The organism is Mesorhizobium sp. BR1-1-15 (genome assembly GCF_020165475.1).
GTDB lineage: Bacteria > Pseudomonadota > Alphaproteobacteria > Rhizobiales > Rhizobiaceae > Mesorhizobium.
Genome location: NZ_JAIUIF010000009.1, coordinates 1 through 57,671, shown reverse-complemented (window position 1 = coordinate 57,671; position 57,671 = coordinate 1). Strand labels below are relative to the sequence as shown.

Annotated in this window: 52 protein-coding genes and 1 pseudogene (1 of these 53 running past the window's edge); 14 read left to right on the top strand and 39 right to left on the bottom strand. The window is 61.6% G+C overall.

Annotated features, from left to right (window positions below):
• From LB541_RS16975 to LB541_RS16960, 4 genes are all read right to left on the bottom strand, one after another.
• A protein-coding gene (locus LB541_RS16975; RefSeq protein ID WP_140515131.1) for a PQQ-dependent catabolism-associated CXXCW motif protein crosses the window boundary here: on the bottom strand, positions 1-144 show its start. It extends 417 nt beyond the left edge of the window; the window shows 144 of its 561 coding nt (coding positions 1-144); the start codon lies at positions 142-144; its stop codon lies off the left edge, out of view.
• Positions 141-1,034 (bottom strand): substrate-binding domain-containing protein, encoded by an 894-nt coding sequence (locus LB541_RS16970; protein WP_140515132.1) that lies wholly within the window; start codon positions 1,032-1,034, stop codon positions 141-143. The genes LB541_RS16975 and LB541_RS16970 overlap by 4 nt, the downstream gene beginning before the upstream one ends.
• The gene (locus LB541_RS16965) at positions 1,006-1,530 is read right to left on the bottom strand and encodes a c-type cytochrome, methanol metabolism-related (protein WP_140515133.1); all 525 of its coding nucleotides are present in this window, start codon (positions 1,528-1,530) and stop codon (positions 1,006-1,008) included. The genes LB541_RS16970 and LB541_RS16965 overlap by 29 nt, the downstream gene beginning before the upstream one ends.
• 176 nt (positions 1,531-1,706) lie before the next feature.
• Complete coding sequence (locus LB541_RS16960) at positions 1,707-3,482, bottom strand: methanol/ethanol family PQQ-dependent dehydrogenase (RefSeq protein ID WP_411969797.1); 1,776 nt, start codon at positions 3,480-3,482, stop codon at positions 1,707-1,709.
• Between the two features lie 812 nt (positions 3,483-4,294).
• Here LB541_RS16960 and LB541_RS16955 point away from each other — a divergent pair.
• The gene (locus LB541_RS16955; protein ID WP_140498241.1) at positions 4,295-4,648 is read left to right on the top strand and encodes a hypothetical protein; all 354 of its coding nucleotides are present in this window, start codon (positions 4,295-4,297) and stop codon (positions 4,646-4,648) included.
• A gap of 52 nt (positions 4,649-4,700) precedes the next feature.
• On the opposite strand, the gene LB541_RS16950 is transcribed toward LB541_RS16955, so the two are convergent.
• From LB541_RS16950 to LB541_RS16925, 6 genes are all read right to left on the bottom strand, one after another.
• The gene (locus LB541_RS16950) at positions 4,701-5,564 is read right to left on the bottom strand and encodes a quinoprotein dehydrogenase-associated SoxYZ-like carrier (protein ID WP_140566577.1); all 864 of its coding nucleotides are present in this window, start codon (positions 5,562-5,564) and stop codon (positions 4,701-4,703) included.
• Positions 5,565-5,681: 117 nt separating this feature from the next.
• On the bottom strand, positions 5,682-6,653 hold the full coding sequence (locus tag LB541_RS16945) for a quinoprotein relay system zinc metallohydrolase 2 (RefSeq protein WP_140672289.1): 972 nt from the start codon (positions 6,651-6,653) through the stop codon (positions 5,682-5,684).
• Between the two features lie 35 nt (positions 6,654-6,688).
• A complete protein-coding gene (locus tag LB541_RS16940) occupies positions 6,689-7,429 on the bottom strand; it encodes an ABC transporter ATP-binding protein (RefSeq protein WP_140560505.1) in 741 nt (246 codons plus the stop codon).
• A complete protein-coding gene (locus LB541_RS16935) occupies positions 7,398-8,144 on the bottom strand; it encodes an ABC transporter permease (RefSeq protein ID WP_224619057.1) in 747 nt (248 codons plus the stop codon). Before LB541_RS16935 ends, LB541_RS16940 begins: the two co-directional genes overlap by 32 nt.
• A gap of 77 nt (positions 8,145-8,221) precedes the next feature.
• A complete protein-coding gene (locus tag LB541_RS16930) occupies positions 8,222-9,208 on the bottom strand; it encodes an ABC transporter substrate-binding protein (RefSeq protein WP_140739776.1) in 987 nt (328 codons plus the stop codon).
• 31 nt (positions 9,209-9,239) lie between these two features.
• A complete protein-coding gene (locus tag LB541_RS16925) occupies positions 9,240-9,449 on the bottom strand; it encodes a hypothetical protein (RefSeq protein WP_140498232.1) in 210 nt (69 codons plus the stop codon).
• Between the two features lie 360 nt (positions 9,450-9,809).
• On the opposite strand from LB541_RS16925, the gene LB541_RS16920 reads away from it, so the two are divergent.
• Positions 9,810-10,190 carry a c-type cytochrome gene (locus tag LB541_RS16920; protein WP_140498230.1) on the top strand — a complete coding sequence of 127 codons (381 nt, stop codon included), beginning with the start codon at positions 9,810-9,812 and terminating at the stop codon, positions 10,188-10,190.
• 48 nt (positions 10,191-10,238) lie between these two features.
• Here LB541_RS16920 and gph read toward each other — a convergent pair whose 3' ends face one another.
• From gph to LB541_RS16870, 10 genes are all read right to left on the bottom strand, one after another.
• Positions 10,239-10,940, bottom strand: coding sequence for a phosphoglycolate phosphatase (gene gph, locus LB541_RS16915; protein ID WP_224619055.1), 702 nt, complete (start codon positions 10,938-10,940; stop codon positions 10,239-10,241).
• Positions 10,937-11,494: a thioredoxin family protein gene (locus tag LB541_RS16910; protein ID WP_140524712.1), complete on the bottom strand. Its 558-nt coding sequence runs from the start codon at positions 11,492-11,494 to the stop codon at positions 10,937-10,939. Before LB541_RS16910 ends, gph begins: the two co-directional genes overlap by 4 nt.
• A gap of 21 nt (positions 11,495-11,515) precedes the next feature.
• The gene (rpe, locus tag LB541_RS16905; RefSeq protein ID WP_224619054.1) at positions 11,516-12,202 is read right to left on the bottom strand and encodes a ribulose-phosphate 3-epimerase; all 687 of its coding nucleotides are present in this window, start codon (positions 12,200-12,202) and stop codon (positions 11,516-11,518) included.
• A 61-nt stretch (positions 12,203-12,263) separates the two neighbouring features.
• A complete protein-coding gene (gene cbbX, locus LB541_RS16900; protein WP_140818546.1) occupies positions 12,264-13,202 on the bottom strand; it encodes a CbbX protein in 939 nt (312 codons plus the stop codon).
• A 7-nt stretch (positions 13,203-13,209) separates the two neighbouring features.
• Positions 13,210-13,644: a ribulose bisphosphate carboxylase small subunit gene (locus LB541_RS16895; RefSeq protein ID WP_140498220.1), complete on the bottom strand. Its 435-nt coding sequence runs from the start codon at positions 13,642-13,644 to the stop codon at positions 13,210-13,212.
• Positions 13,645-13,662: 18 nt separating this feature from the next.
• On the bottom strand, positions 13,663-15,156 hold the full coding sequence (locus tag LB541_RS16890) for a ribulose-bisphosphate carboxylase large subunit (RefSeq protein ID WP_224619053.1): 1,494 nt from the start codon (positions 15,154-15,156) through the stop codon (positions 13,663-13,665).
• A gap of 21 nt (positions 15,157-15,177) precedes the next feature.
• Positions 15,178-16,257 (bottom strand): class II fructose-bisphosphate aldolase, encoded by a 1,080-nt coding sequence (gene fba / locus LB541_RS16885; protein WP_140623852.1) that lies wholly within the window; start codon positions 16,255-16,257, stop codon positions 15,178-15,180.
• An 11-nt stretch (positions 16,258-16,268) separates the two neighbouring features.
• A complete protein-coding gene (gene tkt, locus LB541_RS16880) occupies positions 16,269-18,278 on the bottom strand; it encodes a transketolase (protein WP_224619052.1) in 2,010 nt (669 codons plus the stop codon).
• A gap of 10 nt (positions 18,279-18,288) precedes the next feature.
• Positions 18,289-19,161 carry a phosphoribulokinase gene (locus LB541_RS16875; RefSeq protein ID WP_224619051.1) on the bottom strand — a complete coding sequence of 291 codons (873 nt, stop codon included), beginning with the start codon at positions 19,159-19,161 and terminating at the stop codon, positions 18,289-18,291.
• A gap of 8 nt (positions 19,162-19,169) precedes the next feature.
• The gene (locus tag LB541_RS16870) at positions 19,170-20,216 is read right to left on the bottom strand and encodes a class 1 fructose-bisphosphatase (protein WP_140515144.1); all 1,047 of its coding nucleotides are present in this window, start codon (positions 20,214-20,216) and stop codon (positions 19,170-19,172) included.
• A gap of 124 nt (positions 20,217-20,340) precedes the next feature.
• Between LB541_RS16870 and LB541_RS16865 the strand changes: the two genes are divergently transcribed.
• On the top strand, positions 20,341-21,273 hold the full coding sequence (locus LB541_RS16865; protein ID WP_140498205.1) for a LysR family transcriptional regulator: 933 nt from the start codon (positions 20,341-20,343) through the stop codon (positions 21,271-21,273).
• 101 nt (positions 21,274-21,374) lie between these two features.
• Here LB541_RS16865 and LB541_RS16860 read toward each other — a convergent pair whose 3' ends face one another.
• The 6 genes from LB541_RS16860 to LB541_RS16835 form a co-directional block, all read right to left on the bottom strand.
• Positions 21,375-22,001: a hypothetical protein gene (locus LB541_RS16860; protein ID WP_224619050.1), complete on the bottom strand. Its 627-nt coding sequence runs from the start codon at positions 21,999-22,001 to the stop codon at positions 21,375-21,377.
• Positions 22,001-22,876, bottom strand: a complete 876-nt coding sequence (locus LB541_RS16855; RefSeq protein WP_140498201.1) for an ABC transporter permease — start codon at positions 22,874-22,876, stop codon at positions 22,001-22,003. The genes LB541_RS16860 and LB541_RS16855 overlap by 1 nt, the downstream gene beginning before the upstream one ends.
• Positions 22,873-23,661, bottom strand: coding sequence for an ATP-binding cassette domain-containing protein (locus tag LB541_RS16850; protein ID WP_140498199.1), 789 nt, complete (start codon positions 23,659-23,661; stop codon positions 22,873-22,875). The genes LB541_RS16855 and LB541_RS16850 overlap by 4 nt, the downstream gene beginning before the upstream one ends.
• A gap of 70 nt (positions 23,662-23,731) precedes the next feature.
• Entirely contained in the window at positions 23,732-24,175 is a 444-nt protein-coding gene (locus tag LB541_RS16845) for a hypothetical protein (RefSeq protein WP_140498197.1), read from the bottom strand.
• Between the two features lie 29 nt (positions 24,176-24,204).
• A complete protein-coding gene (locus LB541_RS16840) occupies positions 24,205-25,155 on the bottom strand; it encodes a YVTN family beta-propeller repeat protein (protein WP_224619049.1) in 951 nt (316 codons plus the stop codon).
• Between the two features lie 42 nt (positions 25,156-25,197).
• Positions 25,198-26,427 carry an ABC transporter substrate-binding protein gene (locus LB541_RS16835; protein WP_224619048.1) on the bottom strand — a complete coding sequence of 410 codons (1,230 nt, stop codon included), beginning with the start codon at positions 26,425-26,427 and terminating at the stop codon, positions 25,198-25,200.
• 68 nt (positions 26,428-26,495) lie between these two features.
• Between LB541_RS16835 and LB541_RS16830 the strand changes: the two genes are divergently transcribed.
• The 5 genes from LB541_RS16830 to LB541_RS16810 are packed head-to-tail and all read left to right on the top strand — an operon-like array spanning position 26,496 to position 31,070.
• Positions 26,496-26,720 carry a hypothetical protein gene (locus LB541_RS16830; protein ID WP_181170015.1) on the top strand — a complete coding sequence of 75 codons (225 nt, stop codon included), beginning with the start codon at positions 26,496-26,498 and terminating at the stop codon, positions 26,718-26,720.
• On the top strand, positions 26,717-28,543 hold the full coding sequence (locus LB541_RS16825; protein WP_224619044.1) for a (5-formylfuran-3-yl)methyl phosphate synthase: 1,827 nt from the start codon (positions 26,717-26,719) through the stop codon (positions 28,541-28,543). The genes LB541_RS16830 and LB541_RS16825 overlap by 4 nt, the downstream gene beginning before the upstream one ends.
• 3 nt (positions 28,544-28,546) lie before the next feature.
• Complete coding sequence (locus LB541_RS16820; protein ID WP_140515154.1) at positions 28,547-29,098, top strand: flavoprotein; 552 nt, start codon at positions 28,547-28,549, stop codon at positions 29,096-29,098.
• A complete protein-coding gene (locus LB541_RS16815) occupies positions 29,091-30,485 on the top strand; it encodes a DUF6513 domain-containing protein (protein ID WP_224619043.1) in 1,395 nt (464 codons plus the stop codon). The genes LB541_RS16820 and LB541_RS16815 overlap by 8 nt, the downstream gene beginning before the upstream one ends.
• Entirely contained in the window at positions 30,486-31,070 is a 585-nt protein-coding gene (locus LB541_RS16810) for a DUF447 domain-containing protein (protein ID WP_140498182.1), read from the top strand.
• A 20-nt stretch (positions 31,071-31,090) separates the two neighbouring features.
• On the opposite strand, the gene LB541_RS16805 is transcribed toward LB541_RS16810, so the two are convergent.
• Positions 31,091-32,137, bottom strand: a complete 1,047-nt coding sequence (locus tag LB541_RS16805; protein ID WP_140515157.1) for a hydantoinase/oxoprolinase family protein — start codon at positions 32,135-32,137, stop codon at positions 31,091-31,093.
• A 42-nt stretch (positions 32,138-32,179) separates the two neighbouring features.
• Here LB541_RS16805 and LB541_RS16800 point away from each other — a divergent pair, with 42 nt between their 5' ends.
• A complete protein-coding gene (locus tag LB541_RS16800; RefSeq protein WP_224619042.1) occupies positions 32,180-32,878 on the top strand; it encodes a HisA/HisF-related TIM barrel protein in 699 nt (232 codons plus the stop codon).
• 135 nt (positions 32,879-33,013) lie between these two features.
• Here LB541_RS16800 and fae read toward each other — a convergent pair whose 3' ends face one another.
• The 7 genes from fae to LB541_RS16765 form a co-directional block, all read right to left on the bottom strand.
• The gene (gene fae / locus LB541_RS16795) at positions 33,014-33,520 is read right to left on the bottom strand and encodes a formaldehyde-activating enzyme (RefSeq protein WP_140498176.1); all 507 of its coding nucleotides are present in this window, start codon (positions 33,518-33,520) and stop codon (positions 33,014-33,016) included.
• A gap of 148 nt (positions 33,521-33,668) precedes the next feature.
• Positions 33,669-34,526 carry a triphosphoribosyl-dephospho-CoA synthase gene (locus LB541_RS16790; RefSeq protein ID WP_318012622.1) on the bottom strand — a complete coding sequence of 286 codons (858 nt, stop codon included), beginning with the start codon at positions 34,524-34,526 and terminating at the stop codon, positions 33,669-33,671.
• A gap of 18 nt (positions 34,527-34,544) precedes the next feature.
• Complete coding sequence (locus LB541_RS16785; RefSeq protein WP_224619040.1) at positions 34,545-35,492, bottom strand: RimK family alpha-L-glutamate ligase; 948 nt, start codon at positions 35,490-35,492, stop codon at positions 34,545-34,547.
• A gap of 51 nt (positions 35,493-35,543) precedes the next feature.
• Positions 35,544-36,500, bottom strand: coding sequence for a methenyltetrahydromethanopterin cyclohydrolase (gene mch, locus LB541_RS16780; protein ID WP_224619039.1), 957 nt, complete (start codon positions 36,498-36,500; stop codon positions 35,544-35,546).
• Complete coding sequence (locus LB541_RS16775; RefSeq protein ID WP_224619038.1) at positions 36,497-37,558, bottom strand: ATP-grasp domain-containing protein; 1,062 nt, start codon at positions 37,556-37,558, stop codon at positions 36,497-36,499. Before LB541_RS16775 ends, mch begins: the two co-directional genes overlap by 4 nt.
• Positions 37,559-37,604: 46 nt before the next feature.
• The gene (locus LB541_RS16770) at positions 37,605-38,498 is read right to left on the bottom strand and encodes an NAD(P)-dependent methylenetetrahydromethanopterin dehydrogenase (protein ID WP_140566625.1); all 894 of its coding nucleotides are present in this window, start codon (positions 38,496-38,498) and stop codon (positions 37,605-37,607) included.
• Positions 38,499-38,528: 30 nt separating this feature from the next.
• Entirely contained in the window at positions 38,529-39,500 is a 972-nt protein-coding gene (locus LB541_RS16765) for a beta-ribofuranosylaminobenzene 5'-phosphate synthase family protein (RefSeq protein WP_224619037.1), read from the bottom strand.
• A 156-nt stretch (positions 39,501-39,656) separates the two neighbouring features.
• Here LB541_RS16765 and LB541_RS16760 point away from each other — a divergent pair, with 156 nt between their 5' ends.
• The 5 genes and pseudogenes from LB541_RS16760 to LB541_RS16740 all read left to right on the top strand — a co-directional run bounded on the left by LB541_RS16760 (position 39,657) and on the right by LB541_RS16740 (position 44,573).
• The gene (locus LB541_RS16760) at positions 39,657-40,037 is read left to right on the top strand and encodes a 4a-hydroxytetrahydrobiopterin dehydratase (protein WP_224619036.1); all 381 of its coding nucleotides are present in this window, start codon (positions 39,657-39,659) and stop codon (positions 40,035-40,037) included.
• A gap of 388 nt (positions 40,038-40,425) precedes the next feature.
• Positions 40,426-41,244: a tungsten formylmethanofuran dehydrogenase gene (locus tag LB541_RS16755; RefSeq protein WP_224619035.1), complete on the top strand. Its 819-nt coding sequence runs from the start codon at positions 40,426-40,428 to the stop codon at positions 41,242-41,244.
• The gene (locus tag LB541_RS16750) at positions 41,238-42,869 is read left to right on the top strand and encodes a formylmethanofuran dehydrogenase subunit A (protein ID WP_224619033.1); all 1,632 of its coding nucleotides are present in this window, start codon (positions 41,238-41,240) and stop codon (positions 42,867-42,869) included. Before LB541_RS16755 ends, LB541_RS16750 begins: the two co-directional genes overlap by 7 nt.
• Positions 42,857-43,764: pseudogene (gene fhcD, locus LB541_RS16745) on the top strand (formylmethanofuran--tetrahydromethanopterin N-formyltransferase). The gene LB541_RS16750 and the pseudogene fhcD overlap by 13 nt, the downstream one beginning before the upstream one ends.
• Positions 43,761-44,573, top strand: coding sequence for a formylmethanofuran dehydrogenase subunit C (locus LB541_RS16740; RefSeq protein WP_224619031.1), 813 nt, complete (start codon positions 43,761-43,763; stop codon positions 44,571-44,573). Before fhcD ends, LB541_RS16740 begins: the two are co-directional and overlap by 4 nt.
• Before the next feature lie 124 nt (positions 44,574-44,697).
• On the opposite strand, the gene LB541_RS16735 is transcribed toward LB541_RS16740, so the two are convergent.
• From LB541_RS16735 to LB541_RS16715, 5 genes are all read right to left on the bottom strand, one after another.
• A complete protein-coding gene (locus LB541_RS16735) occupies positions 44,698-45,444 on the bottom strand; it encodes a GGDEF domain-containing protein (protein WP_140623836.1) in 747 nt (248 codons plus the stop codon).
• A gap of 104 nt (positions 45,445-45,548) precedes the next feature.
• On the bottom strand, positions 45,549-46,235 hold the full coding sequence (locus tag LB541_RS16730) for a thermonuclease family protein (RefSeq protein ID WP_140899133.1): 687 nt from the start codon (positions 46,233-46,235) through the stop codon (positions 45,549-45,551).
• Positions 46,236-46,254: 19 nt separating this feature from the next.
• A complete protein-coding gene (locus tag LB541_RS16725; RefSeq protein WP_140762933.1) occupies positions 46,255-47,454 on the bottom strand; it encodes an ABC transporter substrate-binding protein in 1,200 nt (399 codons plus the stop codon).
• A 444-nt stretch (positions 47,455-47,898) separates the two neighbouring features.
• Positions 47,899-48,267: a hypothetical protein gene (locus tag LB541_RS16720; protein WP_224619028.1), complete on the bottom strand. Its 369-nt coding sequence runs from the start codon at positions 48,265-48,267 to the stop codon at positions 47,899-47,901.
• Between the two features lie 26 nt (positions 48,268-48,293).
• Positions 48,294-57,671: DUF5801 repeats-in-toxin domain-containing protein (locus LB541_RS16715; protein WP_224619027.1), on the bottom strand; the 9,378-nt coding region annotated here is incomplete at its 5' end.

The following is a 57,671-nucleotide window of genomic DNA, read 5'->3' as shown; positions in this document are numbered from 1 at the left end:
GCCTTGCAGCGTCGGCGGCACCGGCGCCCGATAGTCGTCCATCCGGTACCCGTTGGGTTCGGCGATCTCGCCAGCCCGCGTCGGTTCGGCCAGACCCATAAGGCTCGCAGCGACCAGCAAAAAAACAGTCTCCCTTCCCTTCATTGGGTGATCGGTTTGTCGTGTTCGTCGATCAGCGGCACGTTGTAACTCAGCAGGAGCCTGTTGATCTCCGCCTGGTTTTCCCTGATCACCCGGTTGAGCGTCCGCTTCCATTCCTGGTCGGACGGACGTACGCCCATGGTGATGCGGTAGGACATGCGCGAGCCGGTTTTTTCCTTTACCAGCGGAACAATCGCCACATCGGCTCCAAGTTGCTTGGCATAGTAGCCTGCCATCGGTCCCCACAGGACCGCCGCGTCGATCTTGTGGGCCAGCATGTCCTTGATCATGACCTCCCCCATGGAGGGGGTGACACGCGTATCCACCGCAAGCGGATAGATCTTGGCGGTCCGCAGAAGCTTGTTGGCGGCCATGTTGGCGGTTGGCGGCGTGCGCTCGACAACCCCGATCGTCTTGCCCGTGAGTTTGGGATCCTCGATCGTTTCGACGCCCTCCATATCGTTGCCTTTCGGGTAGACCAGCACATAGGTGGAGCGATAATAGGCGTTGGTGTTCTGCACCAGTTCATCGCCTTGGGCATAGCCCATGATGATGTCGCATCGGTTGGCCCCCAGCGTGTTGCGAACGAAGCCGGTGACAAGTGGAAACCAGGTATAGGCGACGGACTTCCGTCCGGTTTTCGCGGCTACCAGTTCGGCAAGTTTGTTTTCGAAGCCTTCGCCGCTCTTGTCGGTGAAGGGCATATTCGAAGGATCGGCGCAGACGCGCAGAATGTCGGGATCGACCAGTTCTCCCGCCGCGCCGAGGCCGGCGCCTTGCGCCTGCGCGTTCGATGGCAACAAGGCCAGCGCGCCTAGAATCGGCAGAACGACGCGCAGCTTCAATGCACCGCAGCCGTTCATGTCATCCGCCCATGCAGGATGCTTCGGCATCCTTCGCCGCCTGCGGCTTGTCTTCGTGCTTGGGCGGCCTGCCGCGTGGCGCCGCACCATCGGCGCGCGCGCGCAGGTAGACATAGAGATCGTCCAGGTAGCAATAGACGTTCTTGTTGTCGCCAAAGGCAGGCATGACGTTTTCCTTGCCGCCGCCGACATTCTTGCGGCCCTCGGCGACGATCGAGAGGAACGTGGCGTAGTCCATGGTTTTCAAGCTGTTGACCAGGGCCGGCGCGTAGCTCGAACCTGTCGCATCCTGTCCGTGACAGACATGGCAATCGGAGTGATACCGGCGGTAGCCGCTGAACGTGTACCAGTCGACGGTTCCGTTCTCGATCTTGTAGGTCGGATTTCCATCCGCATCCAAATACTTGCCGCCTTCTTGCTTCACCGCCTTGGCTTTTTCCATGCTGTCCTCGGCCCACGCCACGCCTGAGCTTGCCAGAGGCAGCAGAGCCAGGACGAAAGCCGAAATTACAATGCGAACGGACATTCAAACGCTTCCTTCATTTGCCGTGGACACGGTTTTGCTGCCGTGGCCGGCATTGATCGGTGTGTCGGGGGTGCAACCGCATCGAGAGCCCGGCCATGGTTTCGGATGATCCGGGCTCTCGTTTTTCAAACCTCCGGTCCAACAAGACCTGAGGCGTGCTTAAGGTTCCCCGCCCGTCAGTCCGGGAGACCGAAGACGGTGAGCTGACCGCCCAGCGTCGTATAGTCGGCAAGTGCCGCGTAGCCGCCGACGGCACCCAGACCTGCGGTACCAACGACCGCGGACTGATCGCCTTGCGCACGGCCCTGATCGACGGCGCCATGCCAGGCAGCAGCGTTGTCAGGCGAAAGCAGACCGCCTGCCAGACCGATACCTGCCCACCCACCGACGCCGGACAGAACGGCGATGTACTGCTTGCCGTCATGCTCGTACGTGGTGATGTTGCCGATGATGCCGGACGGGGTCTTGAACTTGTAAAGTTCCTTGCCGTCCTTATCGACCGCCTTGATGTAGCCTTCGAGCGTGCCGTAGAAGACGACGTCGCCATCTGTCGCCAACGCGCCCGACCACACGGAGAACTTCTCAGGCTTCGACCAGACGATCTCGCCCTTGGCCGCATCCCAGGCAATGAAGTTGCCCATGCTGCCGTCGCCGCCAGGTGCCGGGTACATCGACACTGTGGCGCCAACATAAGGCTGACCGGCGGTGTAGCTTACCTTGTACGGCTCATAGTCCATGCAGACATGGTTGGTCGGAACATAGAACAGGCCGGTTTTCGGCGAATAGGCAGCTGGCTGTTGATCCTTCGTTCCAAGCGCCGCCGGGCAAATACCCGTCGAGTTGGTGTCTTCGCCGTTCTGCTGGGTCGAATATTTCGCCACGACCTGCGGGCGACCATACTGTTCGCTCTTTGGGTCCATGACGACTTCCGTCGCCCAGTTCACCGCTGGATCGTATTTCTTGGCGACGAGAAGCTCGCCGGTGGCGCGATCCATGGTGTAGGCGAAACCATTACGATCGAAATGCACCAGCACGTCGTGTTTGGCGCCATTGACCTCCATGCCGTCGACGAGGATCATCTCGTTGATGCCGTCATAGTCCCATTCGTCATGCGGGGTCATCTGGTAGAGCCATTTGGCAACACCGGTATCGGCATCGCGGGCCATGATCGTCATTGACCAGCGGTTGTCGCCAGGCCGTTGGACCGGGTTCCATGTCGAGGGATTGCCGGTGCCGTAGTAGACCAGGTTCAGCTTGGGATCATAGGAATACCATCCCCATGTCGTGCCGCCGCCTGTCTTCCATTGCTCGCCTTCCCAGGTGTTGGTGCCGGAATCCTTGCCTACCGGCTTGCCCAGCTGGGTGGTTTTCTCGGGATCGATCAGGGTGTCGGCGTCGGGACCTTCCGAATAGGCTTTCCAGGCAAGTTTGCCGTCTTTCAGATTGTAGGCGGCCAGCCAGCCGCGAACGCCGAATTCGGCGCCGGACACGCCGATGAGTACCTTATCCTTGACCACGACGGGGGCAGCCGTGCCGGATTCGCCTTTGCCGCCGTCGGTCATGTCGCCATTCTTGACCGACCAGACGACCTTGCCGGTCTTTGCATCGAGGGCGACGACCGTGGTGTCGGCCTGATTGAGAATGATCTTGCCGTCACCATAGGCAACACCGCGATTGACCGTATCGCAACACATGATCGGAATGACATTCGGATCCTGCTTGGGCTCGTATTTCCAGAGGATCTTCCCGTCATTCTTGAGGTCGAGCGCAAAGACATTGTTTGGGAAGGGCGTATGGACATACATCACATCGCCGATGATCAGCGGTCCACCCTCATGCCCGCGCAGCACGCCGGTGGAAAAGGTCCATTTGACCTGCAGGTTCTTCACATTATCCGCAGTAATCTGGTTGAGTTTGGAATAGCGGGCGTTGGCGTAGTCACCCGTCTGCATCGCCCAGTTCTTCGCATCCGAAGCGAGCTTTGCAAGATCCTCGTTGGCCGACGCCGTATAGGCCGCGCCGAGCGACAGAAACGCCGCAGTGGTTAGAATATACGTAGCTTTCGTAAGTACACGCATCCGAATTCCTCCCGGGGTTCACAGTGATGAATCGACTGTCAGGCCCACAAGGGCTCGCCCAAGCGATTCACGGGGGGGAAATATTTCCGGCAGCGTGTCACGACCTAAGCCAGATGTGCAGAGGGCACCGTTACTGCCCACCTCACTTTGGCCTACGAAAGACTGTCGCCGCTCCCTAATGACGGTGACGCCCTTGAAGCCGGAAACAGGGAAAGGCTATGTCATCCCAAAAGGCTAGGCAAGCAAAAAAGGCCTAGTGCATTGTTGCACCGCAATATTCTAAATGATGCACTGCAATATACAGAAATGAACAGAACTACAAGATTAATATGAAGTGTTTTATGCCTCCGTGGAGACCGAGAACGGTATTAAGATAGTCTTACGGTCGATCTTTTGATTTTAATATACAACAAGGTTATTTGATAATGTTTATCGGCGCCCATCTTGGATGGCATGTAAAAAGTCTCGCCGTTGCCCGGTATTGAGCGAGATGCGAAGCGGTCGTAGGAGCCTGGGCGCGGAGCCGGTGATCAAGTCGTCATCCGCAGCTATCGCTCGTGGACAGCCCTTTCCTCCTTTGGTCGTATACGGAACTCATGGGTGCTTGACTGGCTTTACGGCGCGTTGCCAACTGGCACGCCGATCTCGTCCGGGCGCATCGAACCCGGACCAACCGGAGGTTTCTCATGATCAGATATGTTGGATTTTCGACCTTGCCGCTGCTCTTCACGGCGACACTGGCCATCGCAAACCCGGCGGGTGCTGCGGGAGACTATCCCACAGTAACGGTTGTCGACTACGTGCTCGGCTGCATGCGAACGAACGGCCAGACGCGTCAGGCGCTGGAAAGCTGTTCCTGCTCGATCGACGTCATCGCCTCGATCCTGCCCTACGACCACTATGAGACGGCCGAGACCTTCAAGAGCATGTCTTTGACAACGGGGGAAAACGCGGGGCTGTTTCGGGAAAGCGCACCGGCGAAGGCAGCCCGTACAGAGCTGAAGCGTGCGCAGTCGGAAGCCGACGTGCGTTGCTTCTAAAGATCAAGCGTGCCCATCGCCGTGGCAGCGCGGCATAGCGTATTTCGAGACTTCAGAGCCCCGTTTTCTCCAGCGGCCACTGATTGCGGAATACCTTGCCGTCCGTGTCGATCGCTTCGACCTGGATTTCACCATTGCCGTGCGCCGTGAAATCGAATCGGAAATTAGGGTCTTCCGAAATCGATATTCCACCTTCCATCGAGAGGATCGGCCGGCCGGCTTGCGAGATCGACAGCTTCTGAACAAAATGCGCGGGGATGAAATACTGGGTCAACGGATCCCGCTGCAGGCCCGAATTGTTCGGGTGGCGGATCATCAACTGCAACTCCTCTGCCTTGCTCATCGTCTCTTGGGGTGGGAACTGGCGCAGCTTCATCTGCCCCATCGCCGCCATGGCCTCGTCCTGGTTCTTGACCGCAGGGGCGGAGCAGCCGCCTGACGCCTTGACGAAGGTCTGAGCCATGTGGAGTTGGCCGCCTTGAGTCTCCGCTATGGCACGCAAATAGGAATAATCATTGACGCGCACGCGTGTCGACAGATGTGTCACGCCGGCGTCCTTGCCGATCTGGAACGTTGCCGCCACCGGCGCAGGATTGGCGTCGATGATCAAGGTCACGGATTTGATGCCGTCCGGCGCCTTGGCTGGGTCGACATAGATGTCGACAGGCACGATGGCGGCATCTTGCGCCCGCTTTGGCGCTTCGATCCTGACCACGCCGGTGTCGACCAGAATAGCCCGGTCGCCGAACACGTCGCCTTTCAAGTCTTCCCAGATCTTCTCCGAAGAAGCCGTTGTTTGCTGTGCGTTGGCGGCTGAGGAGACGCCGAACAGCGTACCGATGGTCAAGATGATTGCGGCCAAGAACGATGCAAGCGACAAGGCGAACTGCCTGCTCGCGTAAGCGTGATTTTGCATTTCGATGCCTCCACCAATGCAACAGAGGTGGTGCCCAGGCTGGCGTTTAGAATATGCCTTTGACGACGCGTTGGCAAATCGCCCCACTTCATGATCTCTGGCGCATGTCGGTGTGGTCTATTCCCATTCGAGTTCAGCAAAAGCAGCTGTTGCGTTGCGCTCATTGTAGTCGTCGAACAGGTGCCATTTGCCCCGTTCGCTTCCGGCGGCGGTTTTGACGGCCTCTCGGAGCGGCGTCCCGTCGACGATCGCGTTGCGGATATCGCGCGCCAGAATCTCGAAATAGCGCCGTTCTCCTGCCAGCGCCTGCGGCCAGTCGGCCGGTACCGGACCATGACCCGGAACGACGCGCGCGGCGCCGATCGCGGCGAGCGCATCCATCTGGCGGAGCCAGCCAAGCAGCGATCCGTCGAGCGTCGGCAAGGAGCCCATGAACACGAGATCGCCGGCAAAGAGCGTGCTGGTCTCGGGGTCGAAGACGGTCAGGTCGTTATCGGTGTGCGCAGCCTTCCATGCCCGCAGTTCGAGCATGCGCCCGCCGAGGTCGAGTTCCAGGCGATCGTCAACCAGCATCGCCGGCGAAACGATCTCGACTCCCTTCATAAGCGCCTCGCCGACCTGTTCGCGATAATTGTGCAGATAGAACGCGCCACGCGCCTCGAGGGCACGCGGCAGATTGCGATGGCCAACAATGGTCGCGCCGATCTCCCGGAATGCCGCATTGCCGAAAATGTGATCGGGATGCATGTGGGTGTTGATGAGGAAGCGAACCGGTTTTGCGGTTATCTTTCCGATCGCGGCGAGCAAGGCGTGCGCCTCGGTCAGGCTGCCGCCACTGTCGATGACGGCAACCGCGTCGGTGCCGACGACGACGCCCAGATTGCAGATGGCACCGTCGTTGGTTGCGGTCATCAATTCATCCACGCCCTGAAAGGCGAAGACGCCGTCGGCGATTTGGCCAACCGAGAACCGCAGGCTGCCAGCCGCGGCCAAGGCGGCTCGTCCGAGGCAGCATGGCAGCAAGGCAGCGCTGACGGCGGTGCAGGCAAAGCCACTCATAACCCTGCGTCGTAGCCGATCAATCGACATGGGGTCCTCCGATATGCATTTCACCATCAGGGCGTTCAGGTGACGCCCGGGAACCTTTGCCGGAACGACCGCAGAAGGTCACTCATCACCTGTGAATTGCGATGTTGCCGAGGCAACCGCACGTCGAACACGCCGAGCACATGTGCTGGTCGCGGCGCGAGCACGATGATGCGATCCGACAGCATCAGCGCCTCGCGTAGATCGTGCGTTATCATCAAGGCGGTCGTGGGTCGTGCCGACCATACCGACAGAAGCAGGTGACGAAGCCGCTCGGCGGTCTGGTGGTCGAGCGAGACAAAGGGTTCGTCCAGGACAAGCATCGCCGGCTCGGTAGCGAAGGCCCTGGCAAGTGCTGCCCTGCGCGCAAGGCCGAGCGACAGTTCCGCAGGATAGAGAAAACGCATGCCGGCGAGGCCGAGAGTTTCAAAGAGTCCGTCAAGATTCTTCGTTCTCAAGCTTTTCGGCAAGGCCAGCCTGACATTTTGCTCCACCGTTCGCCACGGCAGCAAGATCGGCTCCTGGAACACGGCCGCAATGCGGTTGGAGCCTCCCTGCGGCAACTGGAAGGATCCGGAAAAATCCTTGTCCAATCCAAGCAGGATACGCAGTGTCGTGGTCTTGCCGCAGCCCGACGGTCCCAGCAAGCAGGCGAATTCGCCTTGCCGGACCTCGAAGGAAAGGTCCTGAAGCGCCGTGATTGAGACGCCTTGCGCGGACCTGAAAGTCTTTTCAGCGATATCGACCCTAAGCGGGACGACAGCGCCAACGGGTTGCATGTCGTTCAACGGGTTGCACCAAAAGAAGTTCGATGACGAGCATCACCGCCACGAAAGCCAGTGTGTAGGCAAGAATGGCGGCGACGTCGAAGAGCTGGAAATAGAGATGGATCTGGAAGCCGACGCCGTTCGACCGGCCGAGCAGTTCGACGACCAGGACGATCTTCCAGATGAGGGCGATGCCGGATCGTGACGCGGCGGCAAGATAGGGTTGCAATTGCGGCAGCAGGATGTGGCGGATGCGATCGAGAGGGCCGAAGCGATAGACAGTGGCCATTTCGGCGTAGCTCGGATCAAGCGCCCTGGCGCCCTCACGCATCGTCACTACGACATTCGGGATTTTGTTCACCGCCACCGCGCCGATCGCCGCGGCCTCGTTAAGTCCGAACCAGATATAGCCGAGGACGATGACGACCAGCGCCGGGATGTTGAGGAATAGAATTACCCATGGGTTGAAAAAGCGGTCGGCGCGACGATAGCTGCCGAGCAGAACGCCGATGACCGATCCTATGATCATCGCGACGATATAGGCCGCGGCGACCCGGCCGAGGGTCGCGCCGAGATGATAGAAGAGGTCGCCGCTCGCAGCCTCCCTGAGGAGCACCTGCCAGACCTGTCCCGGCCCCGGGAGGGCACGGCTCCGCCAGACACTCGCCGCAAGGCTCCACAGCAGGCAAAGCCCGAGCAAGGAAACCGCCACGGTCAGCGCGGGCATCAGCGTTGTCGCCAAGCTGGATCGCCCGGACATGCTCGTCGAGGTACCTCGCGTGCCGTTGCTGGTTTCCGGTGCGGTCATTTCGCGCGGTCCTGCCAGAATGTGCCGGGCGCCATCTCGGGCGCGCTGCCGACCAGCTTCGCGCCACCGATCGCCGCCAGCACATGATAGAGCCTGCCGGCGTCGGCCGCTTCCTCGGCGACCGCCCGCCTGGGGATGCCCTGGCGGTAGCGGTCGCGGAGTTTTTCCAGTTCTTTGCCTTCCGCGCGAATGATCGGCGCCAGGCGCAGCCACTCCTCGTCGGATCTCGCCAGCAGGTCCTTGGCTTGCGCGGAGGCCCTGACGAAGCCCCTGGCGGCATCCGGGTTCTCGTTCGCCCATTGGTCATGGAAGACGTAACCGAGTGCCGACACAGGTCCCAAGGCGCCGAGCGCACGCGCCGCATCGTTCACGCCCATCAATCGACGAAAGCCGTTGGCCTCGAGACGGGCGCAAAAATGCCAGAAATTCAGCACCGCATCGAGTTCGCCCTGCATGGCCTTTTCCGAAATCAGCGGTGGCGCGCCAAAGATGATGTCGCTGGTTGCCAACAGGTCGACCCCGTAGTCGCGTCTGGTCAGAGCCTGTATCAGGAGCCAGCTCTTGTCGAGCGGGCCACCAGCGACGCCGATCTTCCTGTGCTTGAGGTCGGCGACCGTCTGGATCGGCGACCCCTCCTTCACCATGATCGCCCCCACGGCGGTCGAATAGGGGGCTAATGTGAGGTCGCCGCCTTCCGACCGTTGGCGCGAGACCCACAGCCAGTCGGAGACGATCATGTCGATCGCACCGGCCAGCAAGGCGACGTTGGTCGCGTCCTCCCCGGCGAAATCGATGATCTCCAGATCGATCCCGTTCGCCACATCGAATTTGTGTTGCCTCAACGTGTCGAGTTCCCAACTCACGGTTCCAAACTTCAGGACGCCGACGCGAATCCTGGCTGCTGCAAAGACAGGCCTGGCGGCAAGAGTAGCGACTGTGCCGAGAATCGCCAGACGCAGCGTGTTGCGCCGTGAAATCATCATGGCACCTTCTCCCTGGGCTCCAGGACGTCAATCAGATCGCTCGTTCCTTGCTCGGAAATGCGCATTTCCAGCGCATGACCTTGAGGGCCGGGTGTTCCTGAGACCATTTCGCGATCTCGCTAGGTGCAAGGAACATGCATTGGAGCAGAGAGCCGCGGCTCTCGAAATAGAGGTGTTCGTCTCGGCAATTGCCCGGATTGGTGCTGAGGCACACCGTTAATATGAGATCGACCATATCCATTTAGCACCTCTTGCGCTCCGGGACGCCTGTCTCGACTGGTCCGGCCCAATGAGGAGCCTGGACAAAATCGCCAGTTGCCGGATTCCCGAGGTGCCAGTGGAGAAACCGGATGTCTTGAAGCTACGCATTCGCCCGATAGCCGTCAACAAAGACGAATACCGGTACCCTGGGTACTCAAGCCTCTATACCTTTATACGATTGACTTTCACCGCACGCCAACTAGCTTTTCGATTCGCGCGGCGCCGCTTCACAAAGGGAAAGCGGATACTCCACTCCACCGCGTAAGGTGCATGCCAATGGATGAAAGATCGGCATGCGCAAAATCGTCCAGGGCACCCAGACGATCCATGAGGAAATGCCATGCGCGCAATCGCATTTTTCGCAGTCGTGTTTGCTGTGTCCTTCATCACAAGCCAATCCCAGGCACAGGATGCCGCGGCGGGTGAGAAGGTCTTCGCCAAATGCAAGGTCTGCCATGTCGCCGACCAGGACAAGAACAAGGTCGGCCCGTCGTTGAACGGCGTCATCGGCCGGACGGCTGGCACACACCCGGGGTTCAGTTACTCCCAAGCGATGGTCGCGGCAGGCAAGTCCGGCGTCAAATGGGACGAACCCACGCTGACGACTTACCTTCGCGATCCCAAGGCCATGGTCAAAGGAACGAAGATGGCGTTCGTCGGCCTCAAGCAGGACCAAGACATCGCCAACGTCATCGCCTATTTGAAGCAATTCTCGAAATAGCGGCGCCGCCGGCCGTTCGAACTTGCGTCCGGCCGGCGTTCGCCCCGATCAAGCACCGGCTTGCAGCCCCTGTATCGCCGCAGGCAGGTCGAAAAGGCTGTCGCAAACCTGGTCGGCGCCAAGCTCTTCAACCGGAAAATGGGTGTATCCGCCGCGCAGCAGAATGACGGGCATGCCGGCGGCGCGCGCGGCGCCTGCATCGGCGCCACTGTCTCCGACCAGCAGCGCGTCACAGGGGTCGACTCCAAGCTGGGCGAGCGCCAGCAGCAGAGCATCGGGCGCGGGTTTCAGGCATGTCACCGCGTCTCCGCCAATGATCGCACGGAAATATTCCGTCAGTCCGAAATGCAGCAGGATCTCGCGAGTCGCCAACTGCGGTTTGTTGGTCGCCACGCCCATGGCCATTCCCTTCGCGTAGAAGTGTGTGAGAACCTCCCTGACGCCAGGCATCAGTCTTGTCAGGCCGGTCAGATGTCGGCTGTAGATCGGCGCCATGACGCGGTTGCCCTCATCGAGCGCGTTGCCGACGAGCGGCGCTCCCGACGCCGCGAATGCCCGCTCTATCAATTTCCTGACGCCGCCACCGATCATGGCCTTGACCTGGTCCAGGCGCAACGGCGGCAGATCGCGGCTGGCCAGCAACTCGTTGACGGCGGCCGTTATATCAGGCGCCGAATCGACCAGCGTGCCGTCGAGGTCGAACAGGATCGCCTTTGGCGGTCGAAGCGACCTACCTGCGCCGACATTCATGCAGCATCCTTCCACTTGATCGAGCAGCCGATCGAGGCGATCTGGTCGAACGGACCATCCCCGGTTCGAGCAACCTGCTTCATCGCCTCGAACAGATCGCGTCGCAGCCCGAGCGGTCCGGATTCGCGTCGCGACGCGTCCAGCCGGCCGCGATATTGCAGTCTCAGTTCGCTGTTGAACCCGAAGAAATCGGGAGTGCACACCGCTGCGTAGTCGCGCGCTACGGTCTGCGCCTCGTCGTGCAGGTAAGGGAAGCTGAAGCCGTTCGTCATGGCGAAGCGCTTCATGTGGTCGAAGGAATCGTCCGGGTAGGTGTCGGCATCGTTGGAGTTGATCGCGACGAAGCCGATGCCTTCGGCCTTGAGGTCATTGGCGTCGCGTACGATGCGAGAGATCACGGCCTTCACATAAGGGCAGTGATTGCAGATGAAGGCCACGACCAGGCCATTCGGGCCGGCGTGACCGAAGATGGAATGCGACGTGCCGTCGACGCCGGGCAAAACGGCATCGATGGCGGGCCAGCCGAAATCGCATACAGGTGGGACCGCAGCCATGTTCGTCTCCCCGACAACGGTTTACGCGGCTTTCCGGATCGCGCCATCGGCCGCCTGTCTGATGGCGCCGATATTGGCACGATAGGCTGCCTCGGTGCCTCCCTTGAATACAGCCGAACCGGCGACCAGTACGTTGGCGCCAGCCGCGGTGACCAGCGGGGCGGTTTCGGCCGTGACTCCGCCGTCGATCTCGATGTCAATCGGGCGATGGCCAACCAAGCCCTTGATCCGTCTGACTTTCTCGACGATCGCTGAAATGAAAGCCTGGCCGCCGAAGCCTGGATTGACCGTCATCAGCAGCACCAGATCGAGCCGGTCGAGCACATACTCGATGACACTCTCCGGCGTCGACGGATTGAGCGACACCCCGGCCTTCTTGCCAAGATTCCTGATCGCCTGCAATGAGCGGTCGAGATGCGGTCCAGTCTCGGCATGCACCGTGATGATGTCGCAACCGGCATCGGCGAAGGCGGCCAGATAGGGGTCGGCCGGCGCGATCATCAGATGGCAGTCGAAGATCTTGTCCGTTCGACCACGGATCGCCTTGATGACCGGCGGACCGAAGGTGATGTTGGGCACGAAATGCCCGTCCATCACGTCGAGATGGATCCAGTCGGCGCCCGCCTGAACGACAGCTTCGACCTCGTCGCCGAGCCGCGAGAAATCCGCGGAAAGCACGGAGGGCGCGATGATTGTCCTGGTGACCATGGTCGTCGTCTCCAATTTCTGTCTTCCGTGTCGGGTCGCCGCCCGCCAGCCGGCTTCGCCCTCAGCGCGTCTTCGTCTCCGGTTCGCCTTCGAGCTTCCCTTCCGCGAATACGCGGCTGCCGCGGATATCGGATTCCTCGATGGTAATAAGGTCTGCCTTGGTCAGGGCACGGCTTCGCGATGCGAAAAGCCGATTGGCCTGGCGAAGCCGCGCCCGGTCCAGCCCATTGCGCACCGAGCGCGCGTTGGAGAAATGCGGCAGCCTCATTCGGATCGGAAGATACTCTTCGAGGGCCTGGGCGGCCGCCTCGCTGAGGCGATAATTCTGCTCCGCCAGCATGATCTCGGCGATCGATTTCAGCTCACTGACGCCGTAGTCGGGAAAATCGAGGTGGTGAGCGATGCGCGAACGCATGCCGGGATTGCTGTCGAAGAAACGATCCATCTTGTTCTTGTAGCCGGCAAGGATCACGACCAGGTCGTCACGATTATTTTCCATGCATTGCAGCAGGATCTCGATCGATTCCTGGCCGTAGTCGCGTTCGTTCTCGGGCTTGTAGAGGTAATAGGCCTCGTCGATGAAAAGCACGCCGCCCATGGCACGCTTGATCACGTCGCGCGTCTTGGGTGCGGTGTGGCCCACATACTGGCCGACGAGATCGTCGCGCGTCACCGCGACCAGGTGGCCTTCGCGGACATAGCCGAGTCGATGCAGGATTTCGGCCATCCTCAGCGCCACGGTGGTCTTGCCCGTGCCGGGGTTTCCCGTAAAGTTCATATGCAGTGTCGGTGCGCCCGAGGTCAGTCCGAACTTGCGGCGAAGCCGGTCGACCAGGAGAAGGGCCGCGATCTCGCGGATGCGGTTCTTGATCGGCTTCAGTCCAACGAGTTCGCGGTCAAGCTTATCCATCACCTCGTCGATGCTGGACGCTTCGAACTCGGCCTGCAGATCAACCAATTCGTCCTGCGCGGCTGCGCCTTTGGCTATCGTGTCCAGCATGGCTCAGCTAGCTCCGCTCGCCCTCGGGCCTGTCGGTGGCATAAGGCACGATCGAATAGCCCTGGCTGCGGCCGTCACGCTCCTGGCGCAGCAGCCGGAACCCGGGTTCGCTGGGTGGCCGGTTGACGATGAACGACATGCGCGGCGCTTCCCATCCCTTGGTCGAATCGAAGGCGGTTACCCGGACATACATGTTCGGACAGGCTTTCCGGCAAGCGTTGACTTCGAGCAGGATGCCCGCCGGGTCTCTCAAATCGAACATCGGGTTGCCGTACATTTCCCAATAGGTGTTTCGCGGATGCGGATCGTCCGTGTACTCGACGCTGACGGCCCAGTGGTTCTTCAGCGCATATTTGATCTGCGCCGAAATCTGCTCATCGGTCAGGTCGGGCAGGAACGAGAACTGTCCCTGCGTGACCTTGTTTCCCGGATTGGTCATCATGGCGACGGTTCCTTTCTTCTAGAAGCTGGGCGTTGCGGTTGGCACGAAGTCGGCCGTGTCGGTCGATTCATAGTTGAAGGTGACATCCTTCCAGGTCTCCAGGGCAGCCTTCAGCGGGGTGCACCATTTGGCCGCCTGTTCGAGGATTTTGGTTCCTTCGCGCAAATAATCGCGTCCCTCGTTGCGGGCCAGGATCATCGCTTCCAATGCAACGCGATTGGCCGTCGCGCCTGCCTGGATGCCGTCGGGATGGCCGATCGTGCCGCCACCGAACTGCAAGATGACGTCCTCGCCGAGATAATGGATCAACTGGTGCATCTGGCCGGCATGGATACCGCCCGAGGCGACGGGCATCACCTTGTTGAGCGAGGCCCAGTCCTGATCGAAGAACAGCCCGGTTTCGAGGTTCTGCGGCGTGCGTTCCTCGCGCAGCGTGTCATAAAACCCCTTGATCATGAGCGGGTCGCCTTCCAGCTTGCCGACCACAGTGCCGGCGTGGATATGGTCGACGCCGGCCATGCGCATCCATTTGCAGATAACGCGAAAATTCATGCCGTGGTTCTTCTGGCGCGAATAGGTCGAATTGCCGGCGCGGTGCAGGTGCAGGATCATGTCGTTGCGGCGTGCCCACTTGGCCATCGACTGGATCGCCGTGTAGCCGATGACGAGATCGATCATGATGATGCAGGAGCCAAGCTGCTTGGCGAATTCGGCGCGCTCATACATCTCCTCCATCGTGCCGGCGGTGACGTTGAGATAATGGCCCTTGACCTCGCCGGTGGCAGCTGAAGCCTTGTTCACCGCCTCCATGCAGTAGAGGAAGCGGTCGCGCCAGTGCATGAAGGGTTGCGAGTTGATGTTCTCGTCGTCCTTGACGAAGTCGAGGCCACCCTTCAGCGCCTCGTAAACGACGCGGCCATAGTTGCGGCCTGACAGCCCCAGCTTCGGCTTCGTCGTCGCGCCGAGCAGCGGACGGCCAAACTTGTCGAGCCGCTCACGCTCCACCACGATGCCGGTTGCGGGTCCCTGGAAGGTTTTGAGATACGCGACCGGGAGGCGCATGTCTTCCAGCCGCAGCGCCTTGACCGCCTTGAAGCCGAACACGTTGCCGATGATCGACGCGGTCAGATTGGCGATCGAGCCCGGCTCGAACAGGTCGAGGTCGTAGGCGATGTAGGCGAAGTACTGTTGCTCGGTCTTGGTGCCGGGACCAGTGTTTGGAACCGGCTCGGATCTGAACGCCTTGGCGCGGTAGAGCTCGCAGGCTGTCAGCCTGTCGGTCCACACCACGGTCCACGTCGCGGTCGAGGATTCACCGGCGATGGCGGCCGCTGCCTCCTCGTGGTCGACGCCGGGTTGCGGCGTGATCCGGAACATGGCGATCAGATCGGTCTCCTTGGGCCTGTAGTCCGGCTCCCAATAGCCCATCTTCTTGTAAGGGATGACCCCTGACTTGTAGCGTTCCTTGCCTTCCTTGAGCGTACCCGCTGGCAGCATATCGATCTTGTTCATGACAGGTCTCCTGTTTGTTGCTCAGGCGGCTTTCGCGGTTGCGATATGTGGCGCGAGTTTTCCCGCGGCATAGCGTTTGGCCATCTCGTCCATGGCGATGACCTTGATCTTCGAGGCGTTGGACGCCGTGCCGAAACGCTCGAAGCGGTCTCGGCAAAGATCGTGCAAGGCATCCATGGCGGGCTTCAGGAATTTTCGGGGATCGAACTCGCGCGGATTCTCCGTCGCGACGCGGCGGAACTGCCCGGCCATGGCCATGCGGCAATCGGTGTCGATGTTGACCTTACGCACGCCGTAGCGGATGCCGCGCTCGATCTCCTCCACCGGGACGCCAAAGGTCTGGGACATCTCGCCGCCGTATTTGTTGATGATGTCCTGCAGTTCCTGTGGCACCGAGGAAGAGCCGTGCATGACCAGATGCGTGTTGGGCAGCTTCTCGTGGATCGCCTCGATCACCTGCATGGCCAGTATGTCGCCGTCCGGCTTGCGGGTAAATTTGTAAGCGCCGTGCGAGGTGCCGCAGGCGATCGCCAGCGCGTCCACCTGGGTTGCGGCCACAAAGTCGACCGCCTGATCGGGGTCGGTCAAGAGTTGGTCGTGGGAGAGTGCGCCCTCGGCGCCGTGGCCATCCTCGGCCTCGCCCTGGCCGGTTTCCAGCGATCCGAGCACGCCCAGTTCGCCTTCGACGGAAGCCCCGACCCAATGCGCCATGCGTGTGACTCGTTCGGTTACGGCGACGTTGTAGGCATAGCTTGCCGGCGTCTTGGCATCTGCCATCAGGGATCCGTCCATCATCACCGAGGTGAAGCCGTGGCGGATCGCGGAAAGGCAGGTGGCCTCGTCGTTGCCGTGGTCCTGATGGATGCACAGCGGAATGGTCGGATGCATTTCAGTCAATGCCTCCATCATTTTGGCCAGCATGACGTCGTTGGCGTAGGACCGGGCCCCACGTGAGGCCTGGATGATGACAGGCGCGTCGCAGGCTTTGGCCGCTTCCATGATTGCGAGGCCCTGTTCCATGTTGTTGATGTTGAATGCAGGGACGCCGTAGCCGTGCTCGGCGGCATGGTCGAGAAGCTGGCGAAGGGTGATGCGGGCCATTGTGGGTCCTCCTAGATGATGAGCTTCAGCGCCGCCGCAGCAACCGCTTCGGACGTTATGTTGAAATGCCGGTACAGATCGGGGGCAGGGGCGCTGGCGCCGAAACCGGCCATGCCGACGACAGCGCCCGTCTCGCCGACCCAGCGGTCCCAGCCCAGCCGGGCCGCCGCTTCGACCGCGACGCGCGGCGCGGAACCGAGAACGGCCTTGCGGGTGGCGCTTTCCTGCTCCTCGAAAAGCTCCCAGCATGGCATCGAGACGACCGCGGCGGCGACGCCATGCTCGGTCTCCAGCCTTTCGGCGGCGGCAACCGCGATCTCGACCTCCGAGCCGGTTGCGATCAGGGTGACGGCACGGTGCCTGGCTGGCTCGCGCAGGATGTATGCGCCCTGGCTGGAGCGGTTCTCATCGCTGTGCGCTTCACGCAGCATCGGCAGGTTCTGGCGCGACAGCACCAGCACGCTGGGCCGATCCCTGCTCTTCAGCGCGAGTTCCCAGCACTCCGCCGTTTCGATGATATCCGCTGGGCGGAAGACATTGAGGTTCGGCGTCGCACGCAGCATCGCCAGGTGCTCGACCGGCTGATGCGTCGGGCCGTCCTCGCCGAGGCCGATGGAATCATGCGTCATCACGTAGATGACGCGCTGACCCATGAGCGACGAGAGCCGTATCGCGCCACGCGCATAGTCCGCGAAGCAGAGGAACGTACCGCCATAGGGCACGAAGCCGCCATGCAATGCGATGCCGTTCATGGCGGCGGCCATGCCGTGTTCACGAATGCCGTAGTGAATATAGCGGCCGGCATAGTCGCTCGGCGCAATGCGGTTCATGCCCTTGGTGATCGTCAGATTCGAGTGCGTCAGATCGGCCGAGCCGCCGACGGTCAATTCCGTGGCGCCGTTGATGACCTCCAGTGCCATTTCGGAAGCTTTTCGCGTTGCCACCTTGGTTGCCTTCTCGACATGCCCTCGCCGAAAGGCATCGAGCGCTTCGAAGACCGCGTCGGGCAGTCTGGCGGCGACCGCGTTCTCGAAGGCCTCTCGCTGCGGCGAGGCGGCAAGCCGCTGCTCCCAGGCGCCCCGCATCGCTTCGCCGCGGCCGGCAATTTCGCGCCAGGCGAAAAGCACGTCGTCAGGCACCTCGAACGGCGCGAAGGTCCAGCCAATGTTCTCGCGGGTCGCGGCGATCTCTGCTTCGCCCAGCGGCGCGCCATGCGTCTTCTCCGAACCGCCGAGATTGGGGGCGCCCTTGCCGATTACAGTGCGGCAGGCAATCAGCGACGGTCGATCCGACTGCCGCGCCGCCTCGATAGCCGCGGCGACGGCTTCCACGTCGTGGCCGGAGACCGTTTGGACGTCCCAGCCGGCGGCTTTGAAGCGCGCCGGCTGGTCCATCGACGTGGACAGGGAGGTTGGCCCGTCAATGGAGATCGCATTGTCGTCCCAGAAGACGATCAGGCGGGAAAGCTTCAGGTGGCCGGCGAGGTCGATCGCCTCGTGGCTGATGCCTTCCTGCAGGCAGCCGTCACCTGCAATCACATAGGTATGATGGTTGACCAGATCGGCACCGTAGCGGGCAGCAAGCATGCGCTCCGCCAGCGCCATTCCGACCGCCGTGGAAATGCCTTGTCCGAGCGGGCCGGTGGTGGTCTCGACACCAAGCGCGTGGCCATATTCGGGATGTCCGGCCGTGCGGCTGCCCAGTTGCCGAAACCGCTGCAACTCCTCGATCTGCATGTCTTCATAGCCGAGCAGATAGTGCAGCGCGTATTGCAGCATCGAGCCATGGCCGGCTGAAAGCACGAAACGGTCACGGTCGGGCCAGCCCGGCCTGGAAGGATCGATATTGATGAAGCGGTTGAACAGCACCGTTGCGACATCGGCCATGCCCATCGGCATGCCGGGGTGTCCCGAATTCGCTTTTTGGACGCTGTCCATCGCCAGCACGCGAATGGCGTTCGCCATGTCGAGCTCCGAGACGACGGCGGTGGCGGCAGGCTTTAGTGCTGTTTGGCTGGTCATGGCGTCCTCCTCACGACACACGGCTCTTGCGTTCGATCAATTGCAGGATGAGCGGCGTCAGGATCAGCTGCATGGCAAGGTCGAGCTTGTTGCCTGGCACCACGATGGAATTTGGCCGCGACATGAACGAGTCGTGGATCATCGACAGCAGATAGGGAAAATCGATGCCGCGTGGATTGGCGAAGCGGATAACCAGCATCGATTCGTCAGGCGTCGGAATCCAGCGCGCGATGAAGGGGTTGGACGTATCGACAATCGGCACGCGCTGGAAATTGATGGCGGTCTGCGAGAATTGCGGGACAATGTAGCGGACATAGTCGGGCATCCGGCGCAGGATCACGTCCATCACCGCCTCGGTGGAATAGCCGCGTGTCGAACGATCGCGATGGATCTTCTGGATCCATTCGAGATTGATGACCGGCACGACGCCGATCTTGAGATCCGCATGCTTCGCCAAATTGATCGTGTCGGTGACGACACAGCCGTGCAGCCCCTCGTAGAAGAGCAGGTCGCTGGGACCGAACTCGCGCCATTCGGTAAAGCTTCCCGGTGGCGTGCCGTACTGCTTTTCCTCTTCCGCGTCATGGATGTAGGTGCGGGTTCTTCCGGATCCCCGGCGGCCGTATTCCGCGAACACCTCTTCGAGAATCCCGAGTTCGTTGGCCGCGGCATGGAAGTGGGTGAAGTTCGGATTGCCGGCCTTCTCCTCTTCGGCCACCTTTGCCTTCATCGCGGCGCGGTCGTAGCGGTGGAATGCGTCGCCTTCGATGAACGCGGCCTCGATGTTCTCGCGCCGGAAGATCAGCTCGAAGATACGCTTGACCGAAGTGGTGCCGGCGCCCGACGAGCCGGTGATGGTGATGATGGGGTGCTTGGCTGACATGGTGCTGCTCAGGCTCTGAAGAGGCCACGGCGGCTGAACAGCGGCGCTCGTTCGCCGATGTTGCTCGGCTCGGTGTGGTAGCGGGTGACGCGCGCGACCTCCCGCGCCGACCCGAAGACCATCGGCACGCGCTGGTGCAGGCTGTCGGGTTCGATGTCCAGGATGCGGTTGATCGTATCGGTGGCCGCACCGGCAGCCTGTTCTATGAGATAGGCAATCGGGTTGGCCTCGTAGACCAGGCGCAGCCGTCCCTGACCGTAGCCCTTGCGCCGGTCGCCGGGGTAGAGAAACACGCCGCCGCGCATCAATATGCGGTAGCAGTCGGCGACCAGGGAGGCGATCCAGCGCATGTTGAAATCCTTCTCTCGCGGTCCTTCGGTGCCCTCCAGGCAGTCGTCGACATAGAGCCGCACGGCCTCGTCCCAGTGCCGGTAGTTGGCGGCGTTGATGGCGAACTCCTGGGTGCGTTGCGGAATGATCCGGCTCTCGTATGCCTGGACGAAGGTGCCGAGCCTGGCCGACAGGACGAAGATATGCGTACCGCTGCCGAGCGACAGGACGAGCGCCAACTGCGGCCCATAGATGAAGAAACCGGCGCCTAGCTGATTCACGCCCGCCTGCAAAAAAGAGGCGGCCGGATCGGCATCCGGCGCGCCAGTTGCGGGCAGGAGCGAGAAGATCGTTCCGATCGACACGTTGGTGTCGATGTTGGAAGAGCCGTCGAGCGGGTCGATGGCAATGGCGAGTGGTGCTTGCCTGTCGAGCAGGACCGGCTGCTCCAGCTCCTCGGAAGCGTAGAGCGCGACCGGAGCGTGGCGCATGGCGTCGAGGAAGATGTCGTCGGAGAAGACGTCGAGATCCTTCTGGACATCGCCGTCGGCGTTGGCGCCACGGGTCCCGGCAAAGGCGGCGCCGAGCACACCTTGATTGATGGTATTGCGGATCTTGCTGGCGGCCTGTGTCAGCTGACGGACAGTCGTTACGACCGCGGAGCGAAGTTCGTCCGGCTGGCCGAGATAGGAGTTCAGAAAAGCGTCGAGCGTTGCCGCTGGCATCGTAACCTCCCGATCCAGCCGCGTCTCCTCGGATCGGCTGGATCGGGAGAATGAAAACAAACGACACTTGATAAGTAAAATTCAATAACTTTACGTTGGTACTAAAAATAATTTAGTATGAGACATGAGAAACCTCACGCTCAAGCATTTCAAGACCATCCAGGCCATCATCAGGCACGGAAAAATTGTGAGTGCAGCCAAGGCGTTAGGTCTGTCTCCTTCAGCACTGACAATTCAGTTGCGGCAAATGGAGGAAGAATTCCAACTGGCTCTGTTCGACCGGACGTCGGACGGCATGCGTCCCACTGCCGCAGGTTTGGCCGTCGTTGAGGCAGCGCAAGCTATCGAGGAGCATCTCGGTCTGCTCGAAGACAAGATCGACGCCATCAAGGGCGTTCGTACGGGTAGCTTGAGGCTCGGCGTCGTTTCCACCGCCAAGTATTTCGCGCCGCGGTTGATGGCTGCGTTCATGAAGGAACATCCCGACATCGACATGCGGCTTGCCATCGGCAATCGTGCCCAGACAATCGACAACCTCAAGAATCACGACATCGACATCGCGCTGATGGGGCGCCCGGCGAAAGAGGTACCGGTGCGTGCTTCGGTCTTCGGCGATCACCCGCTGGTCATCATCGCGCCGCCCGAACACCCGCTGGCGGCGGCGCGCGATATCTCCAAAGAGCGCATTGCCGAGGAGCATTTCCTTATTCGCGAGCCCGGCTCCGGAACCCGCATCTCGCTGGAAATATTCCTGAGCGACGTGCCTGGCCGCATCGACGAACTCGGTGTCGAGATGGGCTCGAACGAAACGATCAAGCAGGCGGTGATGGCTGGTCTGGGCATCGCCTTCATTTCTGCCCACACCATCGCCGCGGAAACGGAAGCTGGCCGGCTCGTCATCCTCGACGTTGTCGGCATGCCGATCCGCCGACAATGGTTCTCGGTGATACGAACCGATCACGCAATCTCGCCGGCCATGGCTACGTTCAACGATTTCCTGATGCGCAAGGGCGCGATGTATCTGCCCCTGTTCGGTAAGCTTTATCCCGATTCCTGAGCGGGATGACCGACGGATGGCGTTCGGAATCGACCGGAGCGAGACGCCGGACGTGTCGCCTGCCAAGAGACGTGAAATCCGTCGCAAGGTCGACTGAAGGTCTATTTCTTCCGACCGAGCGTTTCCGAGACGGTCCTGGACAATTGATAGAGCCGCTGCTCGATTATCGTCGGCACGTCGCAGACATAGGTCAGCGACTGGACACGTTCGTTGAAAATGCGCGTCGCGAAATTCAACTGGTCGGCACGCCGTTCGACTTCGTCCGGATCGGCGTCGGCTTTGGCACGCAGGGCGTCGACGTCGGATGCTTCCTTGCGCAGTTCAGCCGCCATTTCGAGCTGTTTGTGGGCATAGCGGGAAATGCCGGAAATCACGTGCGAACGCTCGGCGTCCATGTGATCGAACATTCCCTGCACCAGCATCGCCATCTTTGGTGCGACCTGCTCCGCCGGCAGAGAAGCCACGAAGTCCTTGATCTCCTTCTGGGCTTCGGCAATCGGCGTCCGTCGGGCCGCCACCGCCTCGACCAGCGCGGAGACGCCCGAATCCTTCGACCAATCCTTCGCCGCCGGGGGAAGCTCCGGCCCATTCCAGATCTGGCCGAGCGAGAGCTGCGGCACCTTGCGCTGCATGCAAGGCCAGTCGGGATCGGTGTTTGCCGCCCTGGCGTCCATCGGGACAAGCATGGCGATCAGAACCAGGGTGTGGACAAGTCTCATTCGCGCCATCAGCCGTTTCCTCCCGTGTCCTGTTTGCGGGTCATCAGGCCGCGCGAAGGATCGTATGCAATGATGGCGCCGCCCAGAAACAACAGCGTGCAACCGGCGACGACGCCCAGCGACAGCCAGTCGATCTGCCCATAGAAGGCGAAGCGGATCAGTTCGACGGCATAGGTGAACGGATTGGCGAGGCAGATCTTGTAGAGCAGGGGGCTTGCCTCCTGGATACGCCACAAAGGATACAGCGCCGGCGACGCGAAATAGCCTGGAAAGATGACGAAGTTCATGATGCCGGCGAAGTTTTCGAGTTGCTTGATCATGGACGACAAAAGCATGCCGAGCGCGCAAAGCATCATGCCCGACAGAAACAGTGCCGGCAGCACGTAGAGATAGCCGAGCGGCGGCGCCCTGACGCCCCACAACCAGGCGACGATCAGAAATGCGTAGACTTGCACGATCGATACGGCCACGCCGGCCAACATCTTCGACACCAGCAGGAACCAGCGCGGAAATGGGCTGACCAGCAGGATGCGCATGTTGCCCATCTCGCGGTCGTAGACCATCGACAGTGAAGACTGCATGCCGGAAAACAGCAGGATCATGCCGCACAGACCCGGAGTGATGTAGACCTCGTAGAGCACATAGGTCTTGTAAGGAGGGATGATCGACACGCCGAGCACCTGGCGGAAGCCGGCGGCGAAGATGAACAGCCAGACGAGCGGCCGCACCAGTGAGGAAATGAACCGTTCGCGTTGGTGCAGGAAGCGCAGGCACTCGCGCAGGACGATGCCTTTCAGGCAAATGAGATAGTGGCGGAGGCCGAATGGTTCAGACCCTACCGGTTTGATGCCGACAACTTTTCCGGGCATCGCAGGAGCGCTCATGACGATGTCTCCGCCATGCCTGCCGCGTCGATGCGGCTGAGCTTCGAAAAGGCATCGCGAATGGAATTTCCTCCATTTGCCTGGACGACATCCGACACCTTGCCCCTGGCGACCAGGTCACCCCGCCGCAGCACGACGACATGATCGGTATCGTCGACTTCATCGATCAGATGCGTGGCCCAGAGCACGCCGATACCATCGGTTTCGACGAGCTTGCGGATGGTGGCGAGGATGCCAGCACGCGACTCGATGTCGAGGCCGACGGTCGCTTCGTCAAGCAGGAGCAGGGAAGGTCGGTGAAGCAGCGCCCGGGCGATCTCGATGCGCCGCATCTGACCGCCGGAGAGGCTGCGTGCCTTGTCATGCTGGCGGCCCTGCATGTCGACTGTGTCAAGCAGCGCGGCGATGCGCTGCCGGGCTTCGCGTCCGCCAATGCCATGCAGCGAGGCATGGTAGGAAAGATTCTGATAGACGCTGAGATCGAGGTCGAGCGTGCGCGCCTGGAACACGATGCCGACCCGTCTGAGAGCTTCGCCCGAAGCGCTGCGGATGTCGTGGCCGAAGATGCGGATCGAGCCGTGACGCGTGTCATAGAGGTGGCTGATCAGGGAGAACAGTGTTGTCTTGCCGGCCCCGTTGAGGCCGAGCAGGACGGTGAACGTCGCCGGCAAGATCGAGAACGAGACCTCTTTGAGTGCCCGCTTCGGTCCATAGGAGTGGCTGACGGCACTGACGTCGAGCGCCGCCGCCTCGTCTCCCGGTCCGCTTGTTCTCACATGCTGCATGCCCGGATCGCTCCTTCAGGACGCGTTGGCAGGACGCACTGCTATCTAGCGCGCCTCATTGCCTTTGGTCTCACTTGATCGTGATCTTGCCCTTCAGGCCCTTGTCGGCGAGGTCGGGAACCGACCAGGTATATTCGCCCGGGCGAACTGTGTGGAATTGCACCTGGATTGTTCCCGCGTCGTCGAATTCCAGCCAGGCCGGTCCGCCGTCCATATGCACCTCCAGATCGTCGATGACGATCTGGTCCATCCACACATTGCGGAACAGGTCGGTCACGAACTTGTATTCGAAACCGCCCTTGGAGGTGATCTTCCACCGATAGCCTTGGCCGGCGATCAGTTCGAAATCCTTCTGATTGACGGCATAGGTGGAATCGGCCGAGCCGATAATCAATTCCGGCAGGTTCTTGCTGGCACGCGAGGGTTTTGGCGTTGCGTCATCCGCGCTTGCGCCGATCGGAGCAAGCACAAACCCGGCGAGCGCGGCGAAGATAAACCTATGGCGAAATTTCATGTCGCGATCCTCCCCATGATCAATGTCTGCTATTTGGGCGAAATGGCCACACCCCAAGGCTGCTGGCCTACGGTGAGCGATTGGACCGGCTCGTCGGTCGCCGTATCGATGAACGTGATGTCGTTGGAGTTGCCATTCGTGGTGATCAGCGTTTTCTGGTCGGGTGTGAAGGCCAGGTGCCAGACGCGTTGGCCGACGAGGATGTATTTCTCGACCTCGTAGGTGTCGGTATTGACCACGGCGACATGGTTCGCCGGGCCGAGCGCGACATAGGCTTTCTTGCCGTCGGCGCTGATGGCGATGCCTACCGGCTGGATGGTCTCAGCCCGCAATCCCTGAATCGCGAACTGGATCTTCTTCACCACTTCGCGTTTGGCGTTATCGATGACGCTGACGGTGCCGCCGACCTCGGCGCTGACCCAGACCTGCGAGCCGTCCGGCTTGAATTCGGCAAAGCGCGGGCGCGTGTCGACCAGTACGTTATCGGTTACATCGTGGGTGCCAGTGTCGATGAAATGCGCCATGCTGGTGGTTTCCGAGGTGTTGACCATGGTCTTGCCATCAGGGCTGATACCCATGCCTTCCGGTTCCACGCCGACTGGAATCTCGGCCATGACCTGCTTGCTCTCGACGTCGATGGCGGTGACGAGGTTGTCGTCCTCATTGGCGACATAGAGCGTCTTGCCGTCAGGCGAGAGCACGAACAATTCGGGATCGGGGCCAGATGGCAGCGTGCCGACGATCTGCAGCGTCGCGGTGTCGATGATTTCGACCGTGTCGTCGTCACTGGCGCAAAGATAGACGAATTTGCCGTCATGCGAGATGGTGATGCCGCGTGGCCTCTGGCCGACCTCGACGGTCTTCACCACCTGCATGGTGGCCGTGTCGACGACCGTCATCGTGTTGTCCTTCTCGTTGGAAACGTAGGCCGTATAGGCCGATGCCGGGCTGGCCGTGAGGCCGGCCGCGAGAATGGCCAATGCACAAGCTCGTGTCTGCACGCAAATTCCTCCCCTTTGGCCCTACTTGAGAACGCATTTCGTTTCCGGCTGATCGATACCAAGCGTATCGAGTTCGGAGAATTGGTGGAGATAGCCCTCCTGCGGTGATGTCGAAACGACCGACTTGGTGTCGCCAAGCAGGATCGGCTGGCGAAGCTGGAGGTTCCATTTGCGGAAGGTGAGCTTCTGTCCCTTGAAGGCGGCAACCGAGAAATCGCCCGACCGGATGTAGTCATTGATCTTTTTGGCATCGTCGCCTTTGGTGCGCGTGGTGGCTTCGCCGACGGCACGCACTGCTGTCCACGCCGACATGTCCTTGGAAAGCATCCGCCGGCCCGTCGTCTTCAGGAAGCGGCTCTGCATCTGGATGCCGCCCCATTGCTCGCTGGCGGGATGCCACGACGATGCAACAAGCCCGGCCGTGCCGGCGACCAGCCGCGGCGTCCAGGTGCGGTAGGGCACGTAGGTGCCAAACACCTGGCTTTCGTCGGCGACAAGCACAATGTCGTGCTCCGGCAGATCCTGCGTGAATACGGAAATCTGCTGCTGTATCTGCGTGGCGCCGGTGTCGGTACGCCTGGCCGTGCCGGTGTCCTTGAATTCCTTCTCGGCGACGATCTGGCCGCCGAAACGGGTTGCCGCGCGGCGCAACGCGTCGGCGTAGAGATGGTCCTGCTCATGCGAGCCGTAGAGCAGCACCCAATTCGGCCACTTCTTCACCATGAGATACTGCGCCAGCGCATCGGCAAGCATGCTGCGCGTCGGCGCGATATGAAAAACATTGATGCGGCAGTCCTCCTCGCGCAGGCTATCGTCGGTGGCACCGATGTTGAAGATCAGCACGCCCTTGTCGCGGGCTATATCGGCGATCGACAGCAATTGTTTGGCCGAGAGGTCTGCGACGACATAGTGGTCACCTTTGGCGATCAGGTCCTCGAATGCCTGAACCGCGTCGGCTTCGGGTTTGATCTCGGTCACGTCGAGGCTGAATTTCTGGTCGGTGAATTTTCCGGTGGTGTTGTTATCGCCGATTGCCACAGTGGCGCCGGCGACACCTTCGTCACTCGGCGGCAGGTCGAGCATGGAAAGCGTCAATTGCGGCGCGTAGGCCCGCAAATACCCTATCTTGATTTCAGTGACCTTTTTTTCCGGCTTCGCCGCCGCTTCCTGGGCTATCGCGCCCGGAGCGTTGACGGTCAGGGAAAAAAAGCACAAAAAGGCGGCGAGAGTGCCCGGCACCGCGCTCGTCATCGATAGTAATTACCCATTCTTGCGCTGAGGTCCGACGGGTGTCGGAGCAGCGCTAAGTCCAGGTGCCCATGGTCAACTTAGCCGACCCGCAAAATTTATCAAACCCTATCGGACGACTTTTCGCGTCTGCCCTGGCTCGGTGTCTTTTTGACAAACATGCCATGGCGGCTGAAAAGATTGCCATCTTCGATTTCGAGGTCGTTCGCAGCTATGTCATCCGCGACGTGCGCGAGAATCAAGCGGACGAAGGACAAAAGATCTTGTCCTCCAAACTGGAGAAACTGTTCAAATGACCAGAATGCTGGCCAGCGTCACCGGCATCGAAGAGGCGGAGATCGTTCTTTCGAGCGGCGCCGACATCGTCGATCTGAAGGATCCGAAGGCGGGAGCGTTGGGCGCGGTACCCACGGAAACCATCCGCCGAACGATTTCGTTCATCGCTGGTCGGGCTCCGGTCAGCGCGGTCTGCGGCGACCTGCCGATGGAACCCGAAACGATCCGCGCCAAGGCTGAAGAGATCGCGGCGACCGGCGTCGATTATGTCAAGATCGGGTTTTTCCCATCGGCTCACATCCCTGCCTGCGCGGAGGCGCTCGAACCGCTGGCCGCGCGAACGAAGTTGATCGCTGTGCTCTTTGCCGATCTGGCGCCGGACTTCGAGCTCCTGCCGGTATTCGGCAGGCACCGCTTCCACGGCGTGATGGTTGATACCGCGCAGAAGGGAAAGGGCCGGCTGCTCGACCATTTGCCACCGGAGCGGATTCCGGGATTCGTCGATCGAGCCAAGTCGCTCGGTCTGATGGTTGGCCTGAGCGGATCGCTCGAAGCCCCGGATATTCCACGTCTATTGCCTTTCGCTCCCGATTTCCTCGGCTTTCGCGGCGCGCTGTGTGGCCATGCCGACCGCGCGGGTTCAATCAGCGCCGAGGCGGTCTCGCAGATTCGCGAATTGGTCCCGGCAGAGCCTGGGACGGGCGGTAAATCGAGCATCGACTATCGCCTGTTGGCAGCGAGAGGCTATTCGCCGGGCACCGATCCGACACTGGGCACGGACAGGATTTTCGTGCGGGATTTTGTTCTGCCGGTCCAGATCGGTGCCTACAGCTTCGAGCATGGTCATACTCAAAAGGTGCGCTTTGATGTGATCGCCGACGTGCTGCAAGTCACCGACCATCCCGAGGACATGCGCCATGTGTTCTCCTATGACATCATCATGGATGGCATTCGCACCATCGTCGCGCGGGGGCACATTCAGCTCAGCGAGGCTTTGGCCGAGCAAGTGGCGGCGCACGTTCTGGAGAGCCAGCGCGTCGTGCGCGTCACGGTAAGGGTGGAAAAACTCGAGCTCGGGCCTGGCGGTGTCGGCGTCGAGATCGAACGCAAGCGCCAATCGGCAAGACGCGGTGTCGCCTCCGGCTCTGCCGGCCGGAAAGACAGAGGCAGTGTTTCCCGGCCGCGCCAGCAAGGCTCCGACGTCCTCGGGCGGGCCGTCGTCAAGCTTGGCGGCAGCACTGCCCGTGCGGCGGAAATGACGAGCTGGATCGCGGCGCTGGCGGGTTCCAGGTTACCGATCGTCATCGTGCCCGGCGGCGGCCTGTTTGCCGATCAGGTGCGCGAGACGCAGACCCGCATGGATTTTTCCGACACCGCCGCACATGCCATGGCGATCCTCGCCATGGAGCAGTTCGGCCAAATCATCCTCGATCGGGACGAAAGACTGACGCCGGCACGATCGCTGGAGGAGATTGTGCGAGCATTGGACGAAGGCAAGGTTCCGGTGTGGCTGCCGTCGTCACTTGCGTTGCCGGCACCGGACCTTCCGGCCTCTTGGGACATTACCTCCGATTCCCTGGCTGCCTGGCTTGGCGGGAAGCTTGGCGCGAACGCGCTGTTGCTTATCAAGCAGACCGATGCATTCTTCGACAACGATACCCCTGACAGCCTGAAGGCCAGGGGCATTGTCGACCCAGGCTTTGCCGCCATGCTGCCCGACGGCATCGATTTCCGTCTCGCCGGTCCGAAGGATGCCGCCGAGGCGGGCGCGCTACTCGCATCGGGCAAGCTGCCCGGCATCGGGATTATGGCTTCGACCCGCTCGGCAAAGAAGGCAGGATAGCCGATGGTGAAGCTGCACGTGCCGCGCTGGGCGTGGGTTTTGACGGGGTCCGGGCATTTTTTCACGGAGAGCTTCGCACTTGTTCGCCAACTCGAACATTGCGATGTCTTCGTGTCGAAAGCCGCCAATGAAGTGCTGCGCATGTACAAGCTCAAACTCGATTTTCCGGAGACGACGCGCGTGCTGCACGACAAGACGGCGAGCGCCATTCCCGTCGGCGAATTTTACCACGGCGTCTACCACACGGTCGTGGTGGCGCCTGCCTCGTCCAACACGGTTGCCAAATGCGTCTGGGGTATATCCGATACGCTTGCCACCAACGTCTTTGCGCAAGCCGGAAAGTGCCGCGTGCCGATCATCGTCTTTGCCTGCGACACCGCACCCGAACTCGAAACCATGGCGCCGCATGGCCTGGTCAAAGTCTATCCGCGCAGGATCGACCTGGAAAACACCGAGCGGCTGAAGGGGTTCGAACGAACCCAAGTCGTCGAGTCGCTCGCGGACCTCAACGCGGCGGTTCAGCAACGCCGGGCCGAGCTGTCCGGCCATGGCTGAGCGGCTGGTCTTTCTCACGGGACATCTGGCCAGGGCACGGCTGGAAAAGCTGCTATCCGGTCTGGGCGAGACGGAGTTTTCGTGGGAGGTGGTCGACATAGGTGTCAAGGTCGCCGCACTGATGACCGAAGACATCATAAAGCGGCGTCTCATCGCGCCCAACGCCGTTGACCGCTTTATCCTGCCAGGGCGCTATCGCGGCGATATCGAGCAATTGTCGAACCATTTCGGCGTGCCCTTTGCGCGCGGTCCTGACGAGATCGCGGACCTGCCGGCCTTTCTCGGCCGTGTCGGCGAGCCGCCGGATCTTACGCGTCACGATATGCGCATCTTCGCCGAGATCGTCGATGCGCCAATGCTGTCGATCGAAGCGCTCACGCTGCGGGCGGGGACGCTAGCTGCGGCCGGCGCCGATGTCATCGATCTTGGCTGCCTGCCTGAAACGCCATTTCCGTTGCTGTCGGAGGCTGTGCGCGAGCTCAAGGCACAAGGATTTCAGGTCAGCGTCGATTCGGCCAGCGCGGACGAACTGTCGATCGGTGCACGCGCCGGTGCGGACTATCTTCTCAGCCTCGACGAGAACACGCTGCCGTTAGTGTTCGGCCATGGGGCTACGGCAGTGTTGATCCCGTCCGCCCCCGGCGATCTGGATTCGCTTGGCCGCGCCATCGATGCGGCGCAAAGGGCTGGCATTTCCTTTATCGCCGATCCCGTGTTGGATCCGATCCACTTCGGCTTCGCCCAATCGCTCGGCCGCTTCATCGAGGCGCGCCGCCGCTGGCCGGAGATCGAATTGCTGATGGGCACCGGCAATCTCACCGAACTTACCGACGCCGACAGTTCCGGCGTTACGGCCGTTCTAACGGGGCTCTGCTCGGAACTCGGGATTCGAAACGTGCTAGCCGTGCATGTCAGTCCGCACACGGTGCGGACGATCGAGGAGCACGACATTGCCCGTCGCATCATGTTCGCCGCCCGCAATGACGGTGCACTGCCGCGTAGCTATCACCCAGGCTTGCTGCAGATCCACGATCGCAAGCCCTTCACGGCCTCGACCGATGATATCGCTGGATTGGCGGCCGAGGTGCGCGACGCCAACTACCGTATCGCGGCAGCGGAGGACGGCATTCATATTTTCAACGGCAAAGGGCACGCGGTTGCCACGGATGCGTTCGAATTCTTCGCCGGACTTGGCGTGGAGACCGATGGTGCGCATGCTTTCTATCTGGGCGCGGAACTGACGAAGGCCGAGATCGCGTGGCGCCTCGGCAAGCGCTATGTTCAGGACGAGCCGCTCGCATGGGGCGTTGCCGCACCGGCTCCCGAAACCGACCGTACCCGTCTTGCCAAACCGGGCGAAACGCTTCGCGCGAAGAAGGAGGGCTAGGTGCCTTACATTCGCGAGACAATCATCACCACTGTCGACAAGACAGGAAAGGTCCATATCGCGCCGATCGGCATAATCTCCGAAAAAGACGGCTGGGTCATCGCACCGTTTCGTCCCTCGGTTACGCTCGACAATCTGGCGGCGGTGCCGTTCGCCATCGCCAACTACACCGACGACGTGCGCGTCTTCGCTGGATGCCTGACCGGGCGCAAGGACTGGCCGACCGTTCCCGTTGAAGATTTTCTGGTTCCCCGGTTGGCGACTGCGCTGGCGCATTCGGTTCTCGAAGTCGAGAGCGTTGACGATGATGGCGTGCGCCCTCGCCATTTCTGCCGCGTGGTTCGAGAGGAAATGCATGCGCCCTTCACCGGCCTTAACCGTGCCAAGGCGGCTGTTCTGGAACTGGCCATCCTGGTCAGCCGGCTCGGCATGCTACCCCGCGACAAGATCGAGGCCGAGATCGCGTATCTTTCGATCTCTATCGAAAAGACAGCCGGCGCCGACGAACGGGAAGCCTGGGGTTGGCTGATGCAGCGTGTCAGCGATCACCTGGCCGTCAAAGGGTCCAGCAGCGAGGACGCGTGAGCGTGACGACGCGAGCGCCGCTACGCTGCTTGCGATCGATATCCAGCCAGCAGCGCCACCGCCGATGCTGGTGCGGCGCGGCTGGCCTCGCCGCGAACAGCGTCATGGGCGGGGACGATGTCGGCGAAATCGACAAAGCGACGTTCCATGCGCTCGGCCAGCCGCCTGATCTGCCAGCGGCCCGTTCCGGCGCCGACGATCGGAACATCTTGAGCAAGACCCCAGGCAACCAGGGATGCTGCGTCGTGGATTTTCCGCAATTGCTGCTCGCTGAACCAGCGTGCGACTTCACCCCATTCCGGCGGCGAAAGTTCAGCGGCGTCGCGCCCGACCATGCGCGCCAGTCGCGCGATTGAGCCGTGGACGGTCTTTTCCTTGCCGTCGGCGGAAGGGTGCATGTCGTCCTCCTCATCGAGCACACCCAGGATCCGGTGCGCGTCGGCGATCGAGGCGAAATACTCGTTCATCAATGGCGTCAGTCTTCGATGGACAGGAGCAGACGAGGCTACGCCGAACAGAAATGTCCTGGTAAATCCCGTATAGACCAGTTCGCCAGTCAGAAGCCGTCCGGCATCGGTGTAGCCCTCATTGACGACGGCGCCGTCCTTGATGGCGATAATGTCGGTGGTGGTGGAGCCCATATCGACGAACAGGGCATCGCCGGCCAGTTTTGCCACCAAAGAGGCTGTCGCGTGCCAGTTGGCGGAGGCGACATCAGTGCTCAGCCGCGCTGCCTGCTCGACCTCGACAAAGCCGGATGATCCGGCATAGATCAGCTTTTCGCCTGTGGGAAAACGATTGGAAATCTGACCCAGCAGCGTCGTCACGCCGATATCGCGGGACGCAAAGATGTCCGATAGTTCGCCCGTCATGGTGAACGCGTTGAGATCGGCTTCCGCATAGATCGGGGCTGTTTCGTCGAGGGCCGAGGTCAGGCTATGCAACCCTTGCCAAAGCGGCGTGGCGATCGTTACCGCGCCGACGATGCGGCCGCCTTGCGCGCGCGTCACCTTCAGATGCGCGCCGCCAATGTCGAAGCCCGCAATGATGCTCTTTCTTTTTTCCACACTTCAAGCTTTCATGACAGCAGTTGGTCGGCGAGAAAAACGTTGCGCATCATTCCGGTTCTCGACTTGAAAGGCGGCGAGGTGGTTCGCGCCCAGCAAGGAAAACGCGATCGCTACCGGCCGATCGTTACGCCGCTCAGCCGAAGTTCCGATGTCCTCGCCGTCGCCGAGGGGTTGCGCACGCTTTATCCCTTTTCGACCTTCTACATCGCCGATCTGGACGCCATCGGAGGCGGGTCTCCAAACAGCGACGCACTTGCCCGGCTGAGGGCGATGACGCAGCCGCCTGAGCTCTGGGTCGATGCCGGCGTAGCAGACAGGAAAACGCTTCTGGCGGCGCTTGCTGAACGTTCGGTGCACCCCGTGTTGGGCTCCGAATCGCAGCAGGACGATGTGCTGCTCCGGCATTTTCGCGATCATCCCGATCTCATCCTGTCCCTTGACTTCTTTGGCGATGATTTTTGCGGACCGCGTTCTCTTCTCGCTGAGCCCGAGCTTTGGCCGCAAAAGGTGATCGTCATGACGCTGGCCAAAGTCGGTGCGGCCGCCGGCCCGGATTTCAGGCGGCTGGAGGAGGTCAAGGCCAAGGCGGGAAGTCGGGCGGTCATCGCGGCCGGCGGCGTCCGCGATGACAACGATATCCACGCATTGTCAGCGATGGGCATCGCCGCAGCGCTGGTCGCAACCTCACTGCACAACGCCACGCTCACACCTGGTCACCTGGCGTCGCTCGGCGCCTGATCATAGTTGCTCCTCACTCCCGAAAGGCGGGCGCCCTTCGGGAGTGTCGCTTCAAAAGCCCAGAACCCTTTTCAGCCGGCGCAACAGACCATCCGTTTCGGAAGATGGCTTTTCCTGTGCGGGGCTGTCTCTTGTCTAGGCCGCGAACGGATGCTTGACGTTGTCGCGCTGAGCGGTGGCTTCGGCGGCCGTCGGGGTTCCTGCGATAGCGCGCTGGATGGCCTCCTTTGTCGCCTCGTAGTTGTATTTCTGGATCTTGGCGTCGTCGGCCGCGTCCCAATGGATGAATACGCCGACGCAGATGAACACGTCGTCCGCTTCGTTAGCCGGAATGGTCCCGTCCGCGACGCTGTCCTGCACGGCCTTCGCAACGGCGTGCTGCGCCGGCCCGAACATCTGTACAGCCTGCTTGGCGCCCTTGATCGTGACCTTGTTGAACATCACCGTATTGGGCTTGCATTGAAGATTGGGCGCGATCACCGCCAAAAGCGAGGTAAAACCGTCCTTGTTGTTGGTAAGGGCGTTGCAAAATGCCGTTTCGACTGCGCTCCCTCGCGGCCCGATGAGCAGGTCGACATGCGCGACTTCGTTGCCGTCCCCGACCAGCGATTCACCGACCATTACCTTCGAGATTTTTGCCATGCCAATTTCCTCCAAGACACAATTATGATGTCCACGGACGCTGCAACCGAGCAGGCGCTCGATGGACAGCTATCCTTGTTGGCAGCGCCCGGATTGCCCGGACCGGTTGGCTAGATAGCCGCGGAAGCACAGCTCCCGCTTTTGGAAGTCAAGCACCAACGCCGCGATTATGCAAGCGAGTGCCTAGAGTGTGGACTAAAAGAGTAGCCACGCTCAGATCGGCCGAGGTGCCGGGGTTTACTTTGTCCGCCTTCAGCCGGCGGTCGAACTCCATGAGCAGGCGAATGCGTGACGGCTCGTCGCCGTTGGCATGGAGCGTCGCCTGAACGGAAAGAGCGTCCTGTCGCGCCTGATTTGCGACTTCAATTCCGTGATTGCGCACCACGTGACTGTCGGGGAAGCCTGCGAGAAACGCCATATAGGCGAACACGGTCGGCCACATGCCGCTTTCTCCGCGAGCTAGCGCCCCTACCAGCGCGGCCAGCCCTACCCCGAACACGTCGCCGAAACAGGTGTCATACTGGCGGGCGATCATATCGCGGTCGGCAGCCTCCCGCATTGCTTCCAAGAGATGAACCTTCGGCTCCTGCCGCACATCATTCGCGGCATCTCCCAGGCCGCCTGGCGCTGCCATGGCGATCGCCTCGAACACTGCCCTGGTATCGTCCATGCTCAACGCGCGCAGCAGCGAGTCGAGATTGTCCTGCAAGCTGCCACTCCTCATTTCGGCGGCGCCTATCAGAGGCCCCGCCAGGAGGACGATGCCGAGATTGGTGTTGGTTGCTACCGCCAGGCGTGTCGCACGCACCGCCTCCAGCATGCGCTGCCCGACCGAGAGGCGGGGATCGGTCAGCGGCTCGGACGAAACCTCGGCACTCATCATGAACTGGGCGGCGGACATGCCGTGTCCGTCGGCGAACAGGTGGACGTTGCCCGGCTTCAGAGCTTCGATCTCCATCCGGCAGGCATCCTTGTAGCTAGCCCGGAGGCGTTCACGCGATAGCATCATCCTGCCGCCGCTCCGTTACGAATTCGCCGGCGCGGTGAAACGGAAGGGCCGCGGCACGGCGGTCGCTTCGGTGCGGTCGGCCAGGAATTTCAGCAGGGCATCGGCGATCGCTTCGGCGATGTTCACAGCGACCACCGATTGCAGTCCTGACCAGGCGGGCATGCTGTTCACCTCGAGTACGAACAAGCTGCCATCGTCGGCTCGCACGATGTCCACGCCGGCGAAATCCGCGCCGACGGCAGCCGACGCGGCGACAGCCAGCGATGCCAGCTCAGCCTTGCCAGGTCCCGAAACCGGCTCCGGCACGCCACCCCGGTTGACGTTCGTGATCCAGTCGTCGCTGCTGCGGCTCATCATCGCCACGGTTTCGCCGGCGCAGACAAAAACGCGGAAATCCCGGAAAGGCGGGCCGGCGCGCGACACATAATGCTGGAGATAGTAGACGCTGTTCACCTCGTCTGCGGCGGGAAGGTCGGAGAGCGTACGGATCAGCCTTATCCCGCGGCCTTGCGCCCCGAACAATGGTTTCAGCACCAGCGGTCCCTTCGGAAGCTCTTGCGCCGCGATCTCCTTGGCGGCGGCAAGTCCTTCGACGGCGAATGTCGGTGGCGTTGGCAGACCGGCATTTTTCAAGAGGAAAGTCGTCATCGACTTGTCGACGCAGCGTTCGACCGCCTGCGCCGAATTCCACACGGGAACCGACAGCCGGCTCAGCGCGTGCAGTACCCCGAGGCGCCGGGTGATCGCTTCGAACGATCCGGCGGCGATCGAACGGACGAGCACGGCATCGGGCAGCGCACCGCCGAAACCGGGGATCGAAAGTCCGCCCGGGCTGCCGGTGTCGAACGCGATCGCCGCCAGCGGCACGGTTGCAACAATAGCGCCCCGTCGACCAAGCCTTGCCGCGAGGCCACTTGAGCCGGTGTCCGAATTGTCGCTGACGATCAGGATGCGAGGGATCATGTGGTGCCTCGGATGTGGCGGATGACGGACGGGTCTCTTTGTGCCGCCATGCTAACCGAGGCTCCGTTCGAGCATCTTTGGATCACGCCGGCCAGCGCGAAACGTATCGCCGGTTTCGATCGCCGTCACGATCACTTCGGCCGGGCTGAACAACAGTGGATCGATGGCATAGAAATCCCCCTTGAACCGCTTGAAGATCTCGGCAAAGGGTTGACCGTAGTCCCGTGAGGCGCGGCTCGGAAGTTTCTCCGCGAGGTTGCTGGCCTCTTTTGCCGACCCTTTTACGAAGAGCTGGACGCTGCCGCCATAGATGATGGCATCGTTCGTTCTGCCCATGGCGGTCAGGAAATCCGGGTGGGGGGCGGGGATTGGCGCCGCTCCGATGCCGTCGACAACGTTCTCCAGCGGAAATTTGAGATCGTTGGCCTTGTGCAGGGCAACCTCGAGCGCGCGCGCAACGATCTGCAGGCTGCCGGCAAGGCTTTGCGTCGGCGCGTAGAGGAAGGTGAGCTTGTCGGTTGCCAGTCCGGTTGCCTTGCTCACTTTCTCGACGATTGCTGGGGGAGGCGGTTTGGCAGTCTCCAGGATAAGCACGGCGGACGATGCGGTGTCTCGATAGGAAAGCGCGTCGAACAGGGGTTCGACGCGGGCGAGTGCCCGCGCCGGTCCCGATCCCATGGCGAAATAGTCCTGGGCAGACAGGTTCCAGCCCGCATATTGACTGCCTAGGCAGGCTAGTACCGGCTGCGACGAGCGCACCTCGACGGTGAACGGCCATTTCCGCTCCGTGCGGTCCATAAACACCGAAACGCTGCCGAGACCGCCCATCGCCGCCTCCGCCATGCGCAGCCCGGCCTCGACGCTGCCGGGCGCCTCGGCGCCGACATCGATAAGGAGCTCGCCCAAGGTTCCCTTGGAAGCGGCGATCCGCAGCCGTTCGGCGTCGCTGATCATGCCGTCAGCGATGCGCTGTGCATTGTCGTTCAGGAATGCCGAACCGTCTTTCATGTCCGGTCTCCTTCCCATTGGCGTTGCAACCGGCGGGCTTGCCCCTTGATGAGCCGCCTGGTCAAATCGGCGTTCGGACCGCGCGCGAAGACGGTGCAGACGGGATCGCCGGCAATCAGAGGGGTGCCGGGCGACTGATGGTCAGCGGTCCATTCGGGCCACGCAATCGACGGAAACCGCGCGATTGGCGTCGCGGCGTAGGTCACCATTGAAGCCATCGAATCGACGAAGCATGGCAAACGGTAAGTTCCGCCGGTTGCAGCTCGCAGATGTGCTTCGATCAGCGGCGCGTCGGCCTCGTCAAAAATGTCCAGCGTGGCGCCTGGCCGCGGATTGATCTCGATGAGCTTGTAGCCATCCGATCCGCGAATGAGATCGGCGCTGCACAATCCAACCAGGCCGGCACGGCGCGTCAGGGCTGAAAGCCAGCCGCCGATGACCGCCGCATGCTTGCGGTCGAAGCGTCTCAGCCGCACGGCCCCGCCATAGCGGTAGGGCGCCGTGGAGACGGGGGAAGTCCATTGTTGGCTGAAGCCGACGATGCGCGCGGCCTGGCCGTCGCCGACGAACAGGGCCGAGATGCTGCGTCCGGCGACGAAACGCTGGAAATAGCGGCCGGTGGTCTGGCTTTCTCCGGCCGCCTGTCTGATATGCCCACCCCCGGCGCCGCCCACGGTCTTGGCCACCCAGCTGTCTGGCTCAGGCGGTCGATCCCACCGGAATTCCGGATGTGGGATGCCGAGTTCGGCACAATCCGCGGCCAGCAATTGCGGGTCCTTGATCCTGCTGATCGCCGCGCCGCGATTGCCGGCAAGCGGAAAATGGCGAGCGACGGCGTCGACAGTCTCCGTCATCCGCTCAAAACCCGAGCCCAGGACGACGGCGACCGGCTGGTCTTCGCCGACCAGGTCCCGAAGCGTCTCGATGATGCGCTCGCCGTCGATGCCGTCCTGTAGGTTGCCTGGCAGCTTGGTCGTTCGTTCTGCCAGCGCAACCGTATCGGTATCGCAGAAGAAATCAGCGACCAACGGACGATAGCCCGCACGCCGCGCAGCCATGGCCAATGCCCGGCCTGAAATCGCCGCGATCAGCAGAGATCTGGCGCTATTTGGCAATCTCGCGTGCAAGGGAAAACGCTTCCTGGAAATCGAGCGCGATCGTTTTTTCGGATTCGATCATTCTTTTGAAAAGGCCAGACTCGACCTTATATTTGACGTTGCCGATGGCAAGCGGGCCAATCCCGACGACCTTTGCCGCTTCTAGCGGGTCGCCATTGGCATTGACGGCCAATCCTTCGATGCCTGCGGGCGGGACCGCGTTGACGTCGGCGGCGATAAGCAAGCCGCTTCCTCTCAACTGGGCCTTTGAAACCACCTGGACGCCGGCTTTCGCACAAGCCAATATGACCTCACTTGCTTCGACCAGATCGGCTTTCCGGGCATCGCTCGATCCGTCAGCCGCATCGACACCGATCTTGAATCGGCTTTTGATCTCGGCAGCGATCTGTTTCACCCTTTCGATGCCGTCATGGCCGACAAGCGTGACGCGGGCGCCCTCCCTTGCCGCGATGACGGCGGTGCAGAAGCCAACCACGCCGGTGGCGCCGAAAACAGCCACCCTCGTGTCCTTCAGCCCGCGCTCGAATTTCTTCTCCAACGCTTTTTCGACCTTGGCCACCATCGCCGCGGCCGTGGTGAACGAGCCGGCCGGGTCGGCAAATACCGAAACCTGGAAAGGCGGCACCATCGCCTTCTTCGCGGCATCGAACATGTCGAGCGCCAACGAAGCATCCTTCCCGGCGATAAAGATGCCGGTATCGACACCCGCATCCGGCGGGCGCGAAAAGATCGCGTCCTGAACCAGGCCTGTCACCTCACCAAGGTCGACATCGACATAGGGGACCACGCTGTCGAAGCCAGCGTCGAGCGCCATGTTCACGTCGAACGGGCTCATGTGCTTCAACGGCGTCAGCATATGCAGGATATGTTTGCGGGCCATTTCTCGCCTTTCTGCTTGGAATCTGAAGCGTCAGCTGCCGACGAGACCGAGTCCGGTCGAACTGATCTCCGCGCCGGAGTTCCTGCCCTTGACGATCTTGATCTGGAGGCCGTCTTCAACGGCTGTCTTCTGAACCGCGCCGACGAATTTGAGCGCGGCGTCATGCGACGGCGCGAAGGCAAACCCTGTGGGTCCCCAGGAACTCTGGCCGATCCCGACGGCGCCCGCTTTATTGAGACGGTGAGCGACCATCTCGACCCGCTTTGAGGTGAACACACCGCCCTGCGCCGGAGCGAAATGGCTGCCAATCAGCATCTGTATCGCGGTGACGGCAGCGCCGAATGCCGCAAGATCGCGCTCGACCAAGGCCGGCATGATACCCATCAGTACCCTCCGGCAGATCTCGCCGCTGCCCGCCGTCGGGAAGGGTGGCAGTGAACGGAACGCCGCGACCTCTGCCTCGCCATGCAGTCCATGCCCGGCATGGTCGAGGATGAGGATGACGCGCCATTCTTCGGGAAACGGCAGCCGCGCCACGACCGGAGGCGGTCCGCCACGCTCGTCCTTGCCCGCGTCGACAATCACGCCGCCGTCTTCGAAACTTGCGATGCCGATTCCAGATCGGCCGCCTCGTTCGAGCAGGGTCGCGTCGCCGGCGACATCGAGAGGCAGGTTGTGGAGCGTTCGCAATGCAGAGGCGACGGCAAGGGCGATCTGCGTGCCGGACCCAAGGCCGGCGTGACTCGGGATCGACTGTTCGATCACCAAATGGTGCTGGCCGCGAATGCCGAGATGCCTGCAGAGCGTCGACAAGTGCTCACCGGCGCGAACGCTCTCGGAACCTTCGACTATGGTCTCGCCGGACCGCGACAGGGTGACAACGGTTTCGGGTTCACTCAACGGAAGCCCAACGCTGCCAAAGCGACGTCCGGCATCGCCATTGAGATCGAGGAAGCCAAGGTGAAGGCGAGCGGGCACTCGTACGGTAACAAAATTCGACATCTGCCCCCCGATGGGTGCATCATGGATGCATCATGGAAGTTTAGGTGCCCGACACGATGATAACTGTTTTCGTCGAGGGAGCAAGCCAAAGAGAGTGCATTCATGTTTCTGCTTGGCCTGTCGTGTTGACGGACCGAGCAATTCGGGGAGGTCGAGATGAGCGAAACGGTCAAGGAGAAGGTCTATTCGGATGCCGAGATTGCCGACCGGCTTGAGAAAGAGCTGCCGAAATGGCGCTACGAAAACGGCTGGATCCGGCGCAAATACAAGACCCACAGCTGGAAGTCGACGCTGATGGTCATCAACGCGGTTGGCCATCTCGCCGAGGCGGCGTGGCACCATCCCGATATCACCGCTTCCTATGCCTGGGTCGAGGTACGCCTGATGAATCACGCGGCGAAGGGTATCACCGAGAAGGACTTCGAGTTGGCGAGAAAGATCGAGGACGTTGTCCAGTGGCAGCCGGCCAAGGAAGGCGGAGCGCTGGAGGGAACTCCGGCGAGCGATCAACGCTTCGCTTACATCAAATATGATTAAGCGCGGTCGGAGTTTGTTGATAGCGTATGAAAACATTCGTTAATCTGCTGGCAAGCGGGGTTCACGGCCAATCCAGTTTCGTCTAGGATCGGGCCGGCACCAGAAAGTAGTGTAGCGAATGGCGGTTGCTTGGATAGGCAACCGGGAAGCGCTGGTCGAGCGCGCGGCTGCGCATGCCGCGTCGCTGTTATCGTCAAGCCGGTGCCCGGTTTTCAGCTTTGATACGGACATACACGGCACGAGGGCGGCGATCGCGCTGGCCGAGCGGCTTGGCGCGGCATACGATCACACCGACGGCGCGGCACTTGCCCGAGAGACCATGCTTTTTACCGACAGGGGCGCGATGACCGTCGCCCCTGGGGAGACGCGCCGGCGTGCCGATATCGTGGTGATCGTGGGCGAACTCGCACAAACCCATCATGATCTTGTTGCCGAACTCGCTGGCACGGTTCCCGATCTCTCGACCGGGATTGAGCGCGAGTTCTTCCTGGTGGGATCGAACGGGGTGTCCGCGCCGCCGTTGAAAAACGGGCGCAAGGCAACGCTCCTTTCCTGTGGCCAGGCTAGCCTCGGCGCCACGCTGGCGGCGCTGAGGGCGCAGTACAAGGGGCGGCAAACATCGCGACCGGTGTCGAACTTCAACGATTTCGCCAAGGCTCTGGCGGCTGCGCACTTTCCCGTGTTCCTGTTTTCAGGCCACGCCACCGATGGGTTGGCGTTGGAGATGCTGCAGGGGCTGATCGCCGATCTCAATCGCAAATCACGTGCATCTGGTCTTCATCTGCCCGCGAGCGAAAACGGGTGGGGAAGCGTGCTCGCCTCGACCTGGATGACAGGTTTTCCATTGCGCACGGGCTTTGCGCGGGGCTTCCCGGAATTCGATCCCTGGCGTTACGATGTGGCGCGCATGATCGCCGCCGGCGAAGCCGACCTGCACCTGCGGATCTCCGCCACGGTTGCCCAACTCCCGAGAAAAAGGGGACGCATGGCACTGATTGCGCTGGCTAAAACGGAAGAGCCGGTCGCAGGCGCCGCGGTCACCATCGCCATTGGCGAAGCTGGAGTCGATCACGATGCGGTTGTCTATTCCAGCCGTACCGGCTCGCTGAAGTCGACTGATACCCGCGCTGCTTCGAAATTGCCCTCCGCCGCGACGATCATTCGCCTGGTCGCCAGTCGGGTTTTCGCCGAGGCATTGCCATGCTGACGAAAATTGCCAACGGCGACATCGTCGACCCCGTCAACAGCCGTCTCGGCAAGGGCGACCTGTGGATCAAGGACGGCAAGATCGTCGCGGCGCCGGCTGAGGGGGTGGCCGACCGGACCATCGAAGCCGCCGGCTGCATCGTGATGGCGGGCGCCATCGACATCCACTCCCACATTGGCGGCGGTAACGTGAATACCGCGCGGCTTCTCTTGCCCGAACAGCATGCCGCCCATCAGGCGCGACCGGCGACGACGCCGCTCTCCAATGCCGGCTGGTCGACCTTCCAGACCGGCTGTCTCTACGCCAAGATGGGCTTCACGACGGTCGTCGAACCGGCGATGTCGCCGGGATCTGCACTCCACACCCATCTCGAGCTGGCCGACATCCCGATCATCGACAAGGCGACGCTCGCCATTCTCGGCAACGACGACTTCCTGCTGTCAATGATCCGTGACACCGCCACACCTCAAATGATCGAGGACTACGTCGCCTGGACGGTCGCCTCGACGCGAGCGCTCGGGGTCAAGGTGATCAACGCCGGTGCAGCGGCCGCCTTCAAGGAAAACGCACGCACGTTCGCGCTGGACGATGTGGTGCCTTCCTACGGCGTCAGCTCGCGCAACATCGTCAAGACGCTGCAGGCCGCCGTCGACAATCTTGGCCTGCCACATCCTTTGCATGTCCATTGCAACAATCTGGGCATCCCCGGATCTGCGGACACGGCGGCCGCGACGATTGCGGCGGCGGATGGGCTGCCGATGCACCTCGCCCACCTCCAGTTCTATGGCTATGGCACGGAAGGAAAGCGCAGATTTTCCTCCGCCGCCGCGCGGCTTGCCGAGCTTATCAACACGACTCCGGAAGTCACCATCGATATCGGTCAGGTGATGTTCGGCCAGACGGTCACGGTCTCCTCCGACGTCATGCGGCAGTTCTCGGCGCGGGGCAGTGCGCATCCGAAAAAGTCCGTCATTCATGACGGGGATGGCAATGGCGGCGGCATCGTGCCCTACAGCTATGGCAAGGACTTCTATGGCACGATGCAGTGGGCGATCGGGCTCGAGCTTTTTCTCCTCATCGACGATCCCTGGCGTGTGTTCTTCACCACCGATCACCCCAACGGTGCACCCTTTACCGCTTATCCGGCTCTGTTCGAGCTGCTGATGAGGCGGGAAGCACGCACCGAAATGGCCGCTGGACTTTCACGATCCGCGTTAGCGCTCTCTACCCTGTCCGCAATCGACCGCGAATACACGTTCGAGGAAATCGCCATCATGACGCGTGCAGCGCCGGCCAGGCTGCTCGGGTTGACGGATCGAGGCCATCTCGGCGCCGGCGCGATCGCCGACATCGCTGTCTATCGCAGGAACGAAAGTATCGCGAAAATGCTCGGGCAGGCGGCTTATGTTTTCAAGGATGGCGATCTCGTCGTGCAGGACGGGGAGATCATCCATTACCGCTGGGGCAAGGCCCTCAGGCTTAATCCACCTGTGGACAAGGCGATGGTGCGGCGTCTGGAGGACTATCACCAGCAGCGCTACGGCCTGTCCTTGGATTGGTTCAATTTCCCGGATTCCGCTATTGCGCGTGAACAGCCATTCGGCGAGGTGCCATGCCGAACGTGAGCATAAATGGCGTAACGATCGACGATACTTTTGCCGAAGCCTTTGGGATGCGGGCAACCGCCATCATCATCACCGCGCCGAACCGGAAATGGGCACGGCAGGCGGCGATCACGATGACCGGCTTCGCCACCTCGGTAATCGGTTGCGGCTGCGAAGCGGCAATCGATGCCGACCTGCCGCCGTCAGCCACCCCGGATGGCCGGCCCGGCTGCCGCGTGATGATCTTCGCGATGGGAACCGATGAATTGCAGAAGCAACTGCTCAATCGCGTCGGGCAGTGTGTTTTGACTTCGCCGGGCTCCGCCTGCTTTGCCGGCTGGAGGGCAGCGCTAAGCTCAAGCTCGGTTCGGCACTGCGTTATTTCGGCGACGGCTGGCAAATCTCCAAGAAGATCGGCGACAGGCATTTCTGGCGCATTCCCGTCATGGATGGTGAATTCCTCTGCGAGGCAACAACCGGACTGACGAAGGAAGCCGTCGGCGGCGGCAATTTCTTTGTCATGGCCGAAAGCAGCGCCAACGCATTGGTCGCGGCCGAGGTCGCGGTCGCCGCGATCGGAATGGTGCCCGGTGCCATCGTGCCGTTCCCGGGCGGCATCGCCCGTTCGGGTTCCAAGATAGGTGGCAAATACAAGGGCATGATCGCCTCGGCCAACGAAGCCTACGCGCCGACACTGCGCGGTGTGGTTGCGAGTGAGCTCGGCCCCGACATCAACGCCGTCCTGGAAATCGTCATTGATGGTGAGACCAATGATGCCGTTGCCGCGGCGATGAAGGCCGGCATCAACGCCGTCATCCAGATCGGACCGAAGAAAGGCGCGGTTCGCATCGGCGCCGGCAATTACGGCGGCAAGCTCGGTAAGTTCATCTATTCGCTGAAGGATATGTTGCCATGAAGGCGCTGACCTTCACTCTTGTTGCCGAACCGCCTGAGCGCCTCGACCTGTCGCCGCTGACGCCGGAGCGGCTTGCTGGGAGCGAAAGACGGGATATCGAAAAAATCCGGATCGGCATGTCGAAGCACGGATCGAAGGTGGGCGACATTTTTCGCCTCGCCGGCAGCGATCCGCTAAGCATCGTGTTCGAAGGTGGAAGCACGCGCCTCGACCGGGTGGCGCAAGGCATGGGAGGTGGATCGGTTCGCGTGATCGGCAATACTGGCGCGCAGGCCGGGCGCGCCATGCGCGGCGGCAAGCTGACGATCGAAGGCAATGCGGGGCCGCACGCCGGCTCTGGCATGCGCGGCGGCAGGCTGGAGATAACAGGTAATGCCGGCGATCACCTTGGTGCGCCGCTCGTCGGCGAACTGGCCGGCATGAATGGCGGCGTGCTGATCGTCAGGGGCAGGGCGGGCGCCTTCGCCGCGGACCGGATGCGGCGCGGTCTGATCTCGGTGCTGAAAGGCTCGGGCGACTATGCCGGCAGCCGCATGATCGCAGGCACGCTGGTGGTAGCCGGTGGCATCGGTGAAATGCCCGGCTACCTGATGCGTCGCGGTTCGATCCTTCTTGATCGCGCGCCAGGACATCTGTCGCCGAGCTTCGTCGAGTGTGGCGCGCCCGAGAGCGTTTTTGCCACCGTCATCGATCGTCATCTGATCGCCGAAGGCATTTTGAAACGGCCGCTGCTGGGGAGCGCACCACATAAATATGGCGGCGACAACGCGGTGCTTGGAATGGGCGAGGTTCTCTTTCCGCGCCGATGAGGTTTCCGGCAACGAGATCGATCAAGTGCTTGTGCCTGTCGAGCGGCCCTGCTCGCTGAGCTTTAGGAATGTGTCCAAACGTCGATTTGCCGCCAGCTATTGGCTTCGCCAAGGTTAAAGCGGCCTACTGGAGACCTGTAGGGCGCGTTTCGGCGGATGCGCGGGCGGATAATTGCGCTTCCGCTGAGCGAAACATGTCCTCGAATCCAAGCTCGGTTTCAAACACGGTGCTTCCCAGGCTGATCGCCAGAACGTCCTCGGTCCCCTTGGGCGCGAAATAGACCCGCGCGACGCTTGCCCGAATGCGCTCGCCAATTTCCGCGGCCTCCGCTTCGGTCGTACCTGGAAGAAAGACTCCGAACATCGATGTTCCTATGCGACCTACCATATCCTCCTTGCGGACCGAAGACTGAATGGCCGATGCGACGAGCCGCAAGGCCTCATCGCCCCAATCTGGGCCGAAGCGAAGATTTATGGAGCGAAGGTGTTCGGCATGAATCACCAGGAAGGCGCCCGAGCGCGGCCCTGGCGCTGACGGCCTGGCCGCGCGCCGCTCGACCATCGAGGTGAAAACCGGGCCGTTCAGGCAGCCTGTCACCCTGTCATAGGTCTCGGCCCTGTTGAGCTCCCGCCGGTAGCCGCGGATCTGGGCCTGCTTCAAGCCGATCAATACGAAAAGCGGCAGACCGATGATCAGAGGCAGCAGCACCGCAGTGACCATGCTGCGCCCGAACGGCGTCAAGACATCGCTGAACAACAGCAGGTAATTGAGGCCCACTGAGAGGGCAAGGCTGCCAACGGTCCCCAGGAAGGCGAGCCACGCGACACCCTTCCATACCGGCTCGGTGGCGGTCGTTTCGGCTTGTGCCATTACCAATCTCCTGTCAGATCGGCGAGCATAGCGCCGGCATGCGCAATTTCAGTTGCGGCAAACCATACAATTTGATCGATGTGCGAATCGTGAATCGATTTCGCCTATCGCGGCGGGCCGAAAACTCCCACCTCCGCGTCCTCGGCGACTGCTTGCGCCTTGCCATAGATGCCGGTGGGCAGCGCGATCGCCCAGCCGTTGGACACAAGCCAGGCGCCGACATCCTGCTTGCCAAGGCTACACGGCGCGGCAATGGCAAAACGTTCGATCTCCGGCGGCATGAAGCACTTCAGCGCGCGCCCACGCAGCCAGGAGTTGAAGGCGGCGCGTGCGCGCTGGCCGCAGGACCAAGCGACATCGTGAAACGAGCAGGTGGCTTCCGGTTCTATGCTGGCCACACCACTGACGGCCACTTTGCGTCCCATGGATTCGAAAGTCGCCGATGACGTTGCCATTGGCCGGAAGAGCAGGGTTTCGCGCCAGTCATCTGGCATGGGCGTTTTAGGGGGCACGGCGAGGCCGAGGTCGCCGAGCGGCGGCCGGGCTTCGATCCGCTCGATCTCGGGCAGGTCAATCGACGGCAGCGCGACAATGCCCTCGGCAACCCTGCGCGCTTCTCGCCATCTTCCGTCGAGAACAGTCGTCTGCGACCGGGCTGGTTGCCCGGCATTCTCGACACGAGTCCCAAGGGCAGGCCTGTCGGTCGCAATCAAGGCTCCGGCATGCATGATCAGGGCAATCCCGAACAGCAGCTCGAGGCCTCCGACCGTAATGACCAGGCGGGCCAGCACAGCGTTCGTTACCGGACGGTCAGAACCCCGAGGTCGATTTGGCAACCAGTTTGAGCGCACCCTTTTCTATCCGATAGAATGGCATCGATCTTTGGCTGGATCCATCGGCGCGAAAGCGGAACAGGCCGGTCGATCCGCGAAATCCACTCGGATTTTCGAGCACCTGTTTGCTGAAACCGTCAGGTCCGACCGCGCTGGCAATTCCTGCAGTCAGCGCAACCATATCATAAGCGTAGGCTACGTTGACGTCGGCGGGATAATTGTATGTCGTCCTGAAGCGATCGGCGATCGGCCCGGTTTCGCCCGGATCGAGCGTTGCGATATAGGCTCCCTCGAACGATGGTTCCATGGGATGCTCCAGCCAACGGCTGGTTCCAACGACGGAGGTCGCCTTGCCCGCAATGCCCTTTGATTTGAGGGCGGCAAGGATAGGCGAGGGGCTGGCATCGCCGCTGGCAATGATGACAGCGTCGGGAGTGTCCACGAGCGAGGCCATTTCGTCGACCGCCTTGGCGGCGCCGTCGCCGGCCGAATATGGAACGGTGACGGCGAGCGTCGCGCCATAGATGCTGAGACTGTTGGCGACCCGCTTCTCGACCGTGCTGGCGTTCGAGCCACCCGCGACAAACAGTACGAATTTTTTTCCGCCTTTCGCGGCGATGCCCGCGGCGCCCGCCGCCGCACTGTCCGCTTCGCTGAGGCGCACGGCATAAACACCGGCGCCGCCCGCGAAATTGTCGGCAAGCGCCAGCACGGGCGGCCGCTTCGATCCCGACAATGTGGCGATATGCTGGGCTGCCGGCAGTTCGGTCGGCCCGATGACGACTTTCGTGCCGGTCGTCAGGGCTTGCAGCGCCAATTTGCCGGCCTGTGCGTTGTCGCCCTTGGTGTCCTCCACGGTCAGCGTAAGCAATCCATTGCCGATATCGGTCATCGCGAGCTTGGCGCCATCCAGCATCTTGCGGCCATTTTGCCCCGCCGATCCCGGGGCGGATAATGGCAGCAGCATGGTAATTTTCGTCGAACCGGTACCCAGCGACTGGGTTGCCTCGACCGGGCCGGCGGCCGCGGCGCCGTCCTGCCCGGCAGGCGCGGCAATCGCCGCCGGATCGAGCGCTTCGGTAACGCCCCCCTTCGACTGGCAGCCCGACAATACCGCGTCGAGCGCGAAGGCGGTTGCCCAAATCTTCAGCCCACGGACCCGTCGGCCAGCTTCCATGATTGTCCCACCCTGTTCACCGCCGGTTTATTATCCCGGTCTGGTCTCCGACGCATGTTACGGCGAACTGGTCGTGCCGTCCTGTTTTTCTTCAGCCGCCGAAGAGCCGAGCCCTCAGCGCCCCGATCCGTCGCGCTTGCCCTGAGAAGGTATCGCGGTCCGACGAAACGCGGAAACGCCGAACGTCGCCAACGGCACGGTCGGCTGATAGCTCACGAACGCCTTGAATGTCTGTCGCATACCACACTGCGGTTGCGTCACAATGGATCGGCTGCGCCGAGCCGGACGACGGAGGTTGTGCCATGGGAGGCTGCTCCAGCCGGTCGGCGCAAGCCAGCGTGACGACTTGGCCAATGCCGGCCAGGGCGATCGTTGCGGCGATCGCCTTCAGGAGTTGATCCGTCCGCTGCCATGGTGGCCAACAGGCGCAGGTTACCTATCCGGTCAGTGCATGTACTCGACCATGCGATCGTGGAAACACTCGCATTTGTTGAGCGTGTCTTCGTCCTTGTAGTTCGTCTTCAGATAGCCGTAAGCCATGCCGCAGGCGACCTTGGCTTCCGAGGCCCAGACGAAAACCGGCCGGGACGAATTGATCCATTCCGAGCTGTTTGCGACGGCGACCGACTCGTCCATCAGCTTCACCACCTGATCCCTGAGATCGACGATGTTGTCGTTCAGCACCAGGTCGGAGGTGCCGGCGACACCGCAATAATCGCCCATGGTTCCTTCGATGATGTCGGCGGCATTGAGGCCCGTCGACAAGATCGACAGCAGACCGGCCCCGAAAGCCACCCGCAAGATTCTGTTCATGTTGCTCACCCCGTTCCTTTCGCCCCTTAGGCCACGTCCTGCTTGGTACCATGGCTGTCGTCATAGAGTATTTTGACTGCTTCGGCTGCACTGTGGAACGTATAGTTCTCCAGCACCGCCACCGTGTGATAGTTGTCGCCGCCGCCATTGGTGTCGACCTTGACCTCGGCGTTCGCCGCATTGGCGGAGGACTGCGCGATCTCCACGAAGCCGCCGGCTTCGAGATCGGTGACGCCGGCCAGGCCCTTCAGCAATGCCGTAAGATCGATCTGGTCGCCCTTGGCCCCGTCATGGAAGTCGGCGATCAGGTCGGTCACCTCGAGAGAGCCGATGGCGAAGGTCTTCGTGCCGTCGGAGGCGACGGTCGGCTGTGCGGGGGCACCGAGCGAGGTGTCGAGTTCGACCTCGACATAGTTGCCGGTGGTGCCGTCCGCCATCTGGAACGTGCCGTTGCCTGTCACGGTCTGCCCGTCGATTTCGCCCACGGCCGGGCTGGCCGCCGTGCTGATGGAGACGATACCGTTATCCGCGAGGTGCGACAATTCCCCGGCATCGCTGGCGCCGTTGGTATTGGCGTCCTTCCAGATCAGCAGGCTGTCGAAGGCGGCGTCATTGTGATCGATGACGCCGTCATGATTGCCATCGAGCGAGGCCAGTGCCGCCGCCCCGCTGGCGAACTTGCCGCCGCCGAAGCTCGGCGTGAACAGCTCGGTGCCGTCGTCGATCTTGCCGTCATGGTTGAGATCGACCGCCAGCATGCCGTCATTCGAGGTGTTCCAGGCAAGCTGGTCCTTCGCCCCGTCGCCATTGATGTCGAACTGGACGCCGTGGCTGAGGTCGGAGAAGGTGAAGCCATCGTGGTTGAGGTCGAGGATGATCGGGTCGGTGGCGCTGTTGTAGGCGACGAAGTCGGAAACGGTGAGAGCGGCTACCTGGGCTTGAGTGAGTCCATTGATGGTCGCTACTTGGGTGCGGCTACTCGCTGTGCTCCAGTCGGTGTCGAACCAGATCTCCGCGCGATTGTCATTGGAGTCGTACACAACCACGTATGAGTTCGTCGCGTTGCCCGTGGCATTGTCTATGACATTCGAAGCTTGCGCAGTGGTGATCAGGATGACCTTGTTGTCGTCGCTATTGGCAATCCCCGCGATGGTCGTATGGGAGACGAGATCTCCAGCCGCAAATGTCGCGCCGGCCGCCGTTCCGGCTGTGCCAAAATTGACGGCACCCGTACCTGTACCTTCGAGGAAGCCAATTTTATCAGCACCGGCCACGAAACTATTGATGGTGTCGGTTCCTGCATTCGTAGCAAACCTGAATTGGTCGTTTCCTGCCCCGCCACTCAGTGTATCGTTGCCACCTCCGCCATTGATGATGTCATTGGCCGAACCGCCGGTAATAGTGTCCGCGCTCGATGAGCCGATGATTTTGAAGGCCTCTGTCTGGCTGGACAAGTCGAGTGTGCTTGCCGCCGTCAGCGTAATGTTCTCGATACCCGTGATCTGACCGTCGTTGTTGTCGTTGAAACTGGCGCCGAGTTGCAGTGTGTCGGTTCCACTACCGCCCGCAAGGAGCGTGTCGGTCTGGGTGCCAACAATGATGTCGTTGCCCGATCCGCCAGTAATCGAATCTATGCCAGCCGAACCGGTGATCGTGAACCCCTCAGTCTGGTTGGACAGATCAAGGGTCGCCGCTGCCGTCAGCGTCACGTTCTCGATGTTTACGATCTGCGCGTCAGACGCACTGGTGAAGTTTGCACTGACCCGCAGGGTGTCTGTTCCGCCTTCGCCGTCGATCACATAGTCGCTCTGATCGGCCACGATCATGTCGTTGCCGCCACCAGCCAATATTATGTCGACACCGCCAGCTCCGTCGAAAATATCGCCATTGCCGTCGCCCACAAGGATTTCGTTCGCAGCTGTCCCCGCTATGTCGCCGCCGCCGTTGCGGTTAAAGACTTGCACGCTTGCGGTGTCTGTTCCAGCGCCGTTCGTCGCCGTGTAATCAAAAGTTCCACCATCGGCATTGTTTCCGTCATCGATGCTTATCGTGTTCGACGAATTGTTCACCGTAAGGCCGATGGCGTTTGAGACTGCCGAGATGTCGGTTGCCCCTGTATCATTGTGCAGGAAAGCCCATTCAGGCACAGTGAACTGAACGCCATCGAAATTGGTTCGGACGAAATCGTTGCCAGTTGTAATCTCCATAACGTCAGTGACGTTCACCGTGATCTGCTGCGTGTCCGTGCCGCCGTGGCCGTCCGAAACCTGAACGTTGACGACATAGGAATTGTTGCTGCCATTGTCTGTTGGCGCCTCGAAATTTGGTGCCGAGATGAAGGTGAGCACGCCAGTCGATGCATTGATCGAAAACTTGGCAAAATCCGTGCCTGCGGTGCCGAGGAGCGAATAGGTCAGCGCGTCGCCATTGGCGTCGGTCGCGTTGATGTCAGTCACCGCAGTCGTGTTTTCCGGCACGCTGACGGTGAAATCACTGCCGCCATTGGGTGCGGTGATGACGGGTGCGGCGTTCGGGATATCCAGAACCGTTACCTGCAGATCCGCTCCGGCCGTGTCGCCGTCGCCATCCACCAGGACATAGTGGAATGTCTCGATCTTGTCCGCACTGACGTTCACCGGTGCGGTGTAGTCGTAGTCGCCCGCATGATGGATACCCTCGTCGGCGAAATAGAATGTCAGCTTGCCGCCGGCGCTCGTGCTCACCTCGATCGACTTGCCGTCGTTCGCAAGCAGATGCGCGCCGGGTAATGCGCCGGAAAGGCTGATGGCGTTCGTTCCATTGAACGTATAGGTCGTACCGTCGATCGCAATCGACTGGATGTGGCCGCCGTCAGCGCCAAACGCATCGACGCCAAGGCCATGATCGGCAAGAATGCTGCCCGAGGCGGACGATGGCAGCGCACCCGCCAGCGTCGATGAGAGCTCGGTCGGATCCGTCACCGCTTCGGCAATATCGCCTGGGCGCGAGGCGATCTGCGCCAGGAAATTTGTATTGGCGATATCGCTGAAGCCAAGCGCGAAGACCTGGTTCACTTGGCTGCTGGCGAGGAAATTACTCCAGCTGCTCTGCTCGTTCGCATCCAGGCTCGCTCCCGATTGCGGGTCGCCGTCGCTCAGGAAGTAGATGTTGGTGGCGTCGGCCGTGGGATGCGGCAAATTCGCGTAGCGATCGGCACTACTGCTTCTGCCGTCGATCAGGTTGGCGGCGGAGTCATATTGCGTGCCAGCCGAGAGACTATTCGAATTGAACCCGTTTACAGTGTTGATGGCACTCTGGATGTAGTTGCTTTCACCGATCGTGTACTGGCCGACGAGCTCGGCTCCTACTCCGAAAGAATAGATTGTGATCTGGTTGAAGATCACTGTCGAACTGCTCAGGAAATTCTGGACCGCTGCCTGCATGAGTGCAAGCCGGGTAGTGAAACCGCCCGCGCCATCCGGATCGCTGTTCATGCTGAGCGAAAGATCGAGCACGAGGATCGCATTGAGCGTCGGCTTGCTGCCTTCGTCTACTTGCACGGTGTCCGGCCTCGCCACCGGCATATCGTCGTCGATCTTGATGCCGACCGTGCCGTTGGCGTGGTCGCCGTTGGAGTCGGTGATGGTGTACCCAAGCGAAAGATTGATGTCGTTCTCGCCGCCGCCTTGCGGGTGATCGACCTCCTGCAGCAGCGTGAAGTTATAGGTCGCCGCTGTCTGGTTGACCTCGATCTTGAAGGCGGCGTGGTTGGCTGCGGCCGTCGCGCCGGACGTGTCGGTCGTGCCGTACAAGGTGTGTGAGGCCGTGTCGTAGTAATAGTGGAGCGCGACACCGTCATGCTTCACTGTGAAACCGCCGTCCATGACGGTGTCGCCATTGGCAACGTCGAAGCTGAGCGAGCCATGCCCGTCCGGCCCATAGCTGCCGAGCGATATGTCCGCGGGGTTCGAAGTCGTATCGTCGCCCGTGCTATTGGTGTTGTGGACGCCCGCGGCAAGATCGTCTTCGTCGACCACGATGCTCGACGAGGTGGCGGTCGGCTGACCGGTGCTGTCGAGCCCGACGGTCAGCGTCGCGGTCGAGGTGTCGCCGTCGCCGTCCTTCAGCGTGTAGGTGAACACGTCGCTGCCGGCCAGGCCGGAGACACGGGTATAGACGTAGCTGCCGTCCTCCTGCAGAGCCAGCGTGCCGAATTGGCCGCTGACGACGAAGCCGCCGCCAGCCACATCGGTGTCCGATCCACCAGAGCCAGTGACGCCGCTGATCTTAGCGCCGTCGGCACCCAGGGTGTCGATACCGGTGCCGGGCAGACCTTCGTTGGTGCCGGCGCCGTCTATCACATTGCCGAGGATCGAGCTGCCTATGATGCCAGTGCCGAAGGAATCGGTGTCATTGTGGGCCGTTGGGCCATCATCGCGTATCGCGATGTCGAGCGAAGAGGTGGTGCTGCTGCCGTCGGTGTCTGTAACGACAACACCGTAGTTCGCAAACACCTGATCCTGGAGGCCACGGTCACCGGGCGTCGCATCCGCCGTTGTATTCGGATGGGTGACATTGTCGAGCAAGGTGAACTTGTAGGTCACCGTGCCGCCGGTCGCGTCTCCGACAAAGCTTGTCACCTGGAGCAATCCGTAGGCCGGGCCGCCCAAGATGGTCACCGGCGCTCCGGGCGAGGCGGCCTGTAACTCCGCCAAGGTCAGCGCTGTGGTCCCGATCGTCAGCGTGACCAGGCCGTCGGGCGATGTGAAACCGAAGGCGCCGGTGTTGCTTTCCGACGGATCGACATTGGTAGCCGGATTGTTGTCGTTTTCGCCAGATCCCGCAGGTTCGCCGCTACGGATATCCAGGCCCTTTTCATCGACGAACGTATCCCCGCCCGAAGCTTGCAGCGTCAGACCGGTAAGCGTCGTCAAGTAGTTGACGTCGACGGTGGTCGAGCCCGCCGTGACCAGATGCTCGTATTCGCTGCCCCCCGACTGCACCGACGCGATCGAATTGGAAATATTCGCCTGGTCGGTGATCTGGACGTCCGTGTAGGTGTGGGTCACGGATCCTGTTGTAGCGCCGGTGGCGACTGTCACTGTCTCGCCATTGGCCAGCGTGAAGGTCAGTGGTGCGGTCGGTGCGACCGAACCAGGAGTGCCGGTCAGCGTCACCGTATAAAGGATCGAGCCGCCATTTTCCGAGACCGGGATTGTTGAGGACGTGAGCGTCGCCGTCACCGTGTTTGTAGTGTCGGTCACCTGCGCCGTCGCCGTTGCGGCGCCGACCACGAGATGCTCGAAATTGCCACCGCTGGTGTTGATGATGGTCGCGGTCCGGCTCGACGCGTCGAGATAGACGTCCTCGTCATTGCCCGAGGCAATCGTCAGCGTACCGGTGGTCTGGCCGTTCGCGATCGTGATGTCGCCCTGGTCGGTTGTGATCAAGGTCACGCCCTGGGAGGCGTTCGACAGTGTTGCCGTGAAGACGTAGTTGGCCACCGCTCCTTCCGACACCGTCGAGGCGCTAAGGTTGACCGTCGTGTCGTTGGTGGTGTCGTTGATCGCAAAGCCGAAGTTGGCGGTCGACGTATCGCCGTCGCCATCCTTTACGGTGAAGGTGCCGGTTGCGGTGCCTCCGGTAAGATAGACGTCGTCGCCTTGCGCCGTGAATGTGTAGCTGCCATTCGCCATGACCGCCATCGTGCCGTGCTCGAAGGCGATTGGCTGTGAGTAGCCATCGGCGCCGAACACCAGGGTCTTGCCGTTGATCTGCGTCACCGTCGCACCATCGGCGCCGGCGACGAAGTCCAGCACGCCGGTGACCGTTGTGCCCTCGGCGACGTTTTGCGAGGCACTCACACTTGCCGTCGGCGTGTCGTCATCGACATCGATCGACAGCGTGCCGGTGGCCGTGTCGTGGTCGCCGTCGGTGACGGTGTAGTTGACGCCGAACTGCAGATTGTTCTCGTCGTCGCCGGCAGGGTGCTCGATCGCATGAAGCTGCGTGACCGTGTAGGCGCCGGATGTGGTGTCGGCCAGATGCACCTTCAGCACGTCGACGACGACGCTGTTCTGCACCTGGCTGATGATCAGGTCGGTTCCTGAGTTCGAGGTCACCGAGAACCCGCCCGCAACCGGCAGCGTCGCGCCGGTGAGCAGCGTCGTACCGGCGCCGTCGGCGCCATAGCTGTGACCGAGCGTACCGGATGTGTGGGCTGTGTCGGGAGTGACATCGCCGGTGCCATCGGGACTGCCGCCCAGCCCGTCGTCATCGAGCTGGACCTGTGCATTCATCGCTGCGGCCGGCACGTCGTCCGCGACATTGACCGTAAAGCTCTGGGTGACGGAGTCGCCGTCGCCGTCGACGGCCTTGATGGTGAAGCCGAGCGGCAGCGAGGCGTCGCTGCCGCCGGTGTGGTCGTGGTCAAGCGGCTGCCAGAGGGTGAAGACAAAGGTCGGGGTGCCCACGCCGTTCAGGGTCACCATGAAGACGGGATTGGATACGGTGTCGCCTTGCTTGAAGGCGACGAGTTCCTCATCGACGCCGTTGGCGGCAAGACGGACTGTGTACTCCAGCGAAACGCCGCCCGAGGTCAGCTCTTCGGGCGCCATGAGAGTGTTGCCGGGACCGCGCGCGAATTCGAGGTGGCTCGATCCCTTGTCGTCCGCATTCCAGTCGATGTTGAGATCGCCGGATGTCGGCTGTACCAGGGGCAGCAGGCTCTCCGACACATTGCCCGTACCCGCGGGGCTGGTGACGACCGGAATGTCGTCGATGACATGCACGGTGAAGGTGGACGACGTGCTGTCGCCATCCGAATCCGTCGCGGTGAAGTCGAAGGACAGGGCCTTGTCGTTGTGGTCGGCTCCAGCCGGATGGTCGATATTGTCTTGCAGGTTGAACGAATAGTTGCCGTTAGTCTGATCGTTGATCGACACGGTGAAGATGGTGCGGATGACCGAGTTGTGCGTGGCGGTCGCCGTCAGCACGGTGTCGTTGCTGGACAGAGTGTAGGTGATGGCATCGCCATTGGACGTCAGGCCAGCCTGGACGCCGGCCAACGCCGGATTGAAGGTAACCGAGCGGTCGTGAATGCCGCTGTTGGGATTGGCGTCGTCGGCTCCCCACGAGATTCCCAGCGAGCCGGTCGCGGAGGCCGCGTTGAATGCGTTTGTGGAACCCGCTGCGGTGCTTTCCGCCACGGTGGCCTCCGCCGCAGCGATCACTGGCCTGTCATTTTCGACCACAATGTTCAACGTGCCGGCCAGGTTGACGCTGTCGCCGTCGAAGTCGGTCGCCTTGAAGAGCGAGCCGATGTCGATCGCCATCGTCCCGCTGTCGCCGGAATTGAGGCTATGGTCGAGGTGATCGAGCAGCGTCAGCGTAAAGGTGCCGTTGTTGTTGTCCGCAATCGTGAACACGGTGCGACCGTCCGCCGCGACGCCATCGACGGCATCGACACCCACAACGAAATGAACCGCCGATCCCCCCGACGACACGCCCGCCTGAGTTCCATTCTTTTCGACGTTGAAGGAGAAAGTCGCGTCGTCATCAGCGCCGATCGAAAGCAGTGGGACGAAGGCCGATGCCCCAAACGTAACCGAGGTTGGCTGGCTGCCGCCTTCCGAATTTCCGCTCGACAGGCCGGTCAGCTTGTCTTCGTAGGCGGTCGGAAGAGTGGCGCTGCCGTTCAGCGCTACCGGAATGTCGTCCTCGATGCCAATGGTGAAGACGCCGCCGCTGGTGGTGGTGGTCGACGTATAGAGGAAATTTTCGGCGCGGATCTTGTCGCCGCTGTCGAGATCGAAGCGGATCACCAGATGGTCGAACGTGCCCGCCGGGTCGATCGTGACGACTGAGCCGTTGGCCGGCACAGTCATCGTTCCTATCTGGAAACCGGAGCTGCCGGAAACCGGCACGCCGGCGCCATTGTAGGCTTCCCAGGAAATTGTGCCCGAACCGTTGCCGTTGATGGTGAAGCTCACCGCGTCGGTGCCGGGCCGCGAGAAGATGAAGCCCTCATTGTCATGGATATGATTGTCGCCGATGCCGACGCCCTGACCCGAAACGTTGAAGGAATCGCTCCCGGCGCCATTGTTGAAATCGTGAGCCAAGGCTCCATTGAACGTTAGTCCGTCGAACGTAACGCCGCCCACGGTATAGGTGCCGTAATGGCCGGAATGCAGACTCAGGCCTGTCGTGGCTGTGGTGGTCGTCGTCTCGCCGGTGATCGCGATCGTGTCGCCGTCGGCGTCGGTGAACTGGAGCGCATGTGTGAAGTCGAGCACCAGCTTCTGGTTGTCATCGTTGGCGGGGGAGTTCGGCAGGTGGTCGATCTGGTCCAGCAAGGTGAAGGTGTAGGTGCCGTTCGGCTGGACATCGAGGGTGAAGACTTTGCGGTCGCCCGTATCGAGGCCGGGTGTTCCGCTCTCGACATAGCCGGTCAGCACCGTGCCGTCGACGTGGTAGACGATCGCCTCGCCCTTCGATGTCGCCGCCGGCAAGCCAGCGGGGTTCTGGATCAGCGAGAAGGAACCGGGTTCGTCCGCTCCGGCGGAGACCAGCGAGCTCAGCGAACCGGTCGCGACCGTGCCGAGGCCATCTCCGTCGGGATTGCCGACGGAATGACCATTCGAGTTCGCCAGCAAAAGCGCGTCCTCGCCGACATTGCCGGAGACGGTGGCGCTGGTCTGCACCGGAATGTCGTCGAGGACCTGGATCACGAAGGTCCCGGCGCCAAGGGAGATGGAGTCGCCGTCACCGTCGGTCGCGACGATATACGAGGAAAGATCGATCGGGCTCGTCAGCTGGTTTTCACCATTGTCTCCGGCCTGGCCGTCCAGCGCCGGATGATCGATCTGATCCTTGAGCGTGAAGACGTAGGAGCCGTTGGCCCCCACGGTCAGCTGGAAGATCTCGCGGTCGCCGGCCGAGAAGCCGGCGCCGTTTCCTGCCTCGGCATAACCATGCAAGGTGCTCCCATCGGATACGATGAGCACATGCGCGCCCTGCGACGTAAGGCCGGAATCCGCCGGCACGGCCGTCGAGGCAAGATGAAACGCCTGGGCGCCCGGGCCGTCGGCGCCGAAGTCGACGAGCGCGGTCAGCGCGCCGGCAGCGCCCGTGACGGTCGCGGAAAGGCCGATCGCTCCCGTCTCACCCGGCCTGCCGGCATCTGGGTTGTGCCCGGCAAGCCCGTCTTCGTCGACATTCGCCGTGATCGAGGCGGTTCCGACGGCCTTCGGCCCATCATCCTCGAAGACGATGGTCTGGGAGATGTCGGCGCTTTGTGTGACGTGGTCGCCGTCGCCATCGGTCGCCGTGACGGTGACCGAGACCGAACCGGCGCCGAGCGCGATGCCCTCGTCGTTGCTGCTGGTGTCGGGATGGTGGAGCGAGACGTATTGCGCAACCGCGAC

Coding starts and splice junctions, on each gene's coding strand:
- LB541_RS16920 (WP_140498230.1), top strand. CDS start 9,810: ATGCGCGCAATCGCATTTTTCGCAGTCGTGTTTGCTGTGTCCTTCATC.
- mch (WP_224619039.1), bottom strand. CDS start 36,500: ATGAAAGACGGTTCGGCATTCCTGAACGACAATGCACAGCGCATCGCT.
- LB541_RS16845 (WP_140498197.1), bottom strand. CDS start 24,175: ATGAAATTTCGCCATAGGTTTATCTTCGCCGCGCTCGCCGGGTTTGTG.
- cbbX (WP_140818546.1), bottom strand. CDS start 13,202: ATGCTGGACACGATAGCCAAAGGCGCAGCCGCGCAGGACGAATTGGTT.
- LB541_RS16955 (WP_140498241.1), top strand. CDS start 4,295: ATGATCAGATATGTTGGATTTTCGACCTTGCCGCTGCTCTTCACGGCG.
- LB541_RS16835 (WP_224619048.1), bottom strand. CDS start 26,427: ATGACGAGCGCGGTGCCGGGCACTCTCGCCGCCTTTTTGTGCTTTTTT.
- LB541_RS16770 (WP_140566625.1), bottom strand. CDS start 38,498: ATGGCCCGCAAACATATCCTGCATATGCTGACGCCGTTGAAGCACATG.
- LB541_RS16930 (WP_140739776.1), bottom strand. CDS start 9,208: ATGATGATTTCACGGCGCAACACGCTGCGTCTGGCGATTCTCGGCACA.
- LB541_RS16870 (WP_140515144.1), bottom strand. CDS start 20,216: ATGCCAGCGGCAACGCTCGACGCTTTTCTGAACTCCTATCTCGGCCAG.
- LB541_RS16850 (WP_140498199.1), bottom strand. CDS start 23,661: ATGCAGCATGTGAGAACAAGCGGACCGGGAGACGAGGCGGCGGCGCTC.
- fba (WP_140623852.1), bottom strand. CDS start 16,257: ATGGCCCGCATCACCCTTCGCCAGCTTCTCGACCATGCCGCCGAGCAC.
- LB541_RS16740 (WP_224619031.1), top strand. CDS start 43,761: ATGAAGGCGCTGACCTTCACTCTTGTTGCCGAACCGCCTGAGCGCCTC.
- LB541_RS16725 (WP_140762933.1), bottom strand. CDS start 47,454: ATGGAAGCTGGCCGACGGGTCCGTGGGCTGAAGATTTGGGCAACCGCC.
- LB541_RS16790 (WP_318012622.1), bottom strand. CDS start 34,526: ATGCTATCGCGTGAACGCCTCCGGGCTAGCTACAAGGATGCCTGCCGG.
- LB541_RS16760 (WP_224619036.1), top strand. CDS start 39,657: ATGAGCGAAACGGTCAAGGAGAAGGTCTATTCGGATGCCGAGATTGCC.
- LB541_RS16950 (WP_140566577.1), bottom strand. CDS start 5,564: ATGCAAAATCACGCTTACGCGAGCAGGCAGTTCGCCTTGTCGCTTGCA.
- LB541_RS16785 (WP_224619040.1), bottom strand. CDS start 35,492: ATGATCCCTCGCATCCTGATCGTCAGCGACAATTCGGACACCGGCTCA.
- LB541_RS16735 (WP_140623836.1), bottom strand. CDS start 45,444: ATGGCACAAGCCGAAACGACCGCCACCGAGCCGGTATGGAAGGGTGTC.
- LB541_RS16815 (WP_224619043.1), top strand. CDS start 29,091: ATGGCTGAGCGGCTGGTCTTTCTCACGGGACATCTGGCCAGGGCACGG.
- LB541_RS16855 (WP_140498201.1), bottom strand. CDS start 22,876: ATGAGCGCTCCTGCGATGCCCGGAAAAGTTGTCGGCATCAAACCGGTA.
- LB541_RS16750 (WP_224619033.1), top strand. CDS start 41,238: ATGCTGACGAAAATTGCCAACGGCGACATCGTCGACCCCGTCAACAGC.
- LB541_RS16935 (WP_224619057.1), bottom strand. CDS start 8,144: ATGCCCGCGCTGACCGTGGCGGTTTCCTTGCTCGGGCTTTGCCTGCTG.
- rpe (WP_224619054.1), bottom strand. CDS start 12,202: ATGGTCACCAGGACAATCATCGCGCCCTCCGTGCTTTCCGCGGATTTC.
- gph (WP_224619055.1), bottom strand. CDS start 10,940: ATGAATGTCGGCGCAGGTAGGTCGCTTCGACCGCCAAAGGCGATCCTG.
- LB541_RS16820 (WP_140515154.1), top strand. CDS start 28,547: ATGGTGAAGCTGCACGTGCCGCGCTGGGCGTGGGTTTTGACGGGGTCC.
- LB541_RS16765 (WP_224619037.1), bottom strand. CDS start 39,500: ATGTCGAATTTTGTTACCGTACGAGTGCCCGCTCGCCTTCACCTTGGC.
- LB541_RS16860 (WP_224619050.1), bottom strand. CDS start 22,001: ATGGCGCGAATGAGACTTGTCCACACCCTGGTTCTGATCGCCATGCTT.
- LB541_RS16875 (WP_224619051.1), bottom strand. CDS start 19,161: ATGTCAGCCAAGCACCCCATCATCACCATCACCGGCTCGTCGGGCGCC.
- LB541_RS16965 (WP_140515133.1), bottom strand. CDS start 1,530: ATGTCCGTTCGCATTGTAATTTCGGCTTTCGTCCTGGCTCTGCTGCCT.
- LB541_RS16865 (WP_140498205.1), top strand. CDS start 20,341: ATGAGAAACCTCACGCTCAAGCATTTCAAGACCATCCAGGCCATCATC.
- LB541_RS16830 (WP_181170015.1), top strand. CDS start 26,496: ATGGTCAACTTAGCCGACCCGCAAAATTTATCAAACCCTATCGGACGA.
- LB541_RS16890 (WP_224619053.1), bottom strand. CDS start 15,156: ATGAACAAGATCGATATGCTGCCAGCGGGTACGCTCAAGGAAGGCAAG.
- LB541_RS16895 (WP_140498220.1), bottom strand. CDS start 13,644: ATGATGACCAATCCGGGAAACAAGGTCACGCAGGGACAGTTCTCGTTC.
- LB541_RS16925 (WP_140498232.1), bottom strand. CDS start 9,449: ATGGATATGGTCGATCTCATATTAACGGTGTGCCTCAGCACCAATCCG.
- LB541_RS16940 (WP_140560505.1), bottom strand. CDS start 7,429: ATGCAACCCGTTGGCGCTGTCGTCCCGCTTAGGGTCGATATCGCTGAA.
- LB541_RS16970 (WP_140515132.1), bottom strand. CDS start 1,034: ATGCCGAAGCATCCTGCATGGGCGGATGACATGAACGGCTGCGGTGCA.
- LB541_RS16945 (WP_140672289.1), bottom strand. CDS start 6,653: ATGTCGATTGATCGGCTACGACGCAGGGTTATGAGTGGCTTTGCCTGC.
- LB541_RS16910 (WP_140524712.1), bottom strand. CDS start 11,494: ATGGCTGCGGTCCCACCTGTATGCGATTTCGGCTGGCCCGCCATCGAT.
- LB541_RS16775 (WP_224619038.1), bottom strand. CDS start 37,558: ATGGCTGCGCGGCGTGCGGGCTATCGTCCGTTGGTCGCTGATTTCTTC.
- LB541_RS16825 (WP_224619044.1), top strand. CDS start 26,717: ATGACCAGAATGCTGGCCAGCGTCACCGGCATCGAAGAGGCGGAGATC.
- LB541_RS16720 (WP_224619028.1), bottom strand. CDS start 48,267: ATGAACAGAATCTTGCGGGTGGCTTTCGGGGCCGGTCTGCTGTCGATC.
- tkt (WP_224619052.1), bottom strand. CDS start 18,278: ATGACCAGCCAAACAGCACTAAAGCCTGCCGCCACCGCCGTCGTCTCG.
- fae (WP_140498176.1), bottom strand. CDS start 33,520: ATGGCAAAAATCTCGAAGGTAATGGTCGGTGAATCGCTGGTCGGGGAC.
- LB541_RS16960 (WP_411969797.1), bottom strand. CDS start 3,482: ATGCAGACGGGTGACTACGCCAACGCCCGCTATTCCAAACTCAACCAG.